Consider the following 57671-nt stretch of genomic DNA (forward strand, 5'->3'; position numbering starts at 1 on the left):
CTTATGCCTAGTTCCGTTTAAATAAATGAAACAGATTCGACTTATGCAAAACTATTCCTCCTCTCATCTAATCAATATAATCATTCTATATAATGGATTTTTTTAAAGTGAAATACATTAATATGCAATAAAATGTAATCAATTTTAAGGTATAGGTAAGAATTGATGCATATATTAATTTCAAAAACCAACCAATGACCATTAAAATCTATCCTTTGACCTAAAGGAAATTTCAGTACAGCCTTGTTGAAAGCTTAGAAAAGTTAGCTATCTAGGAAAGTGGACTCATTTATAGGGGGTTATTGAATTTTGTGGTAGGAAAACAGAAGTTTTGTGATACAATAATTATTGTAATTATTACCATTGATTAAAAAATATAATAATATTGAAATATTTTATGTTGTTATTTTATATGAAATTTTCTTCACTCTACTTTTTGCATTACATAACATTACATACTCACATATTTATTAGGGTTGCTAGTCGCTTTTTTTTGTAAGTTTCTATGTAAAAAAAGTTTCTATAGAATAATATTATTGGAGGGATTGCTTTGAAAATGAAAAGTATTGCGTTGTTTGCTCTATCAGTAGCTCTATTTTCTATTCCAGTTGTATCTGTTGCAAATGCTGAGGTGACTAATTCTAATATTGCTGTTAGTGAGTCAGCTACTTCACAGCCCAAAGTAGTTAAAGCCTACATAACTACAGACAGTGGTTTGGAAGAAATTTCATTAGATGAGTATCAAAGACTTCTTCCCCAAGAACAGCCACAGACAGTTACAGCTCAAGTTTATGATACTGGAAATAGGATTAGTCCAACGGCTGATACTGGTCTTGATTTTGTTTCTAAGCGTAAATTAATTCAGTCCTCATATTCTCCTAGTCAATTACAAGTAAACCAGAAAAGCGATGTAACTGACTATATTAAAAATAAAAGCAAAACTACCACAGTAACGCAAACGGTAGGTTGGTCAAAAAGTTTTACGTGGAGTGCGAATATGACCATTTCTCTTAAATGGTCTGACGCAATAACTCAAGTTCTAGGAGGTGGCTGGTCGACTAGTGATACCTATACTTATACTAGTTCTCTAACTGTTAAGCCTGGATATCAAGCGAAACTACAATTTACCCCTTTTTATAAAGTGGTTACAGGAGACCTAGTTGGCTATAATTATGTGGATACAGTATTAGAGCGCCTCCGTAATGTTACCATCAAAACCCCTGTTAAACTTGCGGGTGGTAAAGTACAAGGTGTAATCACTGTAGTAGAAACAAAGCTATAGTAATTAATTGATAATGTAAAAGAAGAAGGACTAGTCCTTCTTCTTTTTTTTAAAATATTCATATTCACTTACAGCTAAGTAAGCTACTCCAATAATCAAAGCTATTACGGCAAAAACTTTTAGAGAATCAAACGTTACATTATAATTAGGATTTAACGTTCCGGCTCCTATAATTGATGCACTAAGAAAGTAAGAAGAATACAATATAGCAGATATAAAACAGAATATTGTTCCTGTCGCAGCCCTATTCATTGTCATCACCCTTTATAATTTTATGTAATAAATCCAAAAAATATAAACATGATTATTATAATCCAAAAGGTTGCGCACATCAACTTTTGGAGATTATCAATATTCATCACTTCTTTTACCCCTCTCAGTCATCCTGACAGAATCAAAACGAAGGATGAATTATTTGTAAAAAAACTTCAGTCAAAATGAAGTGGTTTACAATGTTCCAGAGGCTACAGATAAAACCAAAGTAATTATTGCATATGACGTACTTATGTTAAGGAAGAATAACAATCGTTAAAATTTACACTCATTACAAAAAATAAGAAAGCTAATTTTAAGTGACATGCAGAAAGCTCTAAAGTCTGTGACGACTTTCATGAAAAAGTATTAATTTTGTGTAAGGAAGAATCCTACGGGGTTCTTCCTTTTTTTGTGGAAATCTAGAACGCTTAGATAAATCTGAACTATACACTCTACTTTATTTCTTTTTATGACTTACTTTTTTCATCATGATCCTTCCAATAAAAATAAATACAAAGAAAGATTAAGATAAGTGGAAATAAGTAAAAAGCATCATTAAACCCTGAGGAATGGGTGACTCTTAAATAGTATAAAAGCCAAAACATAGACATGCTTGAGATCAAAGCTATAGTACCGCTTACTGAATACATGTAAATCTCTCCTTTATGAATTGTTAAAACTCATGCGCAAATAAGATTCATATAATATTATAGGTAATATACGACTATAACTGGGAATTTAATTAGACATTATCCATATTTCATGTTTGCGAAGGGGGAAAGGTAGGCTTTATTTCTTATGTATATACGTCCTACTTTTTCTGTGATGATGGAACTGGAAGAATATTTAAGTAAAAGCCCCAATTTGACGTTTAAAATGGGCTATAGTCTCTATAATGCCTTTTTAATTTCATGTAAAATGTAATGATTACCAAAATGGACAGCGATGGAGGAGAACATGGAGGATTTTAAAGATCGTTTACATACGATCCGCCAAGAACAGAACAAGCTGCTCAAGGAGTATCAAACATTAATCGCGGACTATGAAGCCTCAGATATTATTTTGGAGAATGAGGTTCTGCGAAAAAAGTTCGAGGATTATCAGGCTCGCTGCATTCACTTGGAAGAGCGAGTACGACATATTGAGCAGGAAAATGGAAAGCTGCGCACTGCGCTGACGGAGCAAATGCTGAGTGAAAAGGCGAATATGATTCGCATTTCGCGTGAAAAGCTGGAGACCTATTTTGCTTCCAGAACCGCAGAAGGGAAGAATCGGCTGACATCCTTTGAATATGGGGCTAAAAACCGGGTGGAACAGCTTATTCAGCAAACTACGCATGAGCTTAAAGAGGATCAGGACGAGATCGTCGCCAGATTACGACTGTTCTCAGAGGAGATTCGTGACCGAATCATGGAGCAACGCGAGCGGTTTCAGGAGGCCGAGCGTCAATTGCTTCATCAGACGGCAAGCGAGTTCCAGCAACTCGGAGAAGAAGAGATCAGCGAAGAAACGATGCAGAAGCGCATGAAGCAAAACCAGTTTGAAATGAAGCTAGGCTTGAACTGGATCAACAAGCTGGGGATTTTGCTCATTATATTGGGTGTGGGAGCCGCTTTTAAATATTCATACTCGAACTGGTTTACAGGAAATATGAAGGGCGTGGCCTTCTTTCTGCTAGGAGCGCTGATGCTGGGCGGCGGCGAATGGCTGTACCGCAAGCAGAAGCAGACCTTTGCGCTCGGTATTTTGGGCGGCGGTATTTCTGTACTGTACGGATCGATTTTTTACAGCTACTTTTTGTTAGAAATCATAGGAATGTATACAGGCATAGGCTTATCCGTACTCGTTACGGTGACCGCTGTGCTACTGTCATTAAGGTATGAATCCCGAACGATATGCTCTTTCGGTTTAGTAGGGGGATATCTTCCGCTCTTTTCCTATATGGCAGCGAACGGGCTGGTAGGGAACGCCGTGTATATTGCCATGGGCTATTTGTTCCTGTTAAACTTGCTGATTCTGCTTGTATCCTTCCGCAAACGGTGGGTCGTCGTGCAATATATCAGCTTTTTGCTTAATACGCCCTTGATGATTGTGCTGGCATGGTTATCGGAAAGCGCCGTAGCGAGCATGCTGTATGCAGTCATTACATTTGCGATGTACCTCGGGATGACGCTATGGGTGCCGTTCCGTTTAAAAACAAAACTGTCATGGCTGGATTTCTCCCTATTGGCTATGAATACAGTCGTGAGCTGTTCTGTTCTGTATTCTCTGTTCGGCGATGCAGGCCTGGATGATTATAAAGGCTTGCTGGCTCTCGTCTTTTGCTTGGTGTACGGGGGTCTGGGACAATGGGTCCGTCGATATATTCCAGAGGAGAAACAAACCAAAATATTATTTTATGCGACTTCGTTGACCTTTGCCGTCCTTATGGTGCCGTTCCAGTTTGGAATTAGATGGTTATCCATGGGCTGGTTAATTGAAGCGGTTCTTCTTACCTTATATGGCCACCGTTACCGGTTGAAGGAATTGGAACGAGCTGGTTGGGGCATTTTATTACTGTGTCTGGGCGCATTCTTTTTCGTCGATTTCCCTATATATCTGTTGTCAGGATTTGAGACAGACTATTTTGGACTCAAATATACGCTCATTACACTGGGAATGTTAATCGTTACCGTCTTCTATGCGATTCAATTTAGTCGTCCGAATGCTTTCAAAAACAATCGTTTGTACGAAATGCATATCATGCAAGGATTTAAATATGTAGCTTTGGTGAACGTGTATTTCTATCTTTTGTATGAAGCCGGGCATTGGTATAACATCGTTGTATCCGACGGGTTTGTCCATTACACCTTGTACAAAGTGTTATTGTACACCTGCGTATCGCTGGTGTTGGCTTATTTCCTGCCTAAAGTGAAGCTGTTGTATGATCGGGTGATTAAATACTACAGCTTGGCGTTGTACGTCATAGGCTACGCGCTGGCACTGGTGGTCACCGTAACGGTTCCAACCTTGCATGAAAATTATGCGCAAAATACGGCTGCTGATTATGTGGCGTTGATGGTACTCGCAGCCTTTAATGTGCTGGTATTCTTCAGTAGCAGGGATTTCCTGAACGCACTGATGACCCGACATTATAGAAGTAATGAGTTGTATCCGGTCATTATGGGTGTATATTTGCTGGGCATCCTAACCGCCTTTCTTGGAGTTCAGTTCCGCCTGGGGGATGCTGGTCTTGTGTTCAGTCTGGTGTATTTGCTGCTGGCCATTTTGTATATTGTATACGGCTTCCTCAAGCGAGTGGTCTACATTCGCAGATTTGGATTGGGCTTGACCTTGCTGTCGACAGGTAAGCTGCTGTTGTATGATCTGCACCTGTTAACGACGGGGAGCACGATTGTAGCCTACTTCTCTTTTGGTGTTGTACTGTTGGCGATTTCGTATATTTATCAAAAAGTATCTAATCGCATGGGAGAGACCATAATAAAGAAGGATGTTGAAGAAAATATGTAGTTTTCTGTTGTATTTTGTAGATACGGAACATTATGAAAATAAATCCGGTAATAGTGAAAAATTATGCATGACCTTACATCCTACTTACGCTATAATGAGTAAAAATTATTTATGTACGCATGCTCATGTTTATGCGTAAGTAGAGAGAATGAGGGGGATATAATGAATTTGAGCAAGGGGCAGAATAGCCTGTCTGATAAAAATGAACGCTTCTCGTCTGCTGGATTTATATTGGCGGCGATCGGGAGTGCGGCAGGACTAGGTAACATATGGAAATTTCCGTATATTACAGGACAATATGGCGGAGCTGCATTTTTCTTATTGTTTATTGTCTGCCTGTTGCTTGTTGGTTTGCCTGTGCTTTTAGCAGAGCTTGCGCTTGGTCGTGCAGGTCGAGGAAGTGCTGCTTCTGCAATGGTAAAAGTAGGCGGTCATCCGATTTGGGGCAAGATGAGCATCATGTTTGTTATCGTGCCTTTTGTTATCTTATCGTTCTATGCCATTGTAGGAGGCTGGACACTGCATTATGCCGTAGAGGCATTTAGCGGAAATCTGTTTTCAAATAATGATTTTGCTGGACAGTTCGCTTCTTTTTCCTCCGGGTATGCGCCGTTGGTTTGGCTGTTAGTTGTTTTTGCATTTACAGCAGTCGTGGTTACTCTTGGGGTATCAAACGGGATTGAAAAGTTCAATAAAATTTTGATTCCTGCCAAGGTCATCCTGTTGCTCGTGTTGATGATTAACGCTCTTATGCTGCCAGGCTCTGGTGCGGGCGTATCCTTCTTTCTGAATCCCGACTTCTCTAAGCTAAGTATAGAGTCTGCATTGGTTGCTTTGGGACATGCCTTCTTCTCACTCTCACTGGGGATGGGAATTATGATCACGTACGGTGCGTACGTGGATCGCCGTCAATCGCTGGGTGGAGCCATGCTGGCAGTTGGTGGCGGAGATTTAATCTATGCGTTTATCGCAGGTATGATTATTTTCCCTACAACCTTCTCCTTCGGAATTAACCCAGCTCAAGGACCATCGCTGGTTTTCATTGCTTTACCGGCTGCTTTCTCGGCAATGCCTTTTGGTGCATTCTTCGGTGGTTTGTTCTTCGTACTGCTGGCGGTTGCTGCATTAGGTTCTATGGTATCCTTGCTGGAGGTTCCAGTAGCCTATGTCATGGAGCGTATGCGTTGGAGCCGGGTTCGCTCCGTTATTGTCGTATCGGTCCTGTGCTTGATGCTGGGCGTCCCTTCTGCATTGTCCATGGGCCTGGTGCCGGAATTAAAAGTGGGGGATAAATCATTCTTTGATTTCGTAGACTTCACCGCGTCCAACATCTTCTTACCGTTAGGCGGTTTGTTGATTGTTATATTCACAGGTTATTACTGGAAGACTGCGGCTGAGCATGCGAACATCAAACCCTTCTGGTTCAACGTATGGTTATTCGGTCTTCGGTATGTTGCACCGATCCTGATGTTGTTGGTCTTCCTTCATACCTCAGGTATCATCAAATTTTAAGAGAATAGAATACTAATAAAAAGGCATTTTCTTCCTAAGGGAAGAGATGCCTTTTTTTGTATATCTATCAGTGGTTACCTAACTGTGGAAAGGAATGATATAATAAAAACATTGTCATTAATTTTAACTTCATTGAAATCATTACGATTATGAAGTTTTATATAATGAATGAAAAGGCTACAGGGCATCGCACAGACGATATGCAGGAGAGGGAAAGGGCAGAAGAGCATTGAAACAGACAGGGAGCTTGAATTTGCAAGAAGGACGGCGGCTGAAATGAAGTCTAAACAATTGCCGTCACAACGTCGTTATATGCCAGGTTTGGATGGATTAAGAGCGCTGGCGGTCATCGCAGTCATTGTGTATCATCTGAATCCGGATTGGTTGCCGGGTGGTTTGTTGGGTGTAGGCGTGTTTTTTACTTTGTCGGGGTATCTGATTACAGATATTTTGGTGAGTCAGTGGGATACATATCATAGTTTTAAAATGAAAGATTTCTGGTTGCGTCGTGCCAGAAGGTTGCTGCCTGCCATGTTGACGGTTGTGACTGTCATTGTCCTGTGCTCGTTGCTTTTCGATCCGTCACGGCTAACGGCCTTGCGCGGAGATGTACCTGCCGCATTGGTGTATATGAGCAATTGGTGGTTTATCTTCCATCAGGTTTCGTATTTTGAAAGTTTCGGCCCACCTTCTCCGCTCGGGCATCTGTGGTCGCTGGCGGTGGAGGAGCAGTTTTATATCTTGTGGCCTTTACTGCTGGCGCTTGGGCTAAAATTCATGCCCAAGCGTATTGTGCTCGCAGGCTGGGTGACTTGTCTGGCGTTAATATCTGCACTCCTGATGGCAGTGATTTACGTACCAGGAAGTGACCCGAGCCGGGTGTATTATGGCACGGATACGCGCGGCTTTGCTCTGCTGATTGGTGCGGCGCTGGCCTTGGTATGGCCGAGCGGCAAGCTGAAAGAGCAAGCTTCTCCTAAGGCGCGTATGCTTTTGGACAGCATCGGTGCAATAAGCTTGCTGCTGCTTTGTCACTGGGCGTGGGCCTCGAATGAATATGACCCATCTCTGTACCGGGGCGGTCTGCTGGGCATAGCTTTGGTCACTGCTATTGTGGTCGCAGCGTTGGCACATCCGGTAAGCCACCTTGGTCGTCTCCTTGGAATCAAGCCGCTACGCTGGATTGGAGCCCGTTCCTACGGACTGTATCTGTGGCATGTTCCGGTTATTACGCTAACGACGCCTCAAGTAGATACCGATGGTGTGCATGTGATGCGTATCATTTTACAACTGCTAGCTACCGTATTGCTGGCGTCTCTCTCATTTAAATATATCGAGGAGCCGATTCGCCATGGAGGATTCCGCCACTGGATCACAGAAATCCGTTCAGCGGTTCGTAGACAGGCGCGGTGGAGATGGATGCCTACAACCACAGCGGCTGTGCTTTTTGCAGGTATTCTCGTGGGTACCGTCCACCTGTACTTGGCGTCTCCTGATGCAACGATTCAGGCAGCATCAAGTGATGAAAAGCCAGTCGCAAAGGCAAAGGCGATGCCGCCGCTTCACGGAACAGTATCCGTGGCTTCCAAGGAGCCCAAAGCCATCAAGCTGCAAGGGGCCGAGGGCAGCAAGGTGCAGACCTCAGTCCCGTCTCAAGCCCAGACGCCTAAAAACACGAAGGTCCAGGCTGGTACTACGGACGATGTTACGAAACCGTCGGAACCTTCGGACAAACCCAAAGAAGCTACGTCTATTACAGGTGATGGGTCGAATGTGACCGCCATTGGAGACTCTGTCATGTTGGATGTACAGTCGTACATTCAGGATTCCTTCCCGGGAGCTGTTGTAGATGGACGGATCGGCCGTCAGATGGCGGAGGCGCCTGCAGTACTGGAGCAGCTAAGACAGAACGGACAGCTGGGTAAGACAGTTATTATTGAGCTGGGCACGAACGGCGCTTTCACCAAGGATCAGTTAGCGAATTTGCTGGCCAGTTTGAAGGATACGAAGCATATTATACTCGTGAATACCCGTGTGCCTCGACCGTGGGAGAGTATTGTGAACAAGCATCTTGCCGATGCAGCGTCCCAGGACCCGCGAATTACAATGATTGACTGGTATGCAGCCAGCTCTGGTAAAAATTCATATTTCGAGCATGACGGAGTACATTTAAAACCTAGTGGTGCTAAAGCTTATGCGTCCTTGTTGGCTCAGGCCTTAACGAAGCAATCGTAATAAACTGCAATGATACTCATAAATTATGCAAATGCAAGACAAGAAAGCCACCGGGAGTAGGTTGTCCTCTGGTTGAAGTGCATCCCTAAATTTTCATCGGCTAAACCTAAGGGTTTTTCCCATGTCCATTCTAAGGTGTGTACATCAACCCTGATCCGGTGGTTTTTCTTATTTTAGTGGGAGGTACATAAGCTAATGGAAAAGGGCTATTCACATAGTAGGACAAGAGAACACCGCTTGAAGAGGAACAGAAAAAGACTAATTTTAATTGCTATTATATTATTTGTGGCAGGCTGTATTACTTTCATTGCGATAAAGGTCTCAGATAACAAAACACATGCGCCAACACAGGAGCTTGCTAAAAAAACAGATTCCGTATCCAAGGACTCATCAAAAGGTAAAGCAGTCTCTCCAAAAAGCGACCCCGCAGTAGAAGATGGTGCCTTTGTCGAAAAATATTTAAAACAGCAAATGCTAGGGCAGATGCCCGATGGAGCTGATGGTAAAAAAGTGGCCTACTTATCCTTTGATGATGGTCCATCCGTGACGGTCACACCTCAGATATTAGATATTCTGAAAAAGCAGAAGGTCAAGGCAACTTTTTTTATTGTAGGTAAAGAAGCCAATGAAAATGAGCATACCAGGAACCTTATCAAAAGAATTGTTAAAGAGGGTCACGCGATAGGAAACCATACGTACTCTCATAATTATAAGTATTTATATCCGAACAGACGAGTAAATACGGATCATGTTATGCAGGAGATCGAGAAGAACAATCAGGTTCTAAAAAGTATTCTGGGGCCAGAATTCTCCACTAGAATGATTCGATTCCCCGGGGGGCACATGACATGGAACAGAAGAGATCCACAGGGAATGGCTGCTTTGGATAAGGTTTTACTTCAAAAGGATTACCATCAGGTGGACTGGAATGTATTAACGAAGGATGCAGAGGGGAAATCCAAGAAGGCACCGGCACTAATCAACCAGTTTATAAGGTCAGTCAAAGGTCGAGAAAAAGCCATCATACTCATGCATGACACCTATGGTAAAGAAGAAACCGCAAAAGCGTTGCCTCAAATTATAGAATATCTAAAGAAACAGGGATATGAGTTTAAGGTTATGAAGTAGGATGTGTTTATATGTAAAAAAAGGACGGGGCTGATGGCCACCGTCCTTTTTTGCAATTAAGGTTTATAGTTCGCGTGTTTAGATGCGTTCTGCTTCACCCATCGCCTGAATGAAGGCTCCGATACCTTTGGGATCGTTGGTTATAATCGGCTCGCTGATATAGTAAGCGAAGGTGCCATCCCGACGATCTTTACCACCCAAACCGCTTACTTGTACCGTTTTGTTCAGATTCACGAGTCCTTCTTCAGTAATCGTGATAAATTCATCGATAATTCCCTTACGGATGATTTCTGCCTCTTGACGATATTGCTCTGGCAGATAGCCTTTGCGAACGCCCTTGGCAATAGCATAGAGAATCATGCAGGAAGCAGAGGCTTCCAGATAGTTGCCTTTCACATGGCCCAGGTTGAGCACTTGATAAAAGACTCCACTTTCTTTATCACGCACTTTCAGCAGGGCTTCCAGTGTTTCCGTCAGCATATCAATCAGGACGGGACGGTCTGCATGATCCTCTGGAATATAGTCCAGCACGTCAACGAGTGCCATAACGAACCAACCCATCGAGCGTCCCCAAAAATTCTTAGAGCAGCCTGTTTCCGGGTTACACCAATGCTGCTCCCCCTTCTCATCCCAGGCATGGTAGAGCAGGCCTGTTTTAGGATCACGTGTATGTTCGTAGCAGAGCTTGAATTGCAGGGTCACATCGTCAAACTCTGACGGATCTCCGAATTCACGGATAAATTCAGCGTAGAACGGGGCACCCATGTACAAGCCGTCGAGCCAAATTTGATACGGATAAATTTGCTTATGCCAGAATGCGCCTTCGCTTGTGCGCGGGTGTTTTTCCAGCTGACTGCGTAATTGGTAGGCTGCCTTTTTATATCGTTCATCTCCTGTAGCACGATACAGAGAGAAGAGCAGCTTACCGTTATTCACATGGTCAATATTGTACTCATCTACTTTATAGCGCTGAATAACGCCATTTTCGTCAACAAAATGATCCATATGTTTCTTTATATATTCCATATACTTAGGATCGCCTGTCAGTTCGCCAACCCATTCCAGACCTCTGTAAATGACGCCGTGGTCATATTCCCATTTTTCGTAAAATTCTGGACTCCGTTGTAGAACGGAATCGCTCATACGTACTGCCCAAGAATCCGTTTTTGTAGGACTGGTTGTTGGTTGTGATGTTGGATTTGCCATGATACAGTCACCTCTTTAGTAAATGTTTAATCTGTATTTGTTATTACATAGACGGAGTGTGTGTTTTAGGGTCAACAGGTTTGTTCTTAAAGCCCACATTATTGTTGCCCCAGCACCGATCGTAATGGAAACCTGTAAGTTCCTCGAATACCTTTCGTGCTTCCGGTTTGGCTGATTTCATGGAGCCGCCATTTTTGAGGCGGTCAATTTCGGCGATTAACTTCTTGTGGCTGTCGATATCCAGCTTCATCACGACAGACGCAATCATACCGATGATCGCAAGAACGATGGTACCGACCACGAGTACATAAAAGATGGCGTGCTGAGCAGCGACTGGCTGACTATCGGCCCCAGATACAAAGCCAAAATGCTGTAAAACCCAGCCCAGAATGAAGACGACAACGGCCCGCACCATTTTTCCGGCAAAAGTCATCATACCCGCATAGATACCTTCCCGGCGACGGCCAGTCAACGCTTCATCCACATCGGCAAGGAATGTGTATTGATTCCAAGGGATGTAGTAGACGCCCCCTGTACCAAGTCCCATGAACAATGTGATGACATATAGCCATACCATCGTATTAGAGGCTCCCGTTATATAGAGCAGGCCATAACCTGCTACGCTGAAGCAAACGACAACGAGTGCGGCGATGAAAGGCATACGGAACCCTTTACGCACACAGAATTGGATGAAGAAATAGGTAGAAATCAATTGAATGACAGAGTTAAAGCTGTTCAAATTGGATACCATCTCCGAGCTTTGGAACAAGGAGAAGACAATGAAGTACGTAAAAGCAGAAGTAAACAGCCACTCAGCTGAAAAGCCACCCAGGTACATCCCGAGATGATGACGGAACGTCTTGACTCGGAAGGTAGAGGAAATGTCGACAAACAACTTTTTCATCGAATCTATAAAGGAAAGCGGAGCTTCACCTTCCAGTTCCTTTTGCAGTTCCTCACTTGGACGTTCCCAGGAGTTTTTATACAAGAATGCCATCGCAATCAGCAGAATAGCTGCAAAAACGAGACCGGTATAAAAGAAAGGCAATGGAGAGTCTTTGCCATACTCAGCAATAAAACGACCAGGGATAAAAGCAGCCGCAAAATTGGCGATTTTGCCAAACATGGCCTTCCATCCGGTCAATCTGGAGCGTGCGCCGAAATCTCGGGTCATCTCTGACGCTAGTGCTTCATACGGCACCATGACAGAGGTATACACCAGTTCAAACAGCACGTACGTACTCAGGTAATACCAGAAGCCCAACCCATCTACCCAAAGCATCGGATACACGAGCATCAGCGGGATACCCATCATGATGAAAAAGCGTCGTCTGCCGAATTTACGGCCCAAGCGGGTCCGGTGAAAGTTATCGCTGATAAAGCCCATGATCGGATTGCTGACTGCATCTATGATGCTGGCAACAGAGAAAATGGCTGCGGCCTGAACGGGAGACAGTCCGCAAAAGGTTGTATAAAAGTACATTAACCATGCACCGCTAATAGCAAGTGCGCCACTTCCCAGCATGTTACCGCTTCCATAGGCGAGTGTATGTTTCAATGTAATTCTTCGTTCCATGATCTGTTCACCTCATATTTTGTCTGGTTATGAGGACAATCACCGGTCGCTATATTATGCAAAATTGTCTGAGTTGGTAGATGGGCCAGGGCGTCCTGATTAGGCGGGGCTTTTAACGTGCCCCTATATTTTTTCCGCTCGGAGTACCCGAGCCGATCAGATCGCTTCCTTTGGCTAGCTTAAGGAAATCACCTAGCTGAATGGAACCGTCTGCACTTCGAGTGATAGAAGGTGTGAGACTAACAAAGTCGTCTGCACTGACTACCAGGCCTTTGGCATTCGTCGATTTTTTGTTTTTCCACCAAACGCTAGAGTTGTCTTGATCTGTACCACTTGTTTTGTCACTGGAGCTTCCCTCAAAGGAAAGATTGTTAATGAACACGTGATCACCTTTGTCAAAGGCAAAATTACTTTGTCCATTGTCCCACGAGGTATTATTGGTCAACGTAATGCTGCCGGGGTTGCTATTGTAGGTGAAGCCGTGTTTTTTGTTTTGGAAAGCAATACTGTTTTTCACAATATGGTTGACTTTGATTTTGTCTCCACCCAGCTTAAAGCCGTTGCCGTCGCTGTTCGCGGTAGACGTTCCATCTGAGGTCTGCCCGTTGTGGTGGGCCACACTGTTCAAAATGGTTACTTCGCCAATGGGACCCGTTTCGGTTTTGCTATACAAATCCCAGCCATCGTCTACGTTGTACGCAGCCAAGCAGTTATCAAACACATTGCCTGATCCTACAGTTAATTTGGCCGCGAAGCCATCGGCATCCTCACCATTATCGGGATCAGCGTTATCGTGAGAGTAAGAATTCAAAATCAAATTGTTCGAGGGCCACTCACTAGTGGAAGCGTTAGGCGAGTAACGTCCAAGCTGAAGTCCAGTATCCCGGTTGTGGTGGGTTTCCACGTTTTCGATTCGGTTATTGCTGCCGCCGATATAGATACCGTTATCTCCGGCACCCTTTACTTCAAGGCCCTTTACTAGCCAAAAGTCTCCGTTAAGCTGAAGTCCACGATTGGCTGAACCAAAGGCTTGAGCAGAGAAATCAAGTACCGGCTTTTCACTACCGTAAGCGACCAACCCTTTGAGTGAGCCGTTATTGCCGCTGTTTTCACGCTGAATTGTAATCGTTGAGGAGTAAGTGTAGTTACCACCGCGCAGATAAATGGCTTTACCAGGAGCAATTTGTGTAAGTGCTGCTTCGAGCGTGGTAGGACTGGATATTGTACCCGGATTGGACACGTTACCATTTGGCGCCACATACAAATCTCCTGCCGCTAACGTTGTAGAGACAGCTGCTGCGTCGGTTGTACTAACTGCCTCTTCTGTGAGTGCGGAAGAAGGGATGTCGTTGGATGACGTATCTGCGTAAGCGGTTCCAATAATACAAGAAGAAGCGAAAACAAAAGAAACACCGAGCCTTAGAGCGTTAAATCCGTTTTTTGGACGATCATTCCGTTTAAACATGTAAATTCCTCCTCATTTGAGTTCTTATTTTAAAAGAAGATAGCATCTATAAAAGTGGCTCATGCTGTCTTTTCAGTAAAAACAGGACACCTCCTGGGGTGACAGATTGATCTAACTTATGTCTAAAACGCTCTAAGAAGTATAAGCACAGTGTAATATATGTTAACGTTTGCATCAACAGTTTTTTACTGTTTTTTTGATATTGTGAAAAAAAGTTCACACTTTTGTTTCAACTAAAAATGCAGTTTTGCCAGACTGGGAAAATTTGATTATACTTAAACATTATACATATAATAGAAATGAAAACTGTGAGAAAAGGTGGGTTTAGCGCATGGAGAGTGGGAATCATTTGACGGAGCCAACTGTCGAACAATTGCACGAAAAGCAGCCACGAGTGAGAAATGAGATGATAGATTGGCTTAAAGCCATTATTGTAGCCATTGTGCTCGTGTTCATTATACGTTGGCTATTATTTGCGCCATTTATTGTTGAGGGAGCGTCCATGGAACCGAATTTCAAGACAGATGAACGAGTGGTCGTGAACAAGATGATTTATGATTTTCGTGATCCCAAGCCGAGTGAGGTTGTTGTATTCCATGTGAGAAAGGAACAAAAAGACTTTATTAAGCGTGTTATTGGAGTGGCTGGGGATACGATTCAGTATCAAGGCGATCATCTTTATGTGAACGGTAAGAAAGTAGAGGAGTCATACATTCAGGGAGCTATTCAGGATGCGCACGCCAAGGGAGAACTATATAACAATGTCGATTTTCCAAATGGAACCATAACCGATTCCAAGGTACCTGAGGGTTATATTTTTGTGATGGGCGACCACCGCAATAATAGTAGGGATAGTCGTGCTATTGGCTTTGTTTCTATTAAAGATATCGTTGGCCGTGCGGATGTGATTTTTTGGCCGGTGGATAGCGCGCAATGGGTTAAGCATAAATAATATAAGAGCGCCTAAGAGGGGGGGATTCCTCACTTAAGGCGCTTTTATTTTATAATCTCATTATATTTTTTTCGTAAACGGGTCAGGCAGCTTGCGCCAATCCTGCTCCATTTCTTCAGGGGTCAGCAGTGTTTCATCCAGGGTGCGCTCGATTTCTTCCCGGTTCATATCAATACCAATAAATACGAGCTTGGTCACCCGGTCACCATACTTTTCGTCCCAGTCAGGTGTCTTTTCGAAATCTTCGCCGAGATAGTATAGGCGTTCTTCTTCAGTCAAAGCAGATATCCACAGTCCTGCGCGTGCAAATTGTTTGGAGCTACCCGCCTGACTGAATGTAAAAGCAGTGCGGTTCTGCGTGGCGAGCCACACCAATCCCTTGGAACGTACAACCTCAGCAGGCCATTGAGCCAGCCATTTCAACAAACGTTCGGGATGAAATGGGATTTTGCGCTTGTACACAAACGAAGCAATTCCATATTCTTCTGTCTCCGGGACGTGCTCTTCTTTGTTCATTTCCTGTATCCAGCCTGCCGCCTGACTAGCTGTTTCAAAATCGAAGCGATGCGTGTTCAAAATCTCTTTTGGGTCCACCTTACCGTACTCGGAACGGATGATTTTGGCGTTTGGTTGAATGCCGCGTAACGCTTTTTCCAGTCGTTCCAGCTCCTCAGGGGATACCAGATCGCATTTGTTAATGATCAGCACATCACAAAATTCCACCTGCTCTATGAGCAGATCAACGATGCCGCGTGCATCCTCCTCTGCCACTTCCTGTCCGCGATCCTTGAGAGAGTCCCTGGAGTAGAAGTCCTTCCAAAATTCCGGTGCATTCACGACGGTGACCATAGTATCCAGTCGGGTCAGCTTGGTCAAATCAATTCCATTTTCCTCATCTACATAACTAAAGGTCTGTGCTACCGGAATGGGCTCACCTATACCCGTGGACTCGATAAGAATATAGTCAAACCTTTTGTCGAGTGCCAGTCGCTCTACCTCTTTTAATAAATCTTCCCGCAGGGTACAGCAGATGCAACCGTTGGACATTTCCACCAGCTTTTCATCCACACGAGATAATCCTCCACCGTCACGAACGAGATCAGCATCAATGTTTACCTCACTCATATCATTGACAATGACGGCTACCCGCAAGCCTTCCCGGTTGTTCAGCACATAATTCAGCAGGGTAGTTTTGCCGGAGCCGAGGTACCCGCTTAGTACCGTGACCGGTATTTTCTTTTCCAATTCCATAGCGTTTGCCAACGTAATCACTCTTCCCTTCGAAAGTATCATGAAATGTCGAATGTGCTGTAGTGGTTATCATGCGAGATAGGAAAGCAGATGTGCTTTCTTTGTCTTTCTTTAATCGTAATAATTACGAATAGTAAAATTAGTAAATCATTATTAAGAGGAATTGTCAAGGAAGGTAAGGTCACCTGATAAGAAATGTATTAATTTTCAAATCGAAAATAATTAAAATTTTAGGTAATTTGTACAGAAGCCCATGATGGATATCACGAAGACAAGAGGACTTGCGCGAGCAACACGCAAGTCCTCTTTTTTGCATCTGGCTTCGAATACTTGACTCAGCCTTTGACGGCTCCAGCGACGACGCCTTTGACAATGTATTTTTGCAGAAAAATAAATACGATAATGGAAGGTAGCACTGCCATTACCATCGCGGTCATGGCATATTGCCAGTCTGACGTATACTGTCCGACGAAGGTGTAGGCGGCCAGCGTCAGCGTTTTGGTGCTAGGTGAGCCGTTAACCATGAGAAGCGGAAGCAGAAAATCGTTCCAAATCCACATCACGTCGATAATAACAATGGTGGCGGTGACTGATTTCAGCAAGGGAAAAATCACGGAAAAGAAAAGCCGGAAGCCCGAGGCCCCATCGATTTTAGCGCTTTCGTCGATCTCAGCCGGAATACCTTTCACGAAGCCGTGATAGATAAACACTGCCAGCGGTGCGCCGAAGCCCCAATACAGCAAGCCAAGGCCCCAAGTGCTGTCTGCCAGATTTAAGTCTTTCGCCAGTCGCAAGACAGTGAGCATGATGGACTGAAATGGGATTAGCATCGGCATAATGCACAGCATGTAAATCACGGAGCTCCATTTGCTTTTGGTTCTTGCCAGCTTGTAGGCCGCGATGGAAGATATCAGCACGATACCTGCCAGGCCGACGATGGTAATAATGGTGTTATTCAGAAATAGGCGTGGATAGTCGATGAATTTCCATACATATACGTAATTATCCAGCGAAAGCTGCTTGGGCAGCGCAATGACGTCGGTCATGACCTCAGCGAAGCTTTTGAACGAATTGTTAATGGCGAGAAACAGCGGGTACAAAAATAACAGTGATAATACAATCATGCCCGCTTCTAGCAAAATACGTCCCGTACGGCTGCGTTGCATCAGGCTTCAACCTCCCTGCGTTTAAAAATAGACAATTGAATAATCGTTATGATCAGGACTGCAACGAATAAAATCAATGCTTTGGCTGTTCCGTAGCCATACAGATTGTTCTGGAACGTGTCCCGGTAAATATCATACGCAATGCTGTATGTCGTACCTCCCGGCCCACCGCCGGTCAGAGATAAAATGACGTCAAACACTTTGATCGAGTTGGTCAGTGCCATGAAGACTGAGATCGTAATGGAAGGTGCGAGCATCGGTAGAATAATACTGAAAAATCTCCGAATCGGCCCCGCGCCATCAACAATGGCAGCTTCTTTTAGATCCTCTGGCACAGATTGTAAGCCTGCAATATAAATGACCATGTAAAAGCCAATGGATTGCCAGATCGATACTGCCAAAATGGAAACAAACGCGAGCCCTTCCTCACCCAGCCAGCTTAGCTGGAAGATGCCCCAGCCTGTACTGTGTCCCAGTGACTCAAAGCCTTGCATGAAGATGAATTTCCATATAAAGCCGACAATCACGAGACTGAGGATATACGGGATAAAGAAGGCCGCCCGCAGCCAAGCCGAGCTTTTCAGCTTCATATCGAGAACGAGCGCCAGCAAAATGGCCAGCACATTCACCAGTACAATGTACAGGATGGCATACTTGACGGTAAACCAGGCTGCATGTGCAAAATTGGCGTCCCCAAGCAGGATTTGCTTGAAGTTATCCAGACCTACAAATTTCGGATGTTTTGATATGCCGTTCCACTTGGTTAGGGAATAGCGTATCGTCATCAAAAACGGAATATAAAATGCAATCGTAATGCACAAGATTACGGGCAGTGTGAATAAACCGAATTCCAGTTTACTACCCTTGTCGCCCCAGGTTCCCCTTTTTTTCAGCATAACGCACCTCTTTTTCTCAACATTTTCCGCTCTTTCGCTCCAAGCTGTTTAAGATATAATGAAAGTATAGGATAGCCCCTAGGGCCGGACCAATGGATTTAAGAAAACAGTTGAGGGTAAAAATGTGTACGCTTTCAAAAGGGGCGGTTATCATGATGTCAGAGCGCGTAGGAACGATTCTTCGCTCCATGTGGAGGAGGATCACGCAAAAATTAGTGAACAAGCTCATTCTTCTTTTTACCTCGGTGATTATTCTGGTGGTGGGCTCACTCACAATTATTTCCTATCAAATGATTGAAAAGGAGTCGGTTAACCATAGTATCGCTAGCACGACCAATAATCTGCTGCTGGTCAATCAGAATTTGGAGGATTACTTGGAGGGAATGCAGCAGTTGGCTCTTCCACAGCTACGTTATAACGATATCATGAACGCGATTGCCAATGAGAACCGGGACTATGCTTCGCGAATGGTCATTGAAGATTACTTGCGCAGCATGTTTTATTCGCGTAATGATCTGGAAGCAATCTATCTGTACGTGGCGGACCGACATCAATACTATGTGGTTACCAGGGAGACGTACAACATTACGGTGCGCAAAGGAATGAACACGGATATTCCCAAGCTTCCTTGGTATAAAGAGGCGATGGCTAGTACCACGAACGAGTCATTTCAATCCTTTGTGGGGTCCCGCTCTGATATGGGCTATGTGGCGCCAAAGGCCAGCTTTATGGCATACCATCGAGTGCTAAGGTCGATTGCATCCCGTCACCCGCAGGCGGTGCTGTCCTTTTATTACAATACGAGCGCCGTGGATGAAATCATGCAGAACATCCCACTGGGTAAAGGGGATCAATTGATGCTAATGAGCCCTAAAGGGGTTCCCTTTTATGTGAATAGCTTTCCGCTATATGAGCGGATGCATGATTCCGGAGTGTTGGCACAGATCGGCAAGGGAGGAAGCGGGCGAGTAACGTGGTCAGATAGCAGTGGCAATCAGGAGTATTTGGTCGTCTATGATGCTGGTGAAAAAGATGGGTGGCAGCTCATCAAGCCCATCCCATATCGCCAGATTTATGAAGCAGCTACGACAACACGGAATTGGAGCTATGCCATCGGTGCTTTATTTTTAGGTGTGTCTATTATATTAGTGACACTGACCTCGAACGCCATTACCCGACCTTTACATAAGCTATCCACCCAGATGAAGCGGTTTAGCACCGGAGATTTTGGGGCAACAGCTCCTGTGAAGGGACATGACGAGATTGCATATTTGTCGCTGCATTTTAACGAAATGGTCGAAAGAACCGAAGAACTTATTAATGAGCGCTATCGCATGAAGCTGGTCGAAAAGAATGCCATACTCAAGGCGTTGGAGGCTGAAATTAATCCTCATTTTCTCTACAATGCCCTGCAAGCCATATCCACACAGGCATTAAAGCGGGAGATGTTCGACATGGCGGATATGGTGGATGCATTGGCCCAAACGTTGCGGTATTCCATCAACGGCAAGGATATCGTAGTTGCCCGCGAAGAGCTCAAGCACATTGAACGGTATATAGGCCTGCAAAAAGCAAGGTTCGGGGCGAGACTGCGGGTCGAAGTGGTATGGGAGGAAGCGCTGATGGAGCTGCCGATCCCGAGATTATCCGTACAGACGTTGGTGGAAAACGCTATTAAGCATGCGTTGGAAAAAGTATCAAGCGATATTTTGATCGTCATTTCAGCCGAATCGAGTTCTACAAATGCCACAATTGCAGTCAGGGACAACGGACCTGGAATTTCAGAGGACAAGCTGAGAATGGTGCTGGATTCATTCCATGAAAAATGGGAAGAACGGGAGAGCGAGCATATTGGTTTGAAAAATCTGAACACACGGCTGAAGCTTTTGTACGGAGATCAGGCAGGATTATTCATACTTACGGATGAAACGGGAACGGAAATGAGAATGCAAATTCCCCGGGGAGGAAGTAGTCATGTATAACGTATTGATTATTGACGATGAAGAGCCGTTGCGCGAAGCCATTCGTATTATCGGGGACTGGGACCGTCTGGGCATCGAACATATTTATGAGGCGACGAATGGAAGATTGGGACTGGAGCTGTTGGGTCAGCACCATATAGATGTGGTGATGGTCGATATGAAAATGCCTGAGCTGAATGGTATCGAATTTCTTCGCGCGATCGAAAAGGCATATCCCCATCTGCTGACGATTGTCATTAGCGGCTACAACGACTTTGAATTTACACGGCAGGCGATTCAATCCCGGGTGGTGGACTATCTGCTCAAACCTATCAATCGTCAGGATCTGAACCAGGCACTGCGCAAAGCAGTGGACATTCTGGAAAGCCGAGAGCAAAGCAAAAACAAGTTCATTAGCCAGAACATTACGCTTAATATGTCACTGCCGAAGCTGAAAGAGAAGCTATACTTGTCCATTTTGGACGGTAGCTTTAAAAGGCAGGCCAATACGGCGTTGCTCCCATTGATCGGAGCGGATCAGAAGGGGAATCGCTTTGGGGTGATCGTGCTGCGGCTGCTGAACAGGGATGAGATTCGCAGGACGCGTTTTCATGGCGATGCCGATCTGATGGATTTTGCCGTGACCAATGTGTTAGCTCAGACGTCAGATGAACGGTTGAGTTGTTTTAGCTTCTCCCATCCGCGACGGGAGCGTGAGGTCGTTTCGATCTGTACCCTGGCCCCCGGGCAAGAAGAACATATGGTCTTACTATTGGCACAAGTGACACAGAAGGCCGTGGCGAACCTGCATGGGCTGTTCAGCATGGTGGTAGCTGCTGGATTGGGTAAGCTCTGTACAGATGTATTGGAGCTAGCATCTGCTTATATGGATGCCAAGACGCTCATCCACAGCACGGATGTGTTGAAGCTGGAAGGGGAGTCCATTCTTCATACAGTGCCACGGCAAATGGGTACGTTAGAGGAAATGTCATGGACAGAGCGACTGTTGTCGATCCAAAAGGATGCTCAGACAGGTCAGGCAAACCGGGCAAAGGTACTGCTGGGCGATCTGCTGAAACAATTGGCATCAGGCCCTATTTTCCGTTTGCAGGATGCGGATCGAATGATGAAGGAGTTCCATTTTTTACTGAGAGAAGCTGCGATTGAGTTGGGTGCGTCTACGTCAGCGTTGAATCAAGATGGAGCTTTGGAAGAACCGGAGCACGTGGGTAAAGGCGATTTGTCTGCTGATTTTACGAGCTTTGTCCACTACGGTCAGAGATTGAATCGGATGCTGGAGCTTTACATTGCTGGGGTCCAACATGCTCAAGCGGGGAACCAGCCCTTTGACATAACGGACATCAAAAGGCACATCGACCGTTATTATTTTGAGGATATCAAAATTTCGTTTTTTGCCGAAACCTATTTTTTGAGTCGGGAATACCTGATGAAGCTGTTCAAGCAGCAGTTTGGTTACGGTATTCACGAATATGTACAGAAGGTTAGAATGGACAAGGCGAAGGAGTTGCTGGGTGATTCTAGCCTGAAAATACAGGAAATCTCGGATATGCTCGGCTATAAAGATAAAAATTATTTCAGTAAGGCTTTTCGTAATTATTATCAGGTGTCACCGTCTGAGTATCGCGTGAGCCTGCAATAAACCACTTTTTTACCCTTAACGCTTCACTAATCTGCCTTTTTAAATTGGAGTATATTTTTTAGAATGAGCGCATGGACGTTGATCACAAACAAATGGGGGAGTATCCATGTTAAAGAAGATGATGGCGTTATCCGGCAGTTTGCTTTTGACGGTCGGTTTGTTGAGTGGATGTGGAAGCAGCGGCGGTACGGATGCGTCGAAAGAAAGAGCTGGCGGCAAAGAAGATTTGAAAACGGTTACAATAAATATGTTCACAGCCTCACCGGAGTATACCGATGCTTTTAACGCGTATATCGAGGAGTATAAGAAGGTCAAACCTAACGTGAAGATCAATCTGGAGATCATGCAGGCAGACTACAACACGATTTTGAAGTCGAAAATTGCCTCAGGTAGTACACCGGATGTATTCCAAACGACGGCAGGAGGCGACATCGACACGTATGCGGATTATAGCGCCGATCTGACCAATGAGCCGCTGGCAGCAGCCATGACGGATGCTGTTCGAGCGAATATGAGTTCTAGTGACGGCAAAGTGCTGGGATTCCCGGTGAAGGGGAACCTGTTTACGCTGATTTACAATAAGGATTTGCTTACCAAGGCTGGGGTAACCTCCCCGCCGAAGACGATTGCAGAAATGCAGGATGCGGTCACCAAGCTAGAGGCGAAGGGCATTACTCCATTTGCCAATGCATATAAAGAGTGGTGGGTATGGAAGCATATCTTCCAACACTATGTAGACGCTGCTGCGCAGGATGCAGGAGTGGAACCGAAGCAACTCGTTAGCGATTTTATCGCAGGCAAAGCAAAAATTAAGGACTACCCAGTGCTGTACAACAACTTCTTTAACTTCATTGATTTGACGGTGAAACATGGCACAGATAAGCCGCTGGAACGGGACAGCAATGCGGAAGTAAGTGATTTTGCATCCGGAAAAGCTGCGTTTATGACGGGTAAAGGTGCGTGGGATGAGGAAGCAATCAAGAAAATTAATCCTGATCTTAAGATTGGCATCATGGGATATCCGGTGAGTGACAAAGCTGATCAATCGGTCATCATTACCGGTGCAGATCAGGCGCTGCGTATCAACAAGGATTCCGAAGTATCGAAGGAAACGATTGAATTTTTCAACTGGCTGTACACTTCGGAATACGGCAAGAACTGGTTCTCCCAGGTAGCGAAGGTGATTCCTCCAATCAAGGATGCACCGCTTCCTGATCTGGAAATGCCTAAGGAAATGGAAAGCATTTTGAAAACGTCGAAGTCCGGTGATCTGTCTGTTAACTACTCGCTGGATACGTTCCACCAAAAATTTGGCGAGCTGATGCAAGCATATATCAGCGGTAACATGAACAAGGATCAGGCGGTTGCAGAGATCGAGAAGGCATGGGTACAATTAGGTTCAGCACAATAAGGTTGGTTCCGCAGAGGCGTCCGTAAGGGCGTCTTTTTGTGTTATAGCTAGGAGGTGGAGAGGCGTCGACAAAAAAATATCTAATAATAATTAAATATTTACTTGCAAAAAGTTATTGAGTTGTGGATAATAGGTTGTGTGCAATATATCTACAACATACGACATACATAATGACTGCAAGTTGCAAATGTGAGAGATCCCCCGTTTGAGGGAATCTCTTTATTCCGTTTGGGCTATGCCGATCATGTTTATAATAGACCGTGTAATTTGGAACGCATTTTCATTGATGAGGTAAAGGTAAAAAGGAGATGAACGTTTTGACTAATTCGTTGTTTACACCGTATACACTGAAAGATTTGGAATTAAAGAACCGTGTGGTAATGCCCCCGATGTGCCAATACTCGGTGACAGTCAAGGACGGGATTCCGAATGATTGGCATCATGTTCATTACCTGAGTCGGGCTATTGGAGGTACGGGCCTGATTATTATAGAAATGACGGACGTAGAACCGGATGGACGGATTACAGATTATGATCTGGGTCTTTGGTCAGATGAGCATATTCCGGCGTATAAGAAGCTGGTTGATGGCATTCATGCGCACGGGTCCAAGGTAGGCATTCAGATTGCTCACGCGGGCCGTAAAGCCGAGGATGCAGCTGAGCCAGTTGCTCCTTCGGCCATTGCATACCCGGATGCGAATTATAAACAGCCACGCGCGCTTACCACGGAGGAAGTCCGTGGCATGGTGCAAAAATTCGCAGACGCTGCCCGGCGTGCGGTTCAAGCGGGCATGGATACGATTGAACTTCACGGGGCACATGGTTACTTGATTCACCAATTCCATTCGCCAGTTACGAATAAGCGAGACGACGTGTATGGTCAGGAGCTATCCCGTTTCGGTGTTGAGGTTATTCAGGCTGTACGTAAGCAAATGCCTGCGGGTATGCCGTTAATCTTACGCATCAGCGCAGTGGAATACGTAGATGGTGGGTACGATGTGGATCATGCCATTGAGCTGAGCCGTGCATATCAGGCGGCAGGCGTAGACGTGATCCATGTTAGCTCGGGCGGGGAAGGCCCTGCTGGCGTCAGAAAGCCGGGCAACTATCCGGGCTATCAAGTGCCGTTCGCACGCCAAATTCGCGAGGCACTGAACATCCCGGTGATTGCTGTAGGCTCGTTGGATGACCCAGCCTTGGCGCAGTCCGTTATCGGCAACGAGGATGCCGATCTGGTCGCTGTGGGACGCGGATTGCTGCGCGATCCATATTGGGCGATTCATGCAGCAGTGACGCTGCGCGGTGAGAAGCCTTCCATACCTGAACAATATCAACGTGGCTACTGAGGCCTAAGTAATCCCACGTTGTTTATATATAAACAAGGCACCTGCAACGAAGTGTACGCTTCGTCAGGTGCCTGTTTTGTTTTATGGACAGATGGTACAGTATAAGCAATCTTACACGTAGTAGTGGTTATATTTTGTATATCATATAGAACGCTATTAATAGCGTTGATCGGATTAATCGTTACGATTATATTGCGTTGAACCAAAACAAAAAGAAATAGACCGCCCTGGTGAGGGGAATACGGCCTATTTCTAATAGCTAGCCCTTATCAGCCGACCGCTCTTCAAAGCGGCTGTTGCCAAGAGTAGGGATGTTACCAGCATCCATGCTCTTTTTTAGTATATCCTTCTATCATTTAGTTGAGCACAATTGAATAACCGATGTAACTCATTTGGTGAAAATTTTAACTTCCTTTGGAGCAAGAGTTACGGTGATCGAGCCATTGTTAATCTGAACGGAGTCGTTGCTTAGCTGGTTGGTCAGGCGGGTTCCGTTGGACAGATTATCGAAGTTGCCAATCGTGCGGGTTTGGCTATTCCAGGAGTTGTTGATAAAGACGATGGCCTCGTCGCCATTTTTAGAGCGCTGAAAACTGTAAAAGGAGTCGTCCACCCATTTTTCCTTTTGGTTGCCGTTTTGCAGAGCAGGGTGGTTGTTGCGCACAGAGTTCAGCTTAGCGATGTACTGATACAGGTCATGGTTGGCGTTAAACACAACGTTTTCCCGGTTGGCAGGATCATCTCCGCCACTAAAGCCTTGCTCGGTGCCTTGATAGATGATAGGAATCCCGCGTGAGGTCAAAGTAAAGCCCAAGGCGGCCTTGAGCTGAGGCCATTTGTCATAGTTAGCACCCGGCTTGCCAGAGGCGTCATTCAGGAAACGTTTTACATCATGATTGTCGATAAATACACCGTTGGTCTGGGCATCGCGATAGTAACGATCATCTGAGTAGCGCTCCTTGATTTTCCTCATAGATTGATCGTGTCCGAACACATCCTTGATTGTATAATACATCGGAAAATCCAGCGCGGCATCGAGATATCGGGTATAATCGCCCACATAGGCGGGGTCGCCATGGAAAATTTCACCCATGGTGAAGGTATTGGCGGCTTGGTCAAAATCCTTCAGGAACCCTTTGGGTACATGCTTCACAGTGTCCACCCGCAGTCCGTCGACCCCCGACTCGTTCAACAGCCATTTGATCCAGTTTTTGAGCTCATTTGCTGTTGCAGGGTTGTCCTGATTCAGGTCATCTAATCCAGCCACATCACCGTTTTCGATTTTCGATTGGTTGTTGGAGCTGTAGTCTGCTCCTGTGATGTCGCCATTGTGATGATACCAGTCCGCTTTGTCAAAAGGAGCCTTGGCGATGCCGTTCCCAGGTTGAAAATCGCCGGTGTGATTGGGAACTACGTCCAGCATAACAGCGATATTTTTGTCGTGTGCCTTACCAACCAGCTCTTTGAACTTGTCCATGGTACCAAGATGTCCGTCTACCGCATAAAAATCATACGTATGATAGCCGTGGTATGCGTATTCGCTCTTTTGCATCGTTACCGGAGTAATCCAGATGGCGGTAAACCCCATATTTTTAATGTAGTCGAGCTGGTTAATAATACCTTGAAAATCGCCACCATGCCACTTGCGCTGATCGCTGTTGTTGGAATTAAAGCCACCGTAATTATCGTTGGATGGATCTCCGTTGCTAAATCGGTCTGTCATGATAAAATAAATGCTCTGTTTGCTCCAGTCTGTGTTGAGGGGAGTGGGCTTGGAGAGGATACCCAGATCTAAAGGAGTGAAGGCGCCCGAAGGCGCCTCCGTTTGAATAGTTACTTCAACTCCGTTAGAGTTGGGTACGTACGTAGAAGTGCCTACGTTTAAGGATGCACCCGAAAGTTCCACTGTTTGGATAGGTCCTACAACTTCGTTGAGGTTGGTTGTGTAGGTGGAAGTCCCTACGCTGAGGATGCTCCCCGAAGGTGCCCCCGTTCGGATAGTTCCTGCGGCTCCGTTAGAGCCGGGCGTATAGGTAGAAGTTCCCGTGCTGAAAAGGTAGTTCTTCGTGTTATTGCTGTCCCAGCTGTTATTGCCGTCATTAAAAGCGGCTTCCAGTTGGGAGGCAGACCCGATATCGACGGTAATTTTAGCATAGCCGCTAATCTCGGCATCCTGCATTTTCACACCAGGTACGGCAGTCCAGTTTCCGCCAGCCGGGCGGTAGTGAATGTAAGGCGAGTTAAAACCTTTTTTGTAGTATACCGTTACCTTGTTAGTTGTACCGCCGCCATCCCCGGGAACCGTGCCCGATGGAGCGCCTGATGTGATCGTTCCCGCATTGCCGCTGTTACCAGGCGTGTAAGTAGAAGTGCCCGTGCTGAAGGAGTAGTTTTTGGTGTTGTTGCTGTCCCAGCTGTTATTGCCGTCATTAAAAGCGGCTTCCAATTGGGAGGCAGACCCGATATCGACGGTAATTTTGGCATAGCCGCTAATCTCGGCATCCTGCATTTTCACACCAGGCGCAGCAGTCCAGCTTCCGCCAGCCGGACGGTAGTGAATGTAAGGTGAGTTGAAGCCTTTTTTGTAGTATATCGTTACTTTGTTACCTGTACCCCCGTCATTACCGCCAGGCTTGGCCTTGCTGATAATATACTGTTTGAATCCACTCATCTCACCGGTTGGTGAGCCGTCGTTGTTGACGAGATTGTTGAGGCGTAAAAGTGTAAAGCCATGATAACCGAACTTCGTGATTTTATCTTCAATTTTTTGGAATCCGCTGCCGCCAGTCGGGAGTGCATTTTCACCATTCAGGCGAACACCCTTGGCATTAGCGATCGAGGAGACGGTATCTACTAATGTGGACGGCAAGGAATAATTCGGTGCTGTACCACTGTCGTTCATCTCCAGTGCAGTAAAGGTCAAATCCAGATCCGCATCTTTGAACTTCTCGATGAGACGGTTGTAATCATAATATCCACCTGCTTGCTCTGTGCTGTGAGGCATGGTAGGATTGTTCATCTGCCAGTGCAGACCGGAAATCTTGGCTCCGATACGGACACCGAACACGGAATCGAAGTTTTTGTGTGCAGCAGCTCCGATGACGCCCAGATGCTTCTCAAGCACGCTTTGGTACCACGACAGAAAATCCTTCCCATACGTGGAATTATACCCGCCGTTCGTGTAAAATCCGTCCCCGTCAGTCGGCGGATTGATTTGGCTAAGGCTGCTCAGCTTGGTACCCCAGGCTGCATTAATCTTGTCCATTGATCCATACTTTTCATTCATGGCCGTGCGGAACGCATTTTTGGCTGTTTCAGTGTAGGCTTGGAATTTGCCCCGTGCAGGATAACTCCATCCCGCTGCCGGATAGTATGAAGGATATCGCAATTCTCCAGAGGGCCCACCGCTTAAATAAATTTTGGGAATGATGCTTTTGTAGCTAGCAAAGGTTTGAGCAAATGAGGCATATAGCTCGTCATATTGTTTACCAGTCCCGCTCCATAATGGAGAGAGGGCTTCGTTATTGGCGAAACCGTTTTCATCCTTGAACTGCATTTCATCTGCACTGCCCTTGCTAGACAGCCAGCTTGGCAGCGGGATGTTGCAATCATCCCCCACATTTCCCCCACACTTATGCGTAGAGATAATAGGAACCCACTTCAATCCCACTTCTTTTACGGCATCTGCATAGGTCTTGTAGTAGCTCCAATCGAACTGGTTGTCTCCTGCGCTCTCCACATGGCCCCACCAGACGTCGGTGGTAATGGCATATACACCGTTACTTTTCAGCGTTTGCAGTTGCTTTTTGAAGGCCCCCCAGTCATTAATTTTCGCCAACGGTCCCATGACAGAAGCTTGAAAATCTTCAGCAACCGCGGCACTCGCGGTATTGGAGGGTGAGCCAATGAAGGCGGTCAGAGATAGCACAAGGCTTAGCAGAATCAGGCACCCTTTGTTCCATAGACTTCGATACAAGGTCAAACCGATCATCCTCCCCAAAGCATAGTCTAATTCGACAACATTTTGTAAACGTCTACAAAAACAGTATAAAGCAAGCGGTTGCATAAAAAGAAGAATTTATTGCACACTCAGAGTGGACAAATATGACATTTTACGTAAGCAACCGTGTGCTTAAAAGTTTCCAGGCAAAAAAAATAAGGCATAGGTCTTAGTAAGACGCATGCCTTTTAGTGATGTGCGGATAGCCAATGCCAGTATAGGAGAAAGTGAACCTAAGCGTATAAAAGTCTTGTTCCAGTCTGTATGAAAGTATTGCAGAGGTGGCTTGTTTAATAGTTGCTTACTTAATAAATAGGGCGATTCTTCTGGTCGGCAATGCCGCTTTTACGGTAGAAATACGTATTGATCCGATCCCGCCATTCTTTGGCATGCTCAGCCTGATGCTCCAGCCGCTCCAGCACCTGTTCATACATGGCAGCATTCAGTTGCCCTCGTAGACTAACCCATGTGTCTCGGAGATGGGCCGCACGTTCTGCACCTTCAAAATGGGTATCATAGATGTGCTGTATGACAGTTTGGCCGGAGTGGAGCAAGTGTGTATAAGGAACATGGTGAAAGAATAAGAGTAGCTCATCCGGGCAGGTGTCCGTAGATTCGTAGATATCGGCAGGGGGAGAAAAATATTGTCCCGCATAGCCCGTTCCGGTTGCGGTCGTGCGATCTACCCCGATCCCCCGGCAATCAGCAAAATGGTAGGTGCCCCACATGGAATATTCGTACCCGTCTACATTCGGCCCATAGTGGTGATCAGGGTTGACCATCCAGCCGACCCCGAGGGGGGCGGTGTATGATTCGTAGATATTCCATGAATCGAGCAGCATCTGCTTAATGGTAGAAACTAAATTTATTCCGCCGTCGCTTTTTCCTGGTTTGCCAAACGTCAGCCGAACCCACTCATCAGCGATTTCGTCTGCGGACAGCTCTGGGTCCCATGCTAATCGACCGTAGCCATAAAGATTGGACTGAGCGAGCAAATGTCCAGTCCAATTGGTGTCTGCACCAATACTGGATACAGCAGCTATTCCATAGCTGGTTTGCTTGGGAGATTGCAGAGCGCCACTCACGATACGCTTGATGGTGGAGCCTTTTCCTTGGGCATAGGTGTCAAAATCCAATACCTCCTTCCATTGCGGAACAAGGTAACATAGATGTTTCTGTTGCCCGGTGTACTCTTGCGCAATTTGAAATTCCAGCAGTACCTGAGTGGATTCCAGCGCACCGAACAGGGGGGAGACAGGCTCCCGCACCTGAAAATCCATGGGACCATTTTTGATCTGTAAAATGACATTTTCCCGAAACAGCCCATCCAGTGGTTTAAAATGGTCAAAGGCTGCGCGAGCCCGATCTGTTTTGCGATCGCGCCAGTCCTGCTTGCAGTTGTAGACAAAGCAGCGCCAGATTACATGTCCGCCATAGGGCTGCAACGCCTCTGCCAGCATATTGGCTCCATCGGCGTGATTTCGCCCGTAGCTGAAGGGTCCAGGCCGATTTTCGGAATCAGCCTTGACCACAAAGCCACCCAAATCTGGAACGGCGGCGTAAACTTCCTGGGCTTTGACCTGCCACCATTTAGCTACAGCAGGTTCCAGAGGATCGGCAGTAGCTAAACCGCCTAGCTGAATAGGGCTGGCATAGTTAATGCTTAGGTAGATCTGTATGCCATAGGCGCGAAACACCGCAGCTACTTTAGCCACATCCGGTAGGAATTTATCTGTGATCAGCTCGGTTTCTACCTGATGAACATTTACATTATTAATGGATAGCGCCTGAATGCCTACAGAAGCGAGTAGACGGGCATAGTCTCGCAGGCGCTTCATATCTGTCGTAAAGGCATTATTATCGTAGAAAATAGATCGGCCGGCATACCCGCGTTCTACACTACCATCCATGTTATCCCAGTGATTAATCATGCGGATGGGATTTGTAGGGTTGGATAGTTGGTCTAGAATGGGTGCTTGAATTGATTCGTCAAAGGGTTTTAACTTCCCGTCAAGTCCTCCCTGCAGGTAGCGTAGCAGATGAAAGACTCCGTATAATACGCCTTTGGAGGTCTGCCCCGCGACTGTGACGAACTGCCCTTCGAACTCATCGCTACCGTGCGAAGCCGAATAGGCGGGATCTTTCATCCCTATCCCGCGAATTCGGTAGCCTTCGGCACCTACTTCGGCCTGTTCCTCTGCGCTGAATCGTTCTGCGACCAAAGGATGCTCTGGGAACGTACCCAGCGCAATGAATGGCGTATTCACAGGAACGGAGCTGATCTTCGGCTGCTGTCCAAACATGGAGGTCAATCCGTGCTGAAGCTCACTCGCAGCCGATTGAAGCACTTCATCTGTCCCATGGACCACGATGACCTTGCACCAAGCGGGCAGCTTTTCTACCTTACTATTGCGGCTGTAATGCAGCCAAGCCGCATAGCCGCTCTCTTTTGGCATATCCATCAGCTTGCTCATATTGGAGCCTCCTTTTGGGCAGGTGAAGATGATCCTCAGACATGCTGTTTCTGATCCTGACTCATATGCTGAGGGAGAGTCAGACGGTTGCCGTTGCCTTCATACATCCACAAAATAGCGGTAACTCCGCGCGGATAATATTTACTGCCGTGAGCAATACCGGAGAGTATCTGATCGCTCCAGCACCAATAGGATTCTTCAGGGTGAAGGAGCCATGAGGCATGGGCAGCGTCTGCGGCCTGCCCAGCTTCTTCCCAAGGCAGCTCCAGCAGCTCGCGGGCAATAAACTGTGACAGATAGATTTTGCTCAGCCAGGAGTTGTTACTGGTCGAGGACAGCTTCCAGCCTCCGTCTTCAAACAGACAAACTCCCGGTACCAGTACAGTTTCCAAATGACGCCGCAGTGCTTGGATATATCCACCGAACCGTCCATCAGGCTTAAGCGCAGCCTCACATCCTGTAAAGTAAGGGAAGATCAGCCCCTCAATGGCAGGAATAATCTGCGAATCATTACCTTCCTTAATAACTGCAGGAATATAGCCCTTGTCTGTCATATGTGCTGTGATCGCTGCTGCGCATTTGTCCGCCTGTGAGCCAGCCTCCTGTGAGAGGGAGTTAAGCCCTTTTGAGGCAAATATCTTTTCCAGTGCAACATATACTGCCCAGCATTTGCTGCCTAGATAAATGTTGTTGCGGGACTGACCCAGAGATACGTCCAGACTGTCGTAGGTCGTAATTTCCGCGCCTCCCCGGGTTCTAGAGCTGTCCAAGCCCATCAAGCCGTTTCGTTGTGCCGGGTCGGGGTGATCCCGCCGCAGCATGCTTTCGAAACAGTCACACAAGACAGGCAGCATACGTGTTGTAAATGACTGATCCTGTGTCTGCTCGATATATACCGTAGCGCAGCAAAGCCAGTTCACCAGTTCCTCATGGCTCATGTAAGAGAAGCAGTCGTCAATCCCAGCCAGCTCATAACAAGAATACCCCTGCCGGGAGAACACGTTTGCCACGCCCATATCATGCGTAAACGTGATACCACCGGTATAGGTCTGTTCCTCTCCCGGAAAGCGTACCTCATCCCGATAGCTGTACCTTTGGACAAACCACTCCAGCTCGTTGCGTACCGTCCATGGATTTAAAATCAATTCATAGTAGAGCTGATCTGCCGTCAAATCGAGTGTATTCATCATCCGATACTCGCCTTCGTTCACAACCCAGATCGGTTCTCCGTCCGCTTGGTGACTCAGCAGTTGGGTGCTGCCGTAATAGCTGTGAATCGCCTGAGCGAGCATAAATTCCTGATCCGGGCTCAGGTTGGCCGACTCCATCCAGCGATTAGCCTGAACACAGGCTGCGGTGAGATCTGTAAAATGCTTCAACGCATAGCTTCCCACGTCTTCAATATCCTTGAACAGCTGGGTATAGTAATACGATGCTTCGAGGCCTGTTGTCACAATGCCGCCACGATAAAAGCATATGGCGAAGGCGTACGTGCGCTTCTCACCTGCGGGAACGTCCATCAGAAGCGCACCCGTCGCGCCCAGGCCAAAGGATAAATTCTCGGCCATGGTCTCTCCAAGCAGTTTCTCTATTGTAAATCCGCTGGCAGGCACTGCTTCACTGCTGTTGGTCACAATGGCTGTGCTGCGTCCTTGGCCGATGCCTGTAAGTCTTTCTTCTAATTGGGTAGAATCCGTAGCGTCCCTACGCGGATCTTCTCCTATAATGCGTATGCCGCTATACGGATCACTGCCCTGATAGCCGAAAAAAGCTCTTCGCGCTGCAGTCCCCTGTGTGTTATCGACGGTTAGCTCGGCGAATACCGCCGGGACCAACGCTGCCCGCAGCTCATCCATACCTGCGGTTCCCGGCTCGGGCACCGGGCGAACAGGAGAGTACAGCCGGAACGTCAAATCGCCCGCCTGCCATGTATCCGTTCCTACTTTTAGCTCACGGGTAATGTCTGAATCGGCAAAGGCGATAAGCTGCGGTTCCGTTCGTTTACCCTTTTTCTCCACGTCGTAGCGGGCACTTTCATCCTGTGTGGATGCAAAAAAGGGAAGCGCCTCGTATACTCCGCCATCTCTGGATTGCAGCCCGATATATACATTTTCATCGGCAGGCTTACCCAGCTCCAAACCAAGTCCGCCGCGATTACCCTTAAACCCAAGTGTAAAGCTGGAAAAAGAACCGATAGGTGCATGCTGTGTGTTATAGAATATATTTTTCGACATATGATGAAACCCCTTTCATGATAAAGTTTAACTTTGAGTAACTTCACTTAGAGCCTAGCATGTCATGTGGTGGGGAACCATTGTCAAATCGCTCAACTATTTATCCAAATCGCGCTGAAAGCGATATACTGGAGTATATCCATGCAAGTAAGCCAGGAGGGAAAACATGTCGACATCACGTTTACCGAAGCGCCCCCATCATCCAGACCTTACAGTTGCCGGAGAGGAATTCTTTTTTCCCGATGTGCGAACCACAGTCAATTTGTTTGCTATTCATACACGAAGTGTCGGAAGAGAGTGGAGATATCCGCTACACGAGCATCCTCAATATGAGATTAACATCGTGCTTGCGGGAGAACAGATCATGGTTGTAGATGGTCGCAGCTATACCCAGCGACAGGGTGATCTGGTGCTGCTGCGACCGGGGATTGTCCACTCCAGCTATAGTAACGGAGAGGGATTTACGTATTTTTGTATGCATTTCGACATTGATGATAAGCTGTTTCTCTCGCTCCTGAGTCGTCTGGAGCAGGTGCTGTTTCCAGCTGAAGGAACAGTGGCAGGGCAGATGGGACCAGCGCTGGGCAAATTGCTCGATCTTTCAACGCCGGAAGACATAGGAGTAGGTAGTGATTCGGTGGCAAAGCGAATGCGGATTCAATCTGCTGTGTTTGAACTGTTCGCAACGTTGTGGGAGGCTGTATCCAGTGAAGCGGCCCATCTGCCGGAGCGTGGATATGTGCAGGCAGAGCTTGCCCATCAGATTGCCAGTCGTCTTCAGGGCAGAGTGAATCAGCCTTATGGACAGGCTGGCTCGGTGGAAAAGCAGGATGGGATCGAGGGGATTTCATCCGAGCTAGGTATTAGCGTGTCCCATTGTAATCGTGTATTCCGTAGCGTTTTCGGCGTATCTCCCCGTGTATATCTATCCGGGCTTGTGCTGCATGAGGCCAAGTTGCTGTTGGCTGATCCGCAATGGTCGGTGCAACAAATTGCCGATATGCTCGGCTATGGGGATATTGCGCATTTTAGCAGACAGTTCAAGCGCTGGTCGGGCCAATCGCCGACATCCTATCGCAAAAGCACGGTGCAGGAAAGCCCATTCGAATAAAAATAAGTATGTCTTTAAAATAGTTATGATATAATCCTTATAAAGGAGCTGAGAATAATATGAATTTATATAATCAACGTGTCGTCGTGATTGGCGGCAGTGCAGGTATAGGGCTGGCAACAGCCATAGAAGCAGCAAAGCAAGGGGCAAGCATTGTGATCGCTGGGCGTTCCGCGGAAAAACTGGAACAGGCGAAGAAGGTCATCCCTGCCGAATCGGTGGAAACCTTCCAACTGAATAATCAGATAGAGGAAGAGGTTCAAGCATTTTTTGAAAAAGTCGGAGCATTCGACCATCTGTTTACACCGGGAGCAAGCTACACGCGTGGTCCGATCACGATAGATACGGAAAAGGCTAAAACCCCGTTCGAGGGGAAATTCTGGCCGCAATATTTTGCTGCCAAGCATGCGGTACCACATATCTCCAAGGACGGCTCGATCGTCCTCATGTCCGGAGCTTTCAGTCAACGACCGATGGGGTTTGGTGCTACATATGGAGCGGCTAACGGCGCGATTGAAAGTTTGGGCAAGGCGTTGGCAGTAGAATTGGCCCCAGTACGGGTTAATGTCGTATCTCCTGGCACGATCTGGAGAGACGGCCCTGAGGGTGAGCAGCGGGCACAGGCTTTTGAGGAATACAAGGAAGTAACCTTGCTCCGTCGAGTGGGGTATAATGAGGAGATCGCACATACTGTGTTGTATCTGATGACGAACAAGTTTACCACCGGAAGCGTGCTGTTCCCGGATGGCGGTTATACGTTGATCTAATCCGACAGGCAGGAATCAATTTTCAAACAAAAACCGGTTCAACACCATACAAAGTGTTGAACCGGTTTTTTATGATAACAGGCTTGGCCCTCTTGCAACTCTTTAGCTTTGTACATCTAACCCTTTATATTTTCGCAAAATACGTGGGTAAATCACTTTAGACCCGATGCATACCATCGCCAGCATGGCGAACAGCAAACCGCTCCATAGCGTCCCATGGATCCCCGCTCTGACCATAAACCACCCCCCTGCCAGCGAGCCCAGTGAGACCCCTAGGTTAATAAACGAGATATAAAGACTGTTGGCAAACGCGGGAGCTTCTTTGGCCTCATCAATCACCCAAATCTGGGCGACAATCAGTCCGCTGGTATGAACGGCCCCCCACACGATAATGATGAAGAGCGTAGGGATAAATGAAGAACTGATCCCGTACAACAGCAAATAGGTGCCTCCCAAGGCTACTGGATGAAAAAGAGCGGTGCGTACCTTATGCAAGCCCATGAGCTTGCCAGCCAACAGATTGCCGAGCATACCGCCGATGCCGAAAATAATAAGCAGAAAGCTGATAACATTGCTGCTCATCCCTGTATTTTGCCCCAAATATTCGGCAGAATAGCTATACACCGAGAACATGGCTGCAAAAATAAAAGTAGCCGCCCCGATATTGAGCCACAGCGACGCCTTACGCAAAATACCAAGCTGCTTCCGATAGGAGAACATTTCGGCTTGTGGTGTATCCGGCAGCATAAATAAAATACCGATCCCTGCAATCCCATTCGCTACCGCAGTAAACCAGAAGGAGGCCTCATATGAAAATTGATTGGCGATATAAGCCGTAATTGGAATACCGAGTACCATCCCCATGCTCGTGCCGAGAAAGGCTTTGGCGGAAGCTTGCGTTGCTTTTTCCGGGGGATACAACGCAGTGGCGGCGACAAAGGCAAGCGAGAAATACACCGGGTGAAACAGAGCCGGAATGATACGTAAAATTACTAGTAGATAAAAGTTTGATGTATAGGCTGACAGCAAGCTTGTTACGGCAAAAACAAACAACGACATTGTCATGATTCGTTTGCGGTTAAACCTGGACATCCATAGCACCATGAAGGGACCGAACAGCGCGATGATCAATGCAAATGAACTGACAAGAAACCCGGCCTGGGCTGCCGTAATATGAAAACGTTCAATGATGACCGGCAAAATGCCAACGACACCGAACTCGATCGTGTATACGCCAAATAGGCCAAGCGCAATGAAAAGCAGGGGCTTACTATATTTCATTAGTTTCATTCCTTCTCCACTTCTTCCTGCTTTACGTCCTTGATTTTGTATGCTAATATTTCATTAAATCATAAAATAATAAGGCAATATTCGGAATAATACATAATAATAATTGTGTTTTTGTAATATTACCTTGGACTTAAGGAGATGGATTTGATGGATCAAGTGGATCATAAAATTTTGTTGTGTCTACAAAACCAGGCGCGTATCTCCATGACCGAGCTGGGTAAGGAGGTTGGACTTTCCCAGCCTGCCGTAACGGAAAGAGTGCGGCGCATGGAGGATAAAGGTATCATCGCCGGGTATCGTGCCATAGTTTCACATGAGAAAGTTGGAAAGCCGATCATGGCTCACGTGCTCGTGCACACGAATCAATGCAATTCATTTGTTGAGTTTTGCCAATCTGCACCTGAAGTCATTGAGTGCCATAGAATCAGCGGCGAGCAAAATTACTTACTGAAAGTCATGGTTGAGTCTATGCTCAAACTGGAGCAGTTCGGGGATGAGTGTGGAAAGCACGGGCACTCTACCACGTTAATTGTCCTGTCCTCGCCTGTGAACCATAAACATGTAACTCCCACTTTATTAGACCCTATTTGAGCTATCGTAAATGGCTTGGCAAAGCTCGGTTGTAAACGGACCTGACATCCCTTCAAATGCTGTATTGGTAAAGGCGACCACACTGAGTCTTAGTGCGGGATCAACGAACCATGAATGACCGTAAGCTCCTCCGAGACGCCACGTTCCGGGTGATTCTGCTGTTCCGCTTTCGTCGGGATTTTGGAGTACGGTGAATCCCAGTCCAAAGCCCCGCCCCGGCCAACCTGCCAAGGGGAGGTTCCCGGTCTGGATGGTGCCCATTTCACGGACCCATTCCTCTGAAAGTAACGGATTGCCGCCGTTTCGCAGTGTTTCCAGCAGCAGCATGAAATCTTTTGCGCTGCCGATCATACCAGAGCCACCAGAGTGGAAAGCCGTGGGATCAAAGGCTCGTGCAGGCTGAAAACGAAGTCCAGCGGTGCCTTCAAAAACCTGCGCAACCTCAAGCTCGCGCATCCGCCGGGGTTCTGATATATCGTTGACATAAGGAGCCGCAAGCCGTCCGGCATCCGCGACCGCGAAACTGGTGTCGTGCATACCGAGAGGTTCTGTAACGAGTTTTTTAACAGCTGCATCAAGGGTTGTGCCACATACACGGCTAATGATCGCGCCGAGCACATCAGTAGCAATCGAATATCCCCACGCTTTACCCGGTGCATATAACAGAGGCGCAGAAGCCAAACATTGCAAGTTCTCTTCCAGCGTAAGATTTGAAAAATCCATGCCATCTGATACGCCTGCACGATGATAGGGACCGCCGCCTTCTTCCTCTAAAAAGCCATAGGTCAACCCGGCAGTATGTGTTAGCAATTGGCGTACTGTAATGGAGGGCTGCTCACCACTGATTAATCGGGGGCGAAAGTCGGGCAACCAGCGTTCAATAGATTCATCGAGCTTAATCAATCCTTGGGCTGCCAAAACCAAAGCCGCAGTCGATACAATCGGTTTGGATACGGAAGAAAGCCGAAATAAAGCATCCTCATGCATAGGACGTTGTTCTTCTCGATCAGCCAGCCCCGCCGCTCGGACATACACGGGTGAACCATCCATATATATCATGACGACTGCGCCGATCAGGCGCTTCTCAGCAAGGGTTTGATCTATAACTGCATTTACACGTCCGTCCAGACCAGCTTGTATCGCAAAAACTCTATTATCCAAACTCATAAATATCCCATCCTCTCTATGATCCAGCGGTTATCGCTTGATGGAACTTAGTTTACAGGATGGGAAGACGACATTACATAAGGTAACAAAGGTGTTCAGTGAGTATTAACGTTAAAATAAAATTATATTAAAAGAATGGCCTTGGATTTAAATGAATGGGATTTAACAAGAAGTTATGCTGCGCTTTACAGTGGCTTTTTAAGTTGAGATACGTTGAAAATAGGTGGTAAAATTTACAACAAAGGGGGTTTTATTTATTGAGGCTTGTATCGCGTAATAAGTTGGCTTGCTTGGTTGTCCTAGGAGGGATTTTGACCGTAATTGCAGGTTTTGGAGGGGATAAGGAACCTTATAAACTTCCCGATAAGCCCAAAGAGGCTGCTGTCTCGACATTTTCAGAATATATGAACGCTTCTATGAGTCGCGATTACGATAAGATGATTTCACTGTCTGATGATTATCGCTTTAAAACAGAACAGGCACGGCTTAACTTTCTAAAAGCTCAGGGAACACCGATTGATTATCGTATCGTGTCTATGGATGATTTTAACCCTTCAAAGGTTGTTGTTTCGTCGATAACGAAGTATGAGGATATGGAGTTACCTCCCATTAAGCATATTCTTGCTTTTGAGGAAGGAAAGTACCAACTACAAATGAGAAATGTTGTGATCAATATGACTCCTTCATCACCTGACTACAGAACGGTCGAGTACGAGCCTGAGAAGGTAGATAATATTTTGGAAAATAATTTCAAGTGATTTTAATTTTTCGATTTTCTAATCAAACGGTCCAAAGCGTATCCAATGAGATACCAGAAAACTAGTGTAGTGAAGTAAACAATGGCTATGGGGATGTCTGCCTCTCGCACAAATCGAAATGATTCATACATCCAAACCAACGGGCTAATAATAGCTAATAGTATATTGTAGTCGTCGTACCCCGTAATATTTACAGTAATAACTAGACATGAGAGTAGGACCAGCAAACACGAAAAGATTTCATTGCCTGGCTGAAGGTAGCATTTATTCCAAATTTATTTATTAAAATGTATTAAAAAGAACGATATTTCGATCCTACTTACATGTCACGATTTTTAGCCGTGCGGTATTTATATGGATTTGAGTGACGCTGGATTCTTTCAGACTTTTCGATTTATGATATACTCTCGATATATGATTTGGATGGGATGGTGATGGCTGAATGAATCGTACACACGATCTAGGCAAGCTAATCAAACTAACTGGAGATAGAGCAAAACTGGACGCTAAAGCAAATGGCACATATATCGTCTACAAAACGCCGGATGGTCAATTTGTTAAAGAGTACAGTGATGGTCAAGTCGAACGAATTAAAGAACAGGATATTTTATCATGAGTGAGCCGTTTGCTACTATGTTTGTATTCGCAGGAAACAACGGAAGTGGCAAGAGTACAATTCGTAATCTAATCGTTAAACGGGATTTTACCATAGAGAGGATACTTGCTGATAGCTGGGTTAAAATCATTGATAGTTACTTGCAAAATAAAAATACTGATCAAGAATAAACCGACAACTGTATGATTCAGTGATCGGTTTATTCTATATTTACATCCTATTGTGTTCACAATGTCAATTCGATGTGTATTGCACCTCAAAATGAAACCCGTTAGTAATAACTGTTATTATTTTTTAACAGACTTTAGCAAGAGGATGAACAGCATTCTGATCGTAGCGGCTTCTTCGTATTCTTTTTCTCTACACTTTTTTCACTGGACGTAACACTGCGTAGCCGTATCCTTCCGGGAAATGCCGCTGATAATCCTGCTTCGTTTCCTCATCCCATTCATACCCCAGGCTGCTAGGGTCAAAGTTCCAAGCTTTCTCCTCCACCGTTCTCATAACGTCTCCATTGTTTTTTAAATAATTGAAGGGTGGGTGGAAAAACACCAGATAATCTGATTCGGGAATGTCCCGGCACTTCATTCCTGCGGGAATCTCTCCGGCATAGTCAGCGGCGACCGGTATTCCATAGAGATAGCCCTTCTGACCATCCTGATAGAACCAGCCCGCAGTTTGACCCAATTGTTCGGGAAGCTTGAGATGAGACATGCTTTCCAATGTTCCGCAAATTTCATCACAATTGTGACCGTTTCTCCAGAAATCACCGTAGTTTCGTGAAGAAGTATCCCAAATTCCAATAAATTTGTGTGCTGGTATACGCTCGATTTTGACTTCAGCTTCTTGCAAATGATCCTTAACCATCTTATCCCGCTCCTTCAAATGGTAATGATAAGGAGAGAATACCTCAACACGAATGGCTAACGGAATAGGTCGGGGCTCCTTCTGGTATACAGCCGGAGTTACCTCAAACGCTTTTACAAATGCCCGTGTAAAAGCCTCCTGTGAAGAAAACCCATACTTTACTGCAACATCGAGGATGCGGACATTGCTATCCCGGAGTTCCAGTGCAGCACGGCTAATCCGGCGCATCCACACATAATCCCTTAACGTCATTCCTGTAAGAGAATGAAACTGTTTTGTACAGTAGTAAGGGGAGTAGCCTAACTGATCGGACATTCTCAACAACGAAGGTGCTGAAGTAAGATTATTATCAATCCAATCGATCATGAGCTGGACCATTTCGTTCCATTCGTACACGAGGGTTCCCTCCTTTCGACTCCATCTTAACAGCCGGAATGCAGGAATATTTGACTTGAGTTGCATGCATTCTTTTGTATTATTTATGAAGCTTTAGTCAAGGGCTATGTTAGTCCTTGTTGTCTTGTACTATTTTATTCCTCTACATAACGGATATATGGGCGTTGAAAGTACCTTTGATCAGACACGAAATAATATTGTTTGCCTATAACCAGAGGAGGGATCACAGACTTTGAGGAAATATATAATTCTTTATATTCACTTCCGTTAGAAGCATCTCTCTGTATGACCAAGTAATCATCTGTAGTTTTAACTAATTTAGCGGTTTCTGCTGAGTGATGACCTGAATAATAATAAATCCAGCTGAAAATCAGTGAAAAAAATATAATTCTTAAAATAGTTGCAACTGTTTTATTCTTTGTAATCAACATTCGCGCAAACCTCCTACAATTCATTCTTTCATTTGTAATAAAATATGTATGATTGGTTATTTAACCTGTTTATGTATATTGTAAGGTGTATGATCCGATGATGAAAGTAACTTTCACACAAAAAGCCTATCTGCCGTTGTTCAGGCAGATAGGCTTTTATAACATAAAGTTCCATTATACTTCGTGTTTATACGCAGTCTGTGCCTCTACATTACAATTGCACCGACCACACATTCCCTATTGTCAGTTATCCCTACGCTGACGTGCGCGGGCTTCGCCGCCTCTACGGCCAGCTTCTTCCCTACTCATTCTCCCGTCGCTATCACTTTGGTCTGAATTGCCACGGGCTTCGCCACCTTTTTCGCCAATCTCCTGATAAAATTCTTTGTCGTGATTTTTAGCAGTAGCTTCTCCACCTAAACGTCCTGCCTCTTCGCGACTCAGTTTGCCATTTTGGTTGTTGTTAGCCATGTTCAATCACTCCTCATCGAATTTTAGTAAAGCGTGTTCGTGTATCTATTAACCTTCATGTCAGGAATTAAACATGTCTACTTTTTTATATAGGCTGGTAAATAACTGGATATATCCGCCTCGATCAGCGTTCCCATGCTTCTGTGTTCAATTGTTGCTGGCGGGTAAATAATGCCGGATAAATGAACAAGCTTAGCAGCACGCTGGTCAAAATAGCAGAGGTCATGGTAGTAAATACGATTAGCAATTGCAAACGCACGGCGGCAATCGGATTGGCACCTGCGATGATTTGTCCGGTCATCATGCCGGGAAGCTGGACAAGCCCTAACGTTTTCTGCCCCTCAATGGTTGGAATCATACTGGAACGTATGCAATCCTTGAGTATAGGGAAGATGGCTTGTCTAGGCGTGCCGCCTAGCGCCAGAATGAGCATGATTTCAGGCTTGCGCAGCAGGACTTCCGACTTGAGCCGGGACACCAGCAGGCTGGACAAAATCATGGAGCTGCCAATGATCATGCCGCTAATCGGAATCATATATCGGGCTGTCGCCGGAATAATATGCAGGCCAATCAGGAACGCCTGCGTAACGATTTCCACACACAGCAACGTCAGGAATGACTTCCACATGAGACCGGGGATAAATCGTCCTTTGCGCGTAACATTTTGTGAGGCTACGGTAATCATGAGCAGAATGAATAATACGATAAATCCGTAGCTTTGCATTCCAAAAATCAAATGCAATACATATCCAATCGCCAGCAGTTGAATCGACGCTCTGATCGTGGCGATGATAATGTCTCGGTCCAGACCGAGTTTGAAGGATTTGGACATGACGATGGCGATAAATACAAAACCGAGAGAGAGAATCAAGGCAACAATCGTCATACCCATTCTCCTGCTACAAACCTGCGGGTCTCACTATGCTGCGGAGCATTAAAAAATGTCTCCGTATCCGCTTGTTCTACCAGTCTTCCGTCGATCATCAGCCATGTCTCGTGGCCTATCCTGCGGGCTTGTTCCATATGATGCGTAATCCAGATCATCGTTGTTCCCTCTTCTTTGTTCATTTGCAGCAGCAGTTCCTCAACCTCTTTGACTGAGGCAGGGTCCAGTGCAGAAGTAATCTCATCCAGCAATAAAATATCCGGGCGGTTCGCGAGCGTCCGCGCCAAGGCCAAGCGCTGTCTTTGTCCACCGGACAGTTCCTGCGCCTTTTGTTCCAACAGATCGCGGGTGAGTCCTACGCGTTCCAACAGGCCGGCAGGATCATCCAGCACTGTACCGTGCAGCCGTTCTACGGTTTGGAGATTGTACAGGACAGTTCCCTGAAGCACGGGAGCATCCTGAAAAACCAATGCTACTTTCCGTCTCAGTTCAGGGATTTCCCAATCCGATATCGGTTTGCCGAGGACACGGATGTCCCCTTCATCCGGTGTCATTAGGAGGTTGCACAGTGAAAGCAACGTGCTTTTACCAGACCCCGATGGACCGACCAACGTGGTGATTTTGCCGGGGGAAACTTTTGCCGTAATCCCGTTCAGAACCGTACGTTGCTGTCCAGACCCGGCGAAATATTTGAGAATGTGATTGAATTCAATAGCTGGAAGTGGCTTGGGTTCCATAGATATAGCTAGCTCCTTTGTAGGGGATCGAGAAAGGGATCAGATCCGTTCTATAATCTTATTTTTTTATTATATCAGTAATGACTGCTATGCTCTTCTATAAAGGTTCGATGCAGGTTGGCTGTTGTAAACGGCATTTTCTTTGTATAAACTAACAGGATTAGTTAAAATAGAAACTAGATCAATTATGTATAGGTATAAGGAACCGGATTACATAGAAATTCGATGAAAGGAGACAGGATGATGTCGCCTAGAAACGGAGTAAAGCTGCAAGATATCCTACGGGCTGCCGAGGACATTGCCAATGAACAAGGGATGGGGGATGTCACGCTCACCACGCTGGCGCAAAAGCTGCATATTCGCCCTCCGTCCTTGTATAACCACGTGAACGGATTGAACGGACTGCGCCAAGTACTGGCATTGCACAGTCTCGAACAGTTGGAGGAAGCTTTGATGAGCGCAGCGGTTGGTAGAGCGGGCGAAGATGCGCTGACCGCTATGGGGAAGGCGTATATGCGGTATGCTCGGGAGCGACCCGGTTTGTATGAAGCGATGCTGTATGCAACTGATCGAAATGATACCGAAATGAGGCAGGCTGCGGATCGCGTGGCCGAGCTGGTCATTACCGTCCTGTCCAGTGGTTATGGCTTCAAGGAAGAAGATTGCATTCATGCAGCGAGGGGATTCCGTAGTCTGCTTCATGGATTCGCCTCGCTTGAACAAAAGGGCGGCTTTGGTTTACCTGTGGAGGTGGACCGGAGTATTGAGGTGATGATGGCTACCTTTTTGGCAGGTCTGCGTGTGCGGCAAAAGTGAGATGTCGAGCTTACCAAAGAAGTCTGATTTCAACCTGATGCAGCTAACATGATTGTGTCGCAGACCCGAAGGGTAAAATACATCTGTATAATGTAGATGAGAGACTGCGAATACAGGAGGGATATGAGTGAACGTACTGGTGATTGGTGCAAATGGAAAAGTAGGCAGACATCTTGTCCGTCTATTGGGGCAAAATGAATCGCATCGCGTAAAGGCGTTGATCCGAAATTCGGATCAGGCCGAAGCGCTTGAACGTTTGGGAGCAGAAACGGTGGTAGCTGACCTCGAAGGGACGGTTGGCGAAATTGCCGCAGCTATAAAAGGCAGCGATGCTGTCGTATTCACAGCAGGCTCCGGCGGGAATACAGGTGCAGATAAAACGCTGCTTATCGACCTGGATGGAGCGGTCAAAGCGATGGAAGCCGCTGAGCAAGCGGGTATTCAGCGCTTCGTTATGGTCAGCGCCCTACATGCGGAGAATCGGGAGCAGTGGCCCGAATCCATTAAACCGTATTATGTGGCGAAGCATTACGCTGACCGCCTGTTGGAAGCGAGCAACCTAGACTACACGATTCTTCGTCCGGGTGGCCTGACGGATGATGTGGGAACCGGCAAAGTTGCTACTGGTGAGGAGCTCACCAGCCACACCATTTCCCGTGAAGATGTGGCGGCAGCGGTGGTAGCAGCGCTGGGGGAACAGCAGACGTATCATCGTGCAATTAATTTGGTGTCTGGCAGTACGCCTATTGCTGAGGCAATCCGGCTGTAATTACGGATGAAGTTGTTGCCCAGAGGATGCTTATAAATGATAAAAGAGCGAGAAGACGACCATCCATGGTCATCTTCTCGCTTTAATCATTTTACAGCTTGGTTGGATCAATTCCTTTAGGGAAGGTTTCTTCAAAGCTATGCTTTTTCTCGTATAAGTTGTACCAAGCTTCTGCGATGATATCCGGGTCTCCTGGCGTACCTGCTTGTATGAGAGTGCCGATTGAAAGGTGCCCTACAAAAATCCCTTTTTCTTTCAGTTCATTATGCAGGTTAGTTGCATAGTTCCGAAGACCGGACATCACGATACCACCATTCCCAAGACTGGGCAAAGGGAACATGGCAGATATGCCTGTTGTAAATAGAATCGCACCCGAACCCTTGCTGATCATATCGGGCAATACTTCATTCACGGATAGAACTGCAGGAAGCACAATGCTATTGACTTGTTCCAAGACGCTTGCGGGCGTTGTTTCTAAAATATTTGTGAAATTACTCCATCCTGCATAAGGACTGAATTCGAGTACATCAATACTGCCTAAGTCCTTTTTAGCAGCCAGTAAGGCTTGTTTTAACGCGTTTAAATCCGTAATATCCGCGACATAAGAGCGCCCTACAATATTCAGACTTTTTAGTTCATTTGTGATGATTTCCAATTTTTCTGGATTGCGAGAAACTAAAGCTACCTTAAACCCCTGTGCCCCGAATTTTTTCGCGATAGATAAACCTAACCCGAGTCCCGCACCAATGATTGCAATAGTTTTCATCTTATATGAACTCCTTATTTGTGGTATATTTTAAAGCAACATATGTTGTTTTAGTAAGTATAAGCCCGCTTACTGTACGGAACAACCAACAATTAAATGAGAATGTTGCTATAAAATAAAAAACTAAAATGTGTAAAATAAGGAGGGCAGAATGTGGGGACAAAAGTAAAAAATATGCGAATGACACATACAAAGAGATCGTTGATTAATGCTTTTGTTAATTTGGTGAATGAAAAGGATTTTGAAAAGATAACAATAGCAGATCTAACAAAAGGGGCCCAAGTGAATCGTGCTACATTTTATGCACATTTTAATGATAAGTACGAAATGTTGGATTACATGATTGACGACTCTGCTTCGAACGTCATTGAAAAACGAACATTAGGAGTAGTAGAGTTCGATCAGGACACCATAAATCAACTCGTTCTAGCAGTATGTGACTTTCATCAACAACCGAAAATTAAATGTCGTCGTAGCTATTTAAGTCTTGCGCCTCTGTTGAAAGAAAAAATGTTAATTGAGCTGAAAAAATATTTAGTGAAAAGTTTAGATAACATCTGTACAGACTCAGAGAAGAGTTTTTATGTACCTATTTATGCCAATATCATACATGAGGCTGGTTATTTATGGGCATCTGGAAATACTCCGTTTGATAAAGAGGAAATAGCCAAGAAGGCTTCATTATTAATAACAGGAGGAAAAGGTTAATTCTTGTTTTGAGAGGCATCCCCGGAAGCAGAGTTCCGAGGATGCTTTTTTGCTGTTTCCTCAGTATGATCGTCCCCGTAGCAGTTCCAAGCTCCAACTCCGGGTGAATAGCGGCAAAAATATTTGCTTAAAACTAATTACATTATTTATAATACTAATATGATTAGTTTATAATTAAAATAAGGAGATGAGCTAAAATGCGTATTGTTCAGGTGCAGCATGTGTATCAATTGACATTTATGCCCCGCCTGTTTCCGGTGAACTGTTATTTGGTGGAGGAGAAAGAGGGGCTCACCTTGGTAGATGCCGGATTGCCATACAGTACCCGTGGTATAGAGCAGGCTGCAGCGCGGATCGGGCAGCCGATTATTCGAATTGTACTTACCCATGCCCATGGGGATCATGTAGGTGCGTTGGATAAGCTCAAGGCAAGGTATCCTGACGCGCAAGTATTCATTTCAAGGCGGGACGCACCGCTGCTACAGGGCGATGTATCGTTGGAGGCAGGAGAACCGGATACTCCTATTCGAGGCGATGTACCGAAGCATATTCTTACCCAGCCTGACGTTTTACTGGAGGACGGGGATCATGTAGGTTCGCTGTTGGCGATCAGCGCACCAGGACATACGCCGGGCTCGATGGCATTTTTGGATACTCGTACCCGCGCGTTGATTGCAGGCGACGCTTTCCAGACCCGAGGTGGTATAGCGGTATCGGGAAGGCTTAAGCCGCTGTTTCCTTTTCCGGCACTGGCTACCTGGAATAAAGAACTGTCGCTGAAAAGCGCCAAAAAGCTGGCGAGTTTCAATCCATCTTTACTAGCTGTTGGTCACGGTAACATGCTGAAGCATCCACAATCTCAGCTGGAAAGGGCGATTATGGAGATGGAACGACAATCTTCAGTGTGATGATTCCGTATTCAGCCAACATTCAGCCAGAACTCACAAAGTCCTAAGCTAAGGCAGATACAATATGGGAAAATAGAAACAGAGAGAGGTGCATCGGATTTGAACGTTTGGAAAACGAACGGTCTGAAATATATACTTCTATTTAGTCTCATATTGTGTGCTGTCGCTAGTGTCGTTTCGTTATGGAGTTATTCAGGTAGTTCTGCGTCCCAGTCTGCGGCTGATAGGCAGGGCCCATCCGGTGGGTTCGGAGGAGGAAGCGGACCTGGTGGAGGTATGGGAGGACCGGGGCAACGTCCTTCTGACGGTCAGACCGCGGGGAACCGTGGAGCAGGAAATGTAGGACAAGAACAGCAGGATTCGGCGAATAGTGCTGACAGCAAAAATCAGGGGACGACAGACCAAACTACCAACTCCTCCACTGAGGGTACATCGACATCGGGTGACAAAGGTACAACGGCCGGGAATGATACGTCTTCGGGCGGCAGTGGTGTTGCCGGAGACGGACAGCACAGAGGCCCCGGTGGCATGTCTGGTAACGGATCTGGCATGGGCGGTCCTGGCGGTGGTATGGGTGGTGGAAGAAGTGGCAACTCCTCATCTGCTTATGCTACTCCGCTGGCGATTTTCGCCGCTTTGTTCTTCGGTGCATTCGTGTTTATTGCGTACCGTTTTCGGGCTCGTGAATGGAAGCTCGGGGAACGTAATCGGGGACTGATGCTGTGGACAGTGCTGGGTGTGGGGTTCTTTTTAAGAATGGCGATCGCCCCATGGATCTCGGGTCATATGGATTTGATGCTATTCCGGAACTGGGCTACGACAGCAGCGGATAGCTTATCGGGCTTTTACACGAACGGATCAAGTGATTATCCGCCGTTCTATATTTATATTTTATATGTGATCGGTCAAATCGGCTCTACGGATGCTTTCAGTCCCTACATGTCCGTACTGCTGCGGCTTCCCAATATATTAGCCGATATCGTGACAGCGTACATGCTGTACCGGTTGGCGAGCAAACGGGTCGGCTATGGAATAAGCCTTGGATTGGCTATATTCTACGTGTTTAACCCAGCTGTATTTATCAATTCGACCTTCTGGGGACAGGTGGATTCTTTCTTTACTATGCTGATTGTGGGCATGATTGTGCTGCTTGTGGAAAACCGGGTCGGCTGGTCGACTGTATTGTTTACAGTAGCCGTATTGATGAAGCCGCAGGGGATTATTTATGGGCCTGTTTTGTTCTTTGAACTGCTGAGACAACGTAAAATACAGCCTTGGCTGTTGTCCATTGGCGGTGCTGTTGTGACGACCATTCTGGTCATATTGCCATTTTCGTGGGGGCAGGAGCCGTTATGGCTGCTTGACCTATACAAGGGAACGGTCGGCGAGTATCCGTATGCTTCGGTGAACGCATATAATTTCTTTGCACTGATCGGTGGCAATTATACGCAGGACACTACAACATTGTTCCTGTTCAGTTACCATACATGGGGTATGATCTGCATTGTGCTGGTGACTCTGTTTACGTGGTGGATGTATATCCGCAGTCGCAAACCACAATTTGCAGCGGCAGCTGCACTGGTGCTCATTGCAGGTGTATTTACCTTCGCTTCCAGCATGCATGAACGGTACTTGTTCCCTGCGGCAGCGTTAGCTGTACTAGCGTATCTGTATTTACGAGACCGCAGATTTTTGTGGCTTGCGGGTGGATTCAGTCTTACCATTTTCCTGAACACCTTTGATATCTTCTATAGCTCCAATGCTCGCGATTCATACGGTATTATTTTGTGTGTGACATCATTGTTGAACGTGTTGCTGTTTGGGTATTTGGTCAAAGTAGTATGGGATTGCTCCAAATCGACCACGATTGAGACTGCTCCTTCCACAGACAGAGTTTCGCCAGAACTTCCTTCAGCGCGGCCTGCATGGGGAACGTCTTCCCAAGGTGTGAACACGACAATTGATAGTTAGTGGAGTATAAAATATGCTAAAAAACCGCCTTTTAACGAAATGGAAGTGGTTGATAGATCAACTGCAATCCATAAGTTAAAGAAGCGGTTTTTCGTTGTCTTCATGTTAGAGTAACATTGTATCTATGTGTCTCAATCCATATATTCGTTCAGTTTCTGTACATCGCAGATGGTGATCTCTCGTGTACCCTTGCTATGAATAATCCCCAGCTGTTCAAATTTTCCGAATTTGCGACTGATGGTTTCGCGTGTGACACCAACATAATTAGCCATTTCCTCGCGTGAAAGGGGGAGGTTTATTTTAATGTAGGAACCATCCGGCTTCCCATATTTATGTCCAAGCTCAAGAATCATATAGGCGATGCGGATTTCCGGGTCTTTGGTAGCTAGGCTTTGAGCCAGGTTTTCGGTATGTGCCAAGCGTTTAGTAATGGTTTTGAGCAGCTTCAAAGAGATATCGGGATTGTTGCGAATCAACTGCTCCATATCATCCTTGGTGAGCATACAAATATCAGTATCTTTTAAGGCATACGCACTAAAGTTACTCAGCTCATCGCTGTTAAATATGTTCAACTCGCCAAAAAAATCGCCAGTTGTCAGAATGTGCAGAATTTGCTCCTTGCCCTGAGGCGTCATCTTCAGCAGCTTGACATGCCCGCTTTTAATAATGTACAGCGTATCGGATGCTTGTTCCTCGATAATCAGGGCTTCACCCTTCTGATATTTTCGGTGTCGGATCATGGAGCTGACCTTACACAAATCTTCGCAGGACAAAGAGGAAAAGATAGGCACTTTGCGGGCACAGGGCTCCTTTTCGCACTGGCAGGGACAGGACATCTCATTCACATTCATTCACTCCATTCATAAACCGGAAACTACAGGTTATAGCGCATGGTTGTTATTCTGTATCATCTATTGGGGCAAAATGACTTTGATCCTCACCGCAGACTGGACAAACCCAGTCTTCTGGAAGATCCTCAAACGCTGTACCGGGCATAACGTCTTCATCGGGGTCACCGATAGCAGGATCATAAATGTATCCACAGGGCTGACATACATATTTTTTCATCTCTAGTTCTCCTTGTCATTCATAATTTTTGTAAGCTCTGGTGCGTCCGGTTTGAGTCCCTGCATGATGGCTGTTTTGTATGGTAGTGAAGCAAGGGCATCCCCAAAGCCAATCACGCCGCAGATAGAGCCGTTTTGTATGAACATACGTGTATAAGAAGCTTGATTTTTAGTAATTAGGCTGGTGTCGCAGACTTGTTCATCTACTAGACCGATGGAAAAGAGAGGAGATTCATAGCAGTTCGAAAGGGTTACAGGGAGGGGACGCTGATAGCTGACGGATGCGCCCGCCATATTAGCGCCTGCTATTTTTCCCTGCTCCATTGCGCTTTCCCATAAACCATCTACTCTACTCTGAAATTCGGCTGCATCACCTGCTGCATAGATGTTGGCGGAGCTGGTCTCCATCTGCGCATTCACCAGAATGCCTTGTCCAATATCAAGGCCGATTTGGCGAGCAAGCTCCGTATTCGGTACAATTCCGATAGAGTACACGACATGCTCGCAGGGGATAACAGAGCCGTCCTGTAGTTCCACACCTTCTACGTGATCTGTGCCTCTAATACGTTTTACGCCTTGCCCAAGGTGTACCTGAGTACCCCGTTCGGTCATTCGATCGGTCAAAATAGCGGAGGCCTTCTCATCTAGCTGACGGGGCATAAGCCGATGCGAAGCTTCCAGTATGGTTACAGAATACCCTGCTTGCTGGAAGGACCAGGCGGTTTCCACGCCTTGAATACCGCCGCCGATGATACATATCCGGTCTCCCTGTCGCAATTCCGTTTTAAGGCGATCTGCATCTTGTCGAAAACGGATATTGTGAACGTTCCTTAGAGAAGCTCCATCTAGCACAAGCTTACGGTTGTGAGCTCCTGTACACAGCAGCAGTTTGTCATAAGCAACGGTTTGTCCATCTATTGTTTTGATAGTACAGTCCTCAGGATGTATCTCGGTTATCTTGATGCCGGAATACACATGAATTCGTTGATTGGCAAACCATTTTTCCTTTTTGATCAGGATTTTGTCACTGTGCAAATCAGTGAATAGTCCCTTGGAAAGTTTGACTCTGTTATACGGAAAGGATGCTTCCTCCCCGTAAATAGAAATTTCGGCCAGCTCATCTTGATCTCTAATCGCTTTTGCCGCGTTGACGGCGGCGACACTGCCTCCGATAATAACGTAATGTTGGTTACCCATTCAGTATCTCTCCTATTCGCTATACGCTACTGTGTTTTAAATAACACTAAGCAGTAGATCTGAGACAAATTCAGCGGCATTTTTAATTTTCTTCACTTTTTCAACTTCTGTAGGAGAGAAACGAATACGTACTGGGAATTCCACATGGGTCATACCCGTTGATTTGATTACATCTGAAGTGCTTTGAACCTTCATATTAGTACCGTTCAAGTAATCCTGTACAACTTCAATGGCTTCCCCGCTCCAGCCGTAGGAACCAAAGGCCGCAGCCAGCTTGCCTTCCAGATTCATCTTTTGCATTTGTTGCAACAGGTCTTCCAATTTGCCCGTCATGTCGGCATATTTGGTAGAGCTACCGACGAAAACAGCATCTGCTGAGGCAATACTATTCAATATTTCCGTTTCAGCGGCTTTATCCACGTCCCATAGCTCCACCTTGATTTGGTTCTCCAAAAAGCAGTCTTTCAGGATGTTTGCCATTTTTTTAGTGTTATTTTTTAGGGTGGCATAGACAATCGCTACTTTTTTATCATCCTTGGTTTCGGTACTCATAGAGGCGTACAAATCAATAAACTTGGAAATATCATGCCGGATCGCGAAGCCGTGGGAAGGTGCAATCATCTCAATATCCAGATCGGCAACAGCTTCGATTAATGTGCGCACATATCTGCGATGCGGATGAATAATAGCCTGATAGTATCCGATAAAGTCCTCGGTGATATCAAAACCAGCCTCATCGGCAAATAGATGCTCTACAGCCACATGTGTACTGAAAATGTCGCAAGGGAACAAGATTCTATCTTCTATACAATACGTAATCATGGTTTCTTCTGTATGCAGATAAGGAGTTTCTTTGAATAGCAGCGTTTTGCCTCCAATGTCCAGTTGATCCCCATCCTTGATGACGAGGAAGTTGCGATGCTGAAGCTTGTACATTTGTTGAATTTCCGGAACGGCAATCTCAGTGCAGACAATCGTAGCGTTCGTTGCCTTGGAAGCAAGTGCCGCCAATCCGCCGGAGTGATCTGGTTCTGTGTGATTGACGATGATATATTGAATATCCAATGGATCGATCAATTCGGTTACAGCTTCGGCAAATTCTCTACCGAACGCCATATCTACGGTATCCACAATGGTTGGTTTTCCAGTTTTCAATAGATATGCATTATAGGTTGTACCCTTAGATAATGTAAGACGATGAAAGGGTACCTCACGGTCATCAATTTTTCCTACCCAATAAATATCCTTTGCCAGCTTGAATCCAGGCTTCATATGAAATAACCTCCTGCTTGTTTGGTTTATTTAACACAATTTGATTCTAGTTGGACGTATCGATGAAAAAGATGATTGAAATCAAATTTTTGAATATTTTAAAAGTATTTTTACTTAAATTTAGTTTTGTGATTGCAATCACAAGGCGAGCGAAATAATCCAATACAATAAAGGTATTAATCCATCTTAAGCAAATTTAATTTCAAACAGGAGCGTGAACCAATATGAAAAAATCAAACCTCATTCAGTTTCAGGAATATAAAGAAGCTGGGTTTACAAAACGAATTGTGCATAAGGAAGCCGACAATGTAATATTTATTCTCAACTTTACTCCTAATGCCGAGCTACCAACACATAATCACCCAGGAGCGAATGTATATTTGCTGGTTCTTGAAGGCAGCGGTACTGTAACTGTGAACGGCGAAACAACGGAAGTTATCCAAGGGGATATCATTCATGTTACGGGGGATGAGCACTTTTCCTATCGTGGCGGTGCAGAGGCGAATTCCAGTCTGCATGTAGTGTTGACCCAAACGCCAAGTGAAAGCTATGCGCAAAACATATAAAAGAGGACACAGCAGAAACATGCTCATATAAAAAAAGAAAATGGTTATTTTTTTCCACTCATATTGATAATGAATATCATTATCAAATTTTAAGAAGAGGTGTTAATAACCAATGCAGACAGTAGATTACAAACAGGTGCCAGGGCACTGGATATTAGCAAGTCTCGGTAAGCGCGTGCTTAGGCCCGGAGGGTTAAAAACAACACGTTGGATGATAGAGGGACTTGACGTAACCGGGCAGGATGAGGTTATTGAGTTTGCCCCCGGATTGGGTATAACTGCCCAAATCACATTGCGGCTTAATCCCCGTCGTTATATTGCGATTGAACAGAATGAGAAGGCGGCTTCTATTGTAAAGACGTATGCAAGCGGAGCAAACCGGGAAGTCATTATTGCCGATGCTGAACAGGTTCCGTTGCCAGATGCCTCTGCGACGGTGGTATATGGGGAAGCCATGCTGACGATGCACACAAGGGCCAAGAAAGCGCAGATTATTTCGGAAGCCAGGCGGCTTTTGAAAGTAGGCGGGAAGTATGCAATTCATGAGATGTGCCTTGCTTCTAACCATATTGAGCCTGCGCTCAGAAAACAAATTTACAAGGATTTGGCTACAGCCATGAGAGTTAATGCGACACCGTTGACGGTGTCAGAGTGGGAACAGCTGCTGAAAGAGGAAGGCTTTAAGGTCGTTAAAATCTATACGGTTCCCATGCACTTATTGCATCTGCCACGTATCATTCAGGACGAGGGCTGGTTGAGATTTGGGAAAATTGTCTTTAACCTTATGCGTAACCATGCTGCCCGAACAAGGGTTATGGGTATGCGCAAGCAGTTTGTAAATTACGCCGACCATCTGCAAGCGGTCAGTATCATCGCTGAGCGATAGCCTGAATTCATGAATAAGAGAATAAAGCTTTTTATGCAATAGCAATAAAGGAGACGAACCCCTATTCAGGGATTCGTCTCCTTTTTGTATATTTGCTGCTTTGGCCTGGCTGCTGGAGTGTGCATGCTTTTCACCCCTCTATTCGTCATATAATAGGTGTAAAGAAAATTTCCAATTCCTGATGTTTTACATTACCATAGTGACTGAGATCATTGGAATAGTTAACTAAAATAATAAAATAGGCATACATCAAAAGGAGGAAGCCTGTTATGAAGCTGCATCGAGCCATTGTGGTGGATGATGAAACCTTTACTCGTAAAGGGCTGCTTCAACTCATGGATTGGCAAGCCTGTGGATTTGAAATCGTAGGAGAAGCTGATAACGGTGAGGATGCGCAGGAGCTAATCAGCCGTGTTCACCCGGACCTGGTCATTACGGATATTCGTATGCCTGTGCTGGACGGATTAGAGCTGATTCGGTCTGTGCTCGAACAGAGTACAGACCATCCCGCGTTTATTATCTTAAGCGGCTATAGTGATTTTGCTTATGCGCAGCAGGCAATTCGCTATGGGGTTCATGATTTTATGCTTAAGCCGATCGATGAGGGTGACTTTTCGGCTACACTGCGCAAGCTGAGTGAAAGACTGCATCGTGAACAACAGAATGCACAACGATATCAGAATCACCATGCAGGTGGGCTGTTAGAGACTGTGATGATGAACCCAGTGGATGATGTAGTGGTGACACAGTGGGAGCAGCAGCTACGGCTTGGGGAAGCCGCGTATATGTACTATGTACTCGTCGAGCTGAATGACCAGCATCCCTGGCGCTCCGGTGACAATAATATCATGCTATCGCTTTTCCAATTCAGGGAGCTTATAGAGCAAGCGCTTCATCGTTTAATGGATGGCAAGTACCCTTTCTATGTTCATGAGCATCGTAACCGGATTGGTCTTATCGTACCGGACTTCTTTTTGGGGTGTTTTGAAGGCAAGGTCGAAGTTTTTATGAAAGCGCTACAACGAGAGATAGAGGGGATGAAGACACTAAAAGATCAGCTGGGAAGTCGGGTTTTCGTTTATGCAGGAAAGCCTGTGAATCGGTTGCAGGATATCCAGCAGTCCTATGCCTGTGCGAAGGAAGCAGTGCTCCATAAATACATTTATGACGATGGGGGTATTGTTGTATATCTACAGGAGGAAATGCCACCACTTCACTATAAGACCATCCCTCAGGACGTACTGGATCGCTTGACGGAACAAGTTGAGGAACTGCGGTTGGATGAGCTACGTGTGGCCGTGGATTATTTATTTAGCAGTTTTCGGGAGGAGTGTTATGCACCTGAGGCTATGAAAATGAGTCTGCATCAATGCTTACTTAGTATCGTTCGGGTCATTCAAAACATGCAGGGAGATGAGCGCTCACTTCAGTCACTAGAACCGATGATGAACTGGCAGGACATGAACCTGTCAATGGGTGAACTACAGCGATTGTTTACAGCTTTTGTAGAGGAAAGTGGAAGGTATATTTGGGTTCTGCGCAAGGATTGTCAGCAAGGAGGCATCCAGCACATCCGTGCTTACATTGAGCAGCATGCCGCCGAGAATATAAGCTTGAAAAGTATTGCGGCTCGCTTTTACATGAACCCGGTATACCTCGGTCAATTGTTCAGGAAAACATATGGTGTGTACTTTAACGAATTTCTGCTGAAATTGCGTGTTCAGGAGGCGAAACGCTTGTTGCGGCAGACGGATTTGCGGATTTATGAAATTGCTGAGCGCGTGGGCTTCGGCAGTTCAGACTATTTTGTTACCCAGTTTGAAAAGATGACGCATGCCACGCCAAGCGAATACCGCAACAGCCTAAGTGTTGGCATCGAGACAGAGAGGACCAGCGAGTGAAGATGCTGAGAATGACTCTTGATCATGTGCGACTGCGAGATAAAATGCTGCTGCTTTATTTTCTCTGTGTTTTTACGCCTGTAGTGTTAACCAATTTGATTTTTTACCATGTTACTTCGCAAAATGTGAAAGAACAGCGTATGCAGGATATTTCGCGAGCACTGGAACAGGTTAAAATTGAATTTTACCGTGAGTTTGAGGATGCACTGGAAATCTCATCTAACTTTTATACCGATCATCAGCTTAATGAGGTTCTGGAGGAAACATATCCCCAGCCCGCTGACTATATCGCTGCTTATGACTCTTATTTGCGTCGTATCTTGAACAATACTTTTAGCCCTGTATATCATTCCGTAGGTGGAATTACGATCTACACAGATAATCCGACGCTACTGGATGCCGGGGGAGTCAGCTTTATAGATGAGAGAGTCAGAAGCTTGCCCTGGTATAACAAAATCCCTGCCGGACGGCAGTCCAAGCCCATATTTGTACGCACCGAGGACAGCACAGGCGAACAGCTACACCCTTTTAGCCTAATTCGGCGGATGGACTACTTTTATTCTCAAAAGGACCGTGAAAAAATACTGAAAATAGAACTGCGAATGTCATCCATTCGGGATATTTTCAATAACCTGAATTTGCAGGGAAGTCTCTTTCTGTTGAACGAACGAGGGGAAATCGAATATACAACAGACCCTAAAGTGGATATAAACCGGAAAAATGTAGCCTATAGCGCTCTCAAACTGTCCGAGGACACTATGGAGTTCAAAACGAATTATGTGCTTAGGAATAATCTGAACGGCTGGAGCATTGTGGCTACGGTATCCAGAGATCAAATACTGTATGAAATGCGGGAATCCCGCAACTCAGTGCTTTTGTTAACCTGTGTAAATATGCTGCTGCCTACATTAATTATTATCTGGATTACACGTTCGCTGAACGTGAGGATTCATCGTATTTTAAAGCACATGAAAAAGGTGAAAAACCAGCATTTTGAGCTGATTCCCGGTACAGAGTCGCGAGATGAAATCGGGCAATTAACAGGTGAGTTTAACCGAATGACGTTGAAAATAAGGCGACTGATTAACGATGTTTATAGGGCCGATATTCAGCGAAAAAATCTAGAAATTCAGCGCAGACATGCCCAGTTGAATGCACTTCACAGCCAGATCAACCCGCATTTCCTGTTCAATGCGCTGGAGACGATTCGCATGCGGAGCTTGATGAAGCATGAGG

General features: G+C 45.9%; 47 protein-coding genes (1 of these 47 running past the window's edge). 25 read left to right on the top strand and 22 right to left on the bottom strand.

What is annotated here, in order from left to right; all coding sequences use genetic code 11:
• The first annotated feature begins 550 nt into the window (after positions 1-550).
• Positions 551-1282, top strand: coding sequence for a hypothetical protein (locus ACQW03_RS12280; protein WP_441949890.1), 732 nt, complete (start codon positions 551-553; stop codon positions 1280-1282).
• A gap of 30 nt (positions 1283-1312) precedes the next feature.
• Here the strand turns inward: ACQW03_RS12280 and ACQW03_RS12285 are convergent, their stop codons facing one another.
• Positions 1313-1534 (bottom strand): hypothetical protein, encoded by a 222-nt coding sequence (locus tag ACQW03_RS12285; RefSeq protein WP_071643888.1) that lies wholly within the window; start codon positions 1532-1534, stop codon positions 1313-1315.
• A gap of 960 nt (positions 1535-2494) precedes the next feature.
• Here ACQW03_RS12285 and ACQW03_RS12290 point away from each other — a divergent pair.
• The 4 genes from ACQW03_RS12290 to ACQW03_RS12305 all read left to right on the top strand — a co-directional run bounded on the left by ACQW03_RS12290 (position 2495) and on the right by ACQW03_RS12305 (position 9922).
• Positions 2495-5047, top strand: coding sequence for a DUF2339 domain-containing protein (locus tag ACQW03_RS12290; RefSeq protein ID WP_441949892.1), 2553 nt, complete (start codon positions 2495-2497; stop codon positions 5045-5047).
• 162 nt (positions 5048-5209) lie between these two features.
• On the top strand, positions 5210-6559 hold the full coding sequence (locus tag ACQW03_RS12295) for a sodium-dependent transporter (protein WP_013312591.1): 1350 nt from the start codon (positions 5210-5212) through the stop codon (positions 6557-6559).
• 276 nt (positions 6560-6835) lie between these two features.
• Entirely contained in the window at positions 6836-8794 is a 1959-nt protein-coding gene (locus ACQW03_RS12300) for an acyltransferase family protein (protein ID WP_441949894.1), read from the top strand.
• 195 nt (positions 8795-8989) lie between these two features.
• Positions 8990-9922 (top strand): polysaccharide deacetylase family protein, encoded by a 933-nt coding sequence (locus ACQW03_RS12305; protein WP_441949896.1) that lies wholly within the window; start codon positions 8990-8992, stop codon positions 9920-9922.
• 78 nt (positions 9923-10000) lie between these two features.
• Here the strand turns inward: ACQW03_RS12305 and ACQW03_RS12310 are convergent, their stop codons facing one another.
• From ACQW03_RS12310 to ACQW03_RS12320, 3 genes are all read right to left on the bottom strand, one after another.
• A complete protein-coding gene (locus ACQW03_RS12310) occupies positions 10001-11128 on the bottom strand; it encodes a glycoside hydrolase family 88/105 protein (protein ID WP_023990952.1) in 1128 nt (375 codons plus the stop codon).
• Positions 11129-11171: 43 nt separating this feature from the next.
• On the bottom strand, positions 11172-12704 hold the full coding sequence (locus ACQW03_RS12315) for an MFS transporter (RefSeq protein WP_013312587.1): 1533 nt from the start codon (positions 12702-12704) through the stop codon (positions 11172-11174).
• Positions 12705-12816: 112 nt separating this feature from the next.
• Positions 12817-14169, bottom strand: a complete 1353-nt coding sequence (locus ACQW03_RS12320; RefSeq protein ID WP_441949899.1) for a right-handed parallel beta-helix repeat-containing protein — start codon at positions 14167-14169, stop codon at positions 12817-12819.
• 331 nt (positions 14170-14500) lie between these two features.
• Here ACQW03_RS12320 and lepB point away from each other — a divergent pair, with 331 nt between their 5' ends.
• On the top strand, positions 14501-15121 hold the full coding sequence (gene lepB, locus ACQW03_RS12325; protein ID WP_071643880.1) for a signal peptidase I: 621 nt from the start codon (positions 14501-14503) through the stop codon (positions 15119-15121).
• A 60-nt stretch (positions 15122-15181) separates the two neighbouring features.
• Here the strand turns inward: lepB and ACQW03_RS12330 are convergent, their stop codons facing one another.
• The 3 genes from ACQW03_RS12330 to ACQW03_RS12340 all read right to left on the bottom strand — a co-directional run bounded on the left by ACQW03_RS12330 (position 15182) and on the right by ACQW03_RS12340 (position 18434).
• Positions 15182-16384: a GTP-binding protein gene (locus ACQW03_RS12330; RefSeq protein ID WP_081366872.1), complete on the bottom strand. Its 1203-nt coding sequence runs from the start codon at positions 16382-16384 to the stop codon at positions 15182-15184.
• 323 nt (positions 16385-16707) lie between these two features.
• Positions 16708-17538, bottom strand: coding sequence for a carbohydrate ABC transporter permease (locus tag ACQW03_RS12335; RefSeq protein WP_076292798.1), 831 nt, complete (start codon positions 17536-17538; stop codon positions 16708-16710).
• Positions 17538-18434, bottom strand: coding sequence for a carbohydrate ABC transporter permease (locus ACQW03_RS12340; RefSeq protein ID WP_013312582.1), 897 nt, complete (start codon positions 18432-18434; stop codon positions 17538-17540). The genes ACQW03_RS12335 and ACQW03_RS12340 overlap by 1 nt, the downstream gene beginning before the upstream one ends.
• Before the next feature lie 122 nt (positions 18435-18556).
• Here ACQW03_RS12340 and ACQW03_RS12345 point away from each other — a divergent pair, with 122 nt between their 5' ends.
• The 4 genes from ACQW03_RS12345 (at position 18557) to ACQW03_RS12360 (ending at position 24812) form a co-directional block, all read left to right on the top strand.
• Positions 18557-20416 carry a cache domain-containing sensor histidine kinase gene (locus ACQW03_RS12345; RefSeq protein ID WP_441949903.1) on the top strand — a complete coding sequence of 620 codons (1860 nt, stop codon included), beginning with the start codon at positions 18557-18559 and terminating at the stop codon, positions 20414-20416.
• A complete protein-coding gene (locus ACQW03_RS12350; protein ID WP_441949905.1) occupies positions 20409-22055 on the top strand; it encodes a response regulator transcription factor in 1647 nt (548 codons plus the stop codon). Before ACQW03_RS12345 ends, ACQW03_RS12350 begins: the two co-directional genes overlap by 8 nt.
• 106 nt (positions 22056-22161) lie before the next feature.
• Positions 22162-23466, top strand: coding sequence for an ABC transporter substrate-binding protein (locus ACQW03_RS12355; RefSeq protein ID WP_076292795.1), 1305 nt, complete (start codon positions 22162-22164; stop codon positions 23464-23466).
• Positions 23467-23783: 317 nt separating this feature from the next.
• Positions 23784-24812 carry an NADH:flavin oxidoreductase/NADH oxidase gene (locus ACQW03_RS12360; RefSeq protein WP_441949908.1) on the top strand — a complete coding sequence of 343 codons (1029 nt, stop codon included), beginning with the start codon at positions 23784-23786 and terminating at the stop codon, positions 24810-24812.
• A gap of 388 nt (positions 24813-25200) precedes the next feature.
• On the opposite strand, the gene ACQW03_RS12365 is transcribed toward ACQW03_RS12360, so the two are convergent.
• From ACQW03_RS12365 to ACQW03_RS12375, 3 genes are all read right to left on the bottom strand, one after another.
• A complete protein-coding gene (locus tag ACQW03_RS12365; protein ID WP_441949910.1) occupies positions 25201-28794 on the bottom strand; it encodes a family 14 glycosylhydrolase in 3594 nt (1197 codons plus the stop codon).
• Between the two features lie 323 nt (positions 28795-29117).
• Complete coding sequence (locus tag ACQW03_RS12370; protein ID WP_441949912.1) at positions 29118-31286, bottom strand: alpha-glucuronidase family glycosyl hydrolase; 2169 nt, start codon at positions 31284-31286, stop codon at positions 29118-29120.
• A gap of 35 nt (positions 31287-31321) precedes the next feature.
• Positions 31322-33520, bottom strand: a complete 2199-nt coding sequence (locus ACQW03_RS12375) for a glycoside hydrolase family 52 protein (RefSeq protein WP_441949914.1) — start codon at positions 33518-33520, stop codon at positions 31322-31324.
• Between the two features lie 166 nt (positions 33521-33686).
• Between ACQW03_RS12375 and ACQW03_RS12380 the strand changes: the two genes are divergently transcribed.
• Positions 33687-34631, top strand: coding sequence for a helix-turn-helix domain-containing protein (locus ACQW03_RS12380; RefSeq protein ID WP_071643863.1), 945 nt, complete (start codon positions 33687-33689; stop codon positions 34629-34631).
• 59 nt (positions 34632-34690) lie between these two features.
• Positions 34691-35398, top strand: coding sequence for an SDR family oxidoreductase (locus tag ACQW03_RS12385; RefSeq protein ID WP_441949917.1), 708 nt, complete (start codon positions 34691-34693; stop codon positions 35396-35398).
• A gap of 102 nt (positions 35399-35500) precedes the next feature.
• Here ACQW03_RS12385 and ACQW03_RS12390 read toward each other — a convergent pair whose 3' ends face one another.
• Positions 35501-36679, bottom strand: coding sequence for an MFS transporter (locus ACQW03_RS12390; protein ID WP_076292786.1), 1179 nt, complete (start codon positions 36677-36679; stop codon positions 35501-35503).
• 156 nt (positions 36680-36835) lie between these two features.
• Here ACQW03_RS12390 and ACQW03_RS12395 point away from each other — a divergent pair, with 156 nt between their 5' ends.
• Entirely contained in the window at positions 36836-37279 is a 444-nt protein-coding gene (locus ACQW03_RS12395) for an Lrp/AsnC family transcriptional regulator (protein ID WP_025724086.1), read from the top strand.
• On the opposite strand, the gene ACQW03_RS12400 is transcribed toward ACQW03_RS12395, so the two are convergent.
• On the bottom strand, positions 37265-38446 hold the full coding sequence (locus ACQW03_RS12400; RefSeq protein WP_441949920.1) for a serine hydrolase domain-containing protein: 1182 nt from the start codon (positions 38444-38446) through the stop codon (positions 37265-37267). The two genes, ACQW03_RS12395 and ACQW03_RS12400, sit on opposite strands and share 15 nt — an antisense overlap.
• A gap of 311 nt (positions 38447-38757) precedes the next feature.
• Here ACQW03_RS12400 and ACQW03_RS12405 point away from each other — a divergent pair, with 311 nt between their 5' ends.
• From ACQW03_RS12405 to ACQW03_RS12415, 3 genes are all read left to right on the top strand, one after another.
• The gene (locus ACQW03_RS12405) at positions 38758-39204 is read left to right on the top strand and encodes a hypothetical protein (protein WP_441949922.1); all 447 of its coding nucleotides are present in this window, start codon (positions 38758-38760) and stop codon (positions 39202-39204) included.
• 442 nt (positions 39205-39646) lie between these two features.
• Positions 39647-39820 (top strand): hypothetical protein, encoded by a 174-nt coding sequence (locus ACQW03_RS12410; protein ID WP_179085896.1) that lies wholly within the window; start codon positions 39647-39649, stop codon positions 39818-39820.
• On the top strand, positions 39817-39990 hold the full coding sequence (locus tag ACQW03_RS12415; protein ID WP_158659132.1) for a hypothetical protein: 174 nt from the start codon (positions 39817-39819) through the stop codon (positions 39988-39990). The genes ACQW03_RS12410 and ACQW03_RS12415 overlap by 4 nt, the downstream gene beginning before the upstream one ends.
• 190 nt (positions 39991-40180) lie before the next feature.
• On the opposite strand, the gene ACQW03_RS12420 is transcribed toward ACQW03_RS12415, so the two are convergent.
• The 5 genes from ACQW03_RS12420 to ACQW03_RS12440 all read right to left on the bottom strand — a co-directional run bounded on the left by ACQW03_RS12420 (position 40181) and on the right by ACQW03_RS12440 (position 43608).
• Entirely contained in the window at positions 40181-41083 is a 903-nt protein-coding gene (locus ACQW03_RS12420) for an AraC family transcriptional regulator (RefSeq protein WP_071643849.1), read from the bottom strand.
• Positions 41084-41217: 134 nt separating this feature from the next.
• Entirely contained in the window at positions 41218-41514 is a 297-nt protein-coding gene (locus tag ACQW03_RS12425) for a hypothetical protein (RefSeq protein ID WP_441949925.1), read from the bottom strand.
• A 243-nt stretch (positions 41515-41757) separates the two neighbouring features.
• Complete coding sequence (locus tag ACQW03_RS12430; RefSeq protein ID WP_441949927.1) at positions 41758-41985, bottom strand: KGG domain-containing protein; 228 nt, start codon at positions 41983-41985, stop codon at positions 41758-41760.
• Positions 41986-42109: 124 nt separating this feature from the next.
• The gene (locus tag ACQW03_RS12435) at positions 42110-42871 is read right to left on the bottom strand and encodes an ABC transporter permease (RefSeq protein WP_441949929.1); all 762 of its coding nucleotides are present in this window, start codon (positions 42869-42871) and stop codon (positions 42110-42112) included.
• Positions 42868-43608 (bottom strand): ABC transporter ATP-binding protein, encoded by a 741-nt coding sequence (locus ACQW03_RS12440; protein WP_071643843.1) that lies wholly within the window; start codon positions 43606-43608, stop codon positions 42868-42870. The genes ACQW03_RS12435 and ACQW03_RS12440 overlap by 4 nt, the downstream gene beginning before the upstream one ends.
• 243 nt (positions 43609-43851) lie before the next feature.
• Here ACQW03_RS12440 and ACQW03_RS12445 point away from each other — a divergent pair, with 243 nt between their 5' ends.
• Complete coding sequence (locus ACQW03_RS12445) at positions 43852-44424, top strand: TetR/AcrR family transcriptional regulator (RefSeq protein ID WP_104497617.1); 573 nt, start codon at positions 43852-43854, stop codon at positions 44422-44424.
• Positions 44425-44551: 127 nt separating this feature from the next.
• Positions 44552-45193 (top strand): SDR family oxidoreductase, encoded by a 642-nt coding sequence (locus ACQW03_RS12450; RefSeq protein WP_071643839.1) that lies wholly within the window; start codon positions 44552-44554, stop codon positions 45191-45193.
• A 91-nt stretch (positions 45194-45284) separates the two neighbouring features.
• Here ACQW03_RS12450 and ACQW03_RS12455 read toward each other — a convergent pair whose 3' ends face one another.
• Positions 45285-45959 (bottom strand): SDR family NAD(P)-dependent oxidoreductase, encoded by a 675-nt coding sequence (locus tag ACQW03_RS12455; RefSeq protein ID WP_441949932.1) that lies wholly within the window; start codon positions 45957-45959, stop codon positions 45285-45287.
• 153 nt (positions 45960-46112) lie between these two features.
• On the opposite strand from ACQW03_RS12455, the gene ACQW03_RS12460 reads away from it, so the two are divergent.
• From ACQW03_RS12460 to ACQW03_RS12470, 3 genes are all read left to right on the top strand, one after another.
• Positions 46113-46667, top strand: a complete 555-nt coding sequence (locus ACQW03_RS12460; protein ID WP_076292775.1) for a TetR/AcrR family transcriptional regulator — start codon at positions 46113-46115, stop codon at positions 46665-46667.
• 197 nt (positions 46668-46864) lie between these two features.
• A complete protein-coding gene (locus ACQW03_RS12465) occupies positions 46865-47575 on the top strand; it encodes an MBL fold metallo-hydrolase (RefSeq protein WP_076292774.1) in 711 nt (236 codons plus the stop codon).
• Positions 47576-47851: 276 nt separating this feature from the next.
• Entirely contained in the window at positions 47852-49546 is a 1695-nt protein-coding gene (locus ACQW03_RS12470; protein WP_441952386.1) for a glycosyltransferase 87 family protein, read from the top strand.
• 131 nt (positions 49547-49677) lie between these two features.
• On the opposite strand, the gene ACQW03_RS12475 is transcribed toward ACQW03_RS12470, so the two are convergent.
• From ACQW03_RS12475 to ACQW03_RS12490, 4 genes are all read right to left on the bottom strand, one after another.
• Entirely contained in the window at positions 49678-50382 is a 705-nt protein-coding gene (locus ACQW03_RS12475) for a Crp/Fnr family transcriptional regulator (RefSeq protein ID WP_069292037.1), read from the bottom strand.
• 61 nt (positions 50383-50443) lie between these two features.
• Entirely contained in the window at positions 50444-50614 is a 171-nt protein-coding gene (rd, locus tag ACQW03_RS12480; protein ID WP_007432984.1) for a rubredoxin, read from the bottom strand.
• A 2-nt stretch (positions 50615-50616) separates the two neighbouring features.
• Complete coding sequence (locus ACQW03_RS12485) at positions 50617-51810, bottom strand: NAD(P)/FAD-dependent oxidoreductase (protein WP_076292772.1); 1194 nt, start codon at positions 51808-51810, stop codon at positions 50617-50619.
• A gap of 36 nt (positions 51811-51846) precedes the next feature.
• The gene (locus tag ACQW03_RS12490; protein ID WP_104497621.1) at positions 51847-53082 is read right to left on the bottom strand and encodes an FprA family A-type flavoprotein; all 1236 of its coding nucleotides are present in this window, start codon (positions 53080-53082) and stop codon (positions 51847-51849) included.
• Between the two features lie 224 nt (positions 53083-53306).
• Between ACQW03_RS12490 and ACQW03_RS12495 the strand changes: the two genes are divergently transcribed.
• The 4 genes from ACQW03_RS12495 to ACQW03_RS12510 all read left to right on the top strand — a co-directional run.
• Positions 53307-53648 carry a cupin domain-containing protein gene (locus tag ACQW03_RS12495; protein ID WP_076292771.1) on the top strand — a complete coding sequence of 114 codons (342 nt, stop codon included), beginning with the start codon at positions 53307-53309 and terminating at the stop codon, positions 53646-53648.
• Between the two features lie 112 nt (positions 53649-53760).
• Positions 53761-54534 (top strand): class I SAM-dependent methyltransferase, encoded by a 774-nt coding sequence (locus tag ACQW03_RS12500; protein WP_076292770.1) that lies wholly within the window; start codon positions 53761-53763, stop codon positions 54532-54534.
• 269 nt (positions 54535-54803) lie between these two features.
• On the top strand, positions 54804-56435 hold the full coding sequence (locus ACQW03_RS12505) for a response regulator transcription factor (RefSeq protein WP_441949937.1): 1632 nt from the start codon (positions 54804-54806) through the stop codon (positions 56433-56435).
• Positions 56432-57671, top strand: partial view of a sensor histidine kinase gene (locus tag ACQW03_RS12510; RefSeq protein ID WP_071643822.1) — the 5' portion only. The gene runs 524 nt beyond the window's last position; the window shows 1240 of its 1764 coding nt (coding positions 1-1240); its start codon is at positions 56432-56434; its stop codon lies beyond the right edge, outside the window. The genes ACQW03_RS12505 and ACQW03_RS12510 overlap by 4 nt, the downstream gene beginning before the upstream one ends.

Origin of the sequence: Paenibacillus sp. DRB1-1 (genome assembly GCF_052119485.1) — a bacterium.
GTDB lineage: Bacteria > Bacillota > Bacilli > Paenibacillales > Paenibacillaceae > Paenibacillus > Paenibacillus polymyxa_B.

Bases quoted from the DNA above. Each gene is read 5' to 3' on its own strand.
- ACQW03_RS12285 (WP_071643888.1), bottom strand. From the start codon at position 1,534: ATGAATAGGGCTGCGACAGGAACAATATTCTGTTTTATATCTGCTATA.
- ACQW03_RS12290 (WP_441949892.1), top strand. From the start codon at position 2,495: ATGGAGGATTTTAAAGATCGTTTACATACGATCCGCCAAGAACAGAAC.
- ACQW03_RS12295 (WP_013312591.1), top strand. From the start codon at position 5,210: ATGAATTTGAGCAAGGGGCAGAATAGCCTGTCTGATAAAAATGAACGC.
- ACQW03_RS12300 (WP_441949894.1), top strand. From the start codon at position 6,836: ATGAAGTCTAAACAATTGCCGTCACAACGTCGTTATATGCCAGGTTTG.
- ACQW03_RS12305 (WP_441949896.1), top strand. From the start codon at position 8,990: ATGGAAAAGGGCTATTCACATAGTAGGACAAGAGAACACCGCTTGAAG.
- ACQW03_RS12310 (WP_023990952.1), bottom strand. From the start codon at position 11,128: ATGGCAAATCCAACATCACAACCAACAACCAGTCCTACAAAAACGGAT.
- ACQW03_RS12315 (WP_013312587.1), bottom strand. From the start codon at position 12,704: ATGGAACGAAGAATTACATTGAAACATACACTCGCCTATGGAAGCGGT.
- ACQW03_RS12320 (WP_441949899.1), bottom strand. From the start codon at position 14,169: ATGTTTAAACGGAATGATCGTCCAAAAAACGGATTTAACGCTCTAAGG.
- lepB (WP_071643880.1), top strand. From the start codon at position 14,501: ATGGAGAGTGGGAATCATTTGACGGAGCCAACTGTCGAACAATTGCAC.
- ACQW03_RS12335 (WP_076292798.1), bottom strand. From the start codon at position 17,538: ATGCAACGCAGCCGTACGGGACGTATTTTGCTAGAAGCGGGCATGATT.
- ACQW03_RS12340 (WP_013312582.1), bottom strand. From the start codon at position 18,434: ATGCTGAAAAAAAGGGGAACCTGGGGCGACAAGGGTAGTAAACTGGAA.
- ACQW03_RS12345 (WP_441949903.1), top strand. From the start codon at position 18,557: ATGTGTACGCTTTCAAAAGGGGCGGTTATCATGATGTCAGAGCGCGTA.
- ACQW03_RS12350 (WP_441949905.1), top strand. From the start codon at position 20,409: ATGTATAACGTATTGATTATTGACGATGAAGAGCCGTTGCGCGAAGCC.
- ACQW03_RS12355 (WP_076292795.1), top strand. From the start codon at position 22,162: ATGTTAAAGAAGATGATGGCGTTATCCGGCAGTTTGCTTTTGACGGTC.
- ACQW03_RS12370 (WP_441949912.1), bottom strand. From the start codon at position 31,286: ATGAGCAAGCTGATGGATATGCCAAAAGAGAGCGGCTATGCGGCTTGG.
- ACQW03_RS12375 (WP_441949914.1), bottom strand. From the start codon at position 33,520: ATGTCGAAAAATATATTCTATAACACACAGCATGCACCTATCGGTTCT.
- ACQW03_RS12380 (WP_071643863.1), top strand. From the start codon at position 33,687: ATGTCGACATCACGTTTACCGAAGCGCCCCCATCATCCAGACCTTACA.
- ACQW03_RS12385 (WP_441949917.1), top strand. From the start codon at position 34,691: ATGAATTTATATAATCAACGTGTCGTCGTGATTGGCGGCAGTGCAGGT.
- ACQW03_RS12390 (WP_076292786.1), bottom strand. From the start codon at position 36,679: ATGAAATATAGTAAGCCCCTGCTTTTCATTGCGCTTGGCCTATTTGGC.
- ACQW03_RS12395 (WP_025724086.1), top strand. From the start codon at position 36,836: ATGGATCAAGTGGATCATAAAATTTTGTTGTGTCTACAAAACCAGGCG.
- ACQW03_RS12400 (WP_441949920.1), bottom strand. From the start codon at position 38,446: ATGAGTTTGGATAATAGAGTTTTTGCGATACAAGCTGGTCTGGACGGA.
- ACQW03_RS12410 (WP_179085896.1), top strand. From the start codon at position 39,647: ATGAATCGTACACACGATCTAGGCAAGCTAATCAAACTAACTGGAGAT.
- ACQW03_RS12415 (WP_158659132.1), top strand. From the start codon at position 39,817: ATGAGTGAGCCGTTTGCTACTATGTTTGTATTCGCAGGAAACAACGGA.
- ACQW03_RS12425 (WP_441949925.1), bottom strand. From the start codon at position 41,514: ATGTTGATTACAAAGAATAAAACAGTTGCAACTATTTTAAGAATTATA.
- ACQW03_RS12430 (WP_441949927.1), bottom strand. From the start codon at position 41,985: ATGGCTAACAACAACCAAAATGGCAAACTGAGTCGCGAAGAGGCAGGA.
- ACQW03_RS12435 (WP_441949929.1), bottom strand. From the start codon at position 42,871: ATGACGATTGTTGCCTTGATTCTCTCTCTCGGTTTTGTATTTATCGCC.
- ACQW03_RS12440 (WP_071643843.1), bottom strand. From the start codon at position 43,608: ATGGAACCCAAGCCACTTCCAGCTATTGAATTCAATCACATTCTCAAA.
- ACQW03_RS12445 (WP_104497617.1), top strand. From the start codon at position 43,852: ATGTCGCCTAGAAACGGAGTAAAGCTGCAAGATATCCTACGGGCTGCC.
- ACQW03_RS12455 (WP_441949932.1), bottom strand. From the start codon at position 45,959: ATGAAAACTATTGCAATCATTGGTGCGGGACTCGGGTTAGGTTTATCT.
- ACQW03_RS12465 (WP_076292774.1), top strand. From the start codon at position 46,865: ATGCGTATTGTTCAGGTGCAGCATGTGTATCAATTGACATTTATGCCC.
- ACQW03_RS12470 (WP_441952386.1), top strand. From the start codon at position 47,852: ATGGGAGGACCGGGGCAACGTCCTTCTGACGGTCAGACCGCGGGGAAC.
- ACQW03_RS12475 (WP_069292037.1), bottom strand. From the start codon at position 50,382: ATGTCCTGTCCCTGCCAGTGCGAAAAGGAGCCCTGTGCCCGCAAAGTG.
- rd (WP_007432984.1), bottom strand. From the start codon at position 50,614: ATGAAAAAATATGTATGTCAGCCCTGTGGATACATTTATGATCCTGCT.
- ACQW03_RS12485 (WP_076292772.1), bottom strand. From the start codon at position 51,810: ATGGGTAACCAACATTACGTTATTATCGGAGGCAGTGTCGCCGCCGTC.
- ACQW03_RS12490 (WP_104497621.1), bottom strand. From the start codon at position 53,082: ATGAAGCCTGGATTCAAGCTGGCAAAGGATATTTATTGGGTAGGAAAA.
- ACQW03_RS12495 (WP_076292771.1), top strand. From the start codon at position 53,307: ATGAAAAAATCAAACCTCATTCAGTTTCAGGAATATAAAGAAGCTGGG.
- ACQW03_RS12500 (WP_076292770.1), top strand. From the start codon at position 53,761: ATGCAGACAGTAGATTACAAACAGGTGCCAGGGCACTGGATATTAGCA.
- ACQW03_RS12505 (WP_441949937.1), top strand. From the start codon at position 54,804: ATGAAGCTGCATCGAGCCATTGTGGTGGATGATGAAACCTTTACTCGT.